Origin of the sequence: Paenibacillus humicola, from assembly GCF_028826105.1 — a bacterium.
GTDB classification, from domain to species: Bacteria; Bacillota; Bacilli; order Paenibacillales; family Paenibacillaceae; genus Paenibacillus_Z; species Paenibacillus_Z humicola.
Genome location: NZ_JAQGPL010000001.1, coordinates 3,076,577 through 3,134,247, shown reverse-complemented (window position 1 = coordinate 3,134,247; position 57,671 = coordinate 3,076,577). Strand labels below are relative to the sequence as shown.

50 protein-coding genes and 3 pseudogenes (2 of these 53 running past the window's edge) are annotated in these 57,671 nt (G+C 54.1%); 38 read left to right on the top strand and 15 right to left on the bottom strand.

Annotation, left to right across the window (positions count from 1 at the left end):
* Both PD282_RS14365 and PD282_RS14360 read right to left on the bottom strand, forming a co-directional pair.
* Window positions 1-1,053 carry the 5' portion of a bifunctional DedA family/phosphatase PAP2 family protein gene (locus PD282_RS14365; protein ID WP_274651352.1) on the bottom strand. The gene continues 234 nt to the left of window position 1, outside the view, so the window shows 1,053 of its 1,287 coding nt (coding positions 1-1,053); its start codon is at window positions 1,051-1,053; the stop codon falls past the left edge of the window.
* Window positions 1,054-1,119: 66 nt separating this feature from the next.
* A complete protein-coding gene (locus tag PD282_RS14360) occupies window positions 1,120-4,242 on the bottom strand; it encodes an efflux RND transporter permease subunit (protein WP_274651351.1) in 3,123 nt (1,040 codons plus the stop codon).
* Between the two features lie 947 nt (window positions 4,243-5,189).
* Between PD282_RS14360 and PD282_RS14355 the strand changes: the two genes are divergently transcribed.
* The gene (locus PD282_RS14355; RefSeq protein ID WP_274651350.1) at window positions 5,190-5,405 is read left to right on the top strand and encodes a CLC_0170 family protein; all 216 of its coding nucleotides are present in this window, start codon (window positions 5,190-5,192) and stop codon (window positions 5,403-5,405) included.
* 327 nt (window positions 5,406-5,732) lie between these two features.
* On the opposite strand, the gene PD282_RS14350 is transcribed toward PD282_RS14355, so the two are convergent.
* Window positions 5,733-5,957 (bottom strand): hypothetical protein, encoded by a 225-nt coding sequence (locus PD282_RS14350; RefSeq protein ID WP_274651349.1) that lies wholly within the window; start codon window positions 5,955-5,957, stop codon window positions 5,733-5,735.
* A 76-nt stretch (window positions 5,958-6,033) separates the two neighbouring features.
* Window positions 6,034-8,718, bottom strand: a complete 2,685-nt coding sequence (gene mprF, locus PD282_RS14345; protein ID WP_274651348.1) for a bifunctional lysylphosphatidylglycerol flippase/synthetase MprF — start codon at window positions 8,716-8,718, stop codon at window positions 6,034-6,036.
* Window positions 8,719-8,885: 167 nt separating this feature from the next.
* On the opposite strand from mprF, the gene PD282_RS14340 reads away from it, so the two are divergent.
* A complete protein-coding gene (locus tag PD282_RS14340) occupies window positions 8,886-9,497 on the top strand; it encodes an undecaprenyl-diphosphatase (RefSeq protein ID WP_274651347.1) in 612 nt (203 codons plus the stop codon).
* 10 nt (window positions 9,498-9,507) lie between these two features.
* Entirely contained in the window at window positions 9,508-9,810 is a 303-nt protein-coding gene (locus PD282_RS14335; protein ID WP_274651346.1) for a hypothetical protein, read from the top strand.
* 127 nt (window positions 9,811-9,937) lie between these two features.
* Here the strand turns inward: PD282_RS14335 and PD282_RS14330 are convergent.
* From PD282_RS14330 to PD282_RS14305, 6 genes and pseudogenes are all read right to left on the bottom strand, one after another.
* Window positions 9,938-10,261 (bottom strand): annotated as a pseudogene (locus PD282_RS14330) (IS66 family transposase); the annotation flags it as partial.
* 126 nt (window positions 10,262-10,387) lie between these two features.
* A pseudogene (locus tag PD282_RS14325) lies at window positions 10,388-10,717 on the bottom strand (IS3 family transposase); the annotation flags it as partial.
* Window positions 10,718-10,769: 52 nt separating this feature from the next.
* Window positions 10,770-11,555: an IS21-like element helper ATPase IstB gene (istB, locus tag PD282_RS14320; protein WP_274648771.1), complete on the bottom strand. Its 786-nt coding sequence runs from the start codon at window positions 11,553-11,555 to the stop codon at window positions 10,770-10,772.
* Entirely contained in the window at window positions 11,552-12,754 is a 1,203-nt protein-coding gene (gene istA, locus PD282_RS14315; protein ID WP_274654975.1) for an IS21 family transposase, read from the bottom strand. Before istA ends, istB begins: the two co-directional genes overlap by 4 nt.
* Window positions 12,755-12,839: 85 nt before the next feature.
* A complete protein-coding gene (locus PD282_RS14310) occupies window positions 12,840-13,421 on the bottom strand; it encodes an IS3 family transposase (protein ID WP_274651345.1) in 582 nt (193 codons plus the stop codon).
* Entirely contained in the window at window positions 13,418-13,726 is a 309-nt protein-coding gene (locus PD282_RS14305) for a transposase (protein ID WP_274651344.1), read from the bottom strand. The genes PD282_RS14310 and PD282_RS14305 overlap by 4 nt, the downstream gene beginning before the upstream one ends.
* A gap of 275 nt (window positions 13,727-14,001) precedes the next feature.
* On the opposite strand from PD282_RS14305, the gene PD282_RS14300 reads away from it, so the two are divergent.
* The 14 genes and pseudogenes from PD282_RS14300 to PD282_RS14240 all read left to right on the top strand — a co-directional run bounded on the left by PD282_RS14300 (window position 14,002) and on the right by PD282_RS14240 (window position 28,361).
* Window positions 14,002-14,535 carry a GNAT family N-acetyltransferase gene (locus tag PD282_RS14300; protein WP_274651343.1) on the top strand — a complete coding sequence of 178 codons (534 nt, stop codon included), beginning with the start codon at window positions 14,002-14,004 and terminating at the stop codon, window positions 14,533-14,535.
* Between the two features lie 719 nt (window positions 14,536-15,254).
* Window positions 15,255-16,169 carry a tetratricopeptide repeat protein gene (locus tag PD282_RS14295; protein ID WP_274651342.1) on the top strand — a complete coding sequence of 305 codons (915 nt, stop codon included), beginning with the start codon at window positions 15,255-15,257 and terminating at the stop codon, window positions 16,167-16,169.
* Between the two features lie 53 nt (window positions 16,170-16,222).
* Window positions 16,223-16,483 (top strand): annotated as a pseudogene (locus PD282_RS14290) (tRNA-specific adenosine deaminase); the annotation flags it as partial.
* A gap of 684 nt (window positions 16,484-17,167) precedes the next feature.
* Window positions 17,168-17,830, top strand: a complete 663-nt coding sequence (locus tag PD282_RS14285; protein WP_274651341.1) for a 2-phosphosulfolactate phosphatase — start codon at window positions 17,168-17,170, stop codon at window positions 17,828-17,830.
* 97 nt (window positions 17,831-17,927) lie between these two features.
* A complete protein-coding gene (locus PD282_RS14280; RefSeq protein ID WP_274651340.1) occupies window positions 17,928-18,560 on the top strand; it encodes a hypothetical protein in 633 nt (210 codons plus the stop codon).
* 62 nt (window positions 18,561-18,622) lie between these two features.
* Window positions 18,623-19,132, top strand: coding sequence for a hypothetical protein (locus PD282_RS14275; RefSeq protein ID WP_274651339.1), 510 nt, complete (start codon window positions 18,623-18,625; stop codon window positions 19,130-19,132).
* Window positions 19,133-19,193: 61 nt separating this feature from the next.
* The gene (locus PD282_RS27375; protein WP_338045192.1) at window positions 19,194-19,469 is read left to right on the top strand and encodes a DUF6199 family natural product biosynthesis protein; all 276 of its coding nucleotides are present in this window, start codon (window positions 19,194-19,196) and stop codon (window positions 19,467-19,469) included.
* 25 nt (window positions 19,470-19,494) lie between these two features.
* The gene (locus PD282_RS14270) at window positions 19,495-20,481 is read left to right on the top strand and encodes a zinc-binding dehydrogenase (protein WP_274651338.1); all 987 of its coding nucleotides are present in this window, start codon (window positions 19,495-19,497) and stop codon (window positions 20,479-20,481) included.
* Window positions 20,482-20,809: 328 nt separating this feature from the next.
* A complete protein-coding gene (locus tag PD282_RS14265) occupies window positions 20,810-22,357 on the top strand; it encodes a type 2 periplasmic-binding domain-containing protein (protein WP_274651337.1) in 1,548 nt (515 codons plus the stop codon).
* A 44-nt stretch (window positions 22,358-22,401) separates the two neighbouring features.
* Window positions 22,402-24,720, top strand: a complete 2,319-nt coding sequence (locus tag PD282_RS14260; protein ID WP_274651336.1) for a helix-turn-helix domain-containing protein — start codon at window positions 22,402-22,404, stop codon at window positions 24,718-24,720.
* Between the two features lie 45 nt (window positions 24,721-24,765).
* Complete coding sequence (locus PD282_RS14255) at window positions 24,766-25,863, top strand: mandelate racemase/muconate lactonizing enzyme family protein (protein ID WP_274651335.1); 1,098 nt, start codon at window positions 24,766-24,768, stop codon at window positions 25,861-25,863.
* Entirely contained in the window at window positions 25,863-26,813 is a 951-nt protein-coding gene (locus tag PD282_RS14250; protein ID WP_274651334.1) for an ABC transporter permease, read from the top strand. The genes PD282_RS14255 and PD282_RS14250 overlap by 1 nt, the downstream gene beginning before the upstream one ends.
* Window positions 26,814-26,841: 28 nt before the next feature.
* Window positions 26,842-27,723, top strand: coding sequence for a carbohydrate ABC transporter permease (locus PD282_RS14245; RefSeq protein ID WP_274651333.1), 882 nt, complete (start codon window positions 26,842-26,844; stop codon window positions 27,721-27,723).
* 239 nt (window positions 27,724-27,962) lie between these two features.
* The gene (locus PD282_RS14240) at window positions 27,963-28,361 is read left to right on the top strand and encodes a Fur family transcriptional regulator (RefSeq protein WP_274655225.1); all 399 of its coding nucleotides are present in this window, start codon (window positions 27,963-27,965) and stop codon (window positions 28,359-28,361) included.
* 165 nt (window positions 28,362-28,526) lie between these two features.
* On the opposite strand, the gene PD282_RS14235 is transcribed toward PD282_RS14240, so the two are convergent.
* The gene (locus PD282_RS14235) at window positions 28,527-29,027 is read right to left on the bottom strand and encodes a hypothetical protein (protein WP_274651332.1); all 501 of its coding nucleotides are present in this window, start codon (window positions 29,025-29,027) and stop codon (window positions 28,527-28,529) included.
* Window positions 29,028-29,313: 286 nt separating this feature from the next.
* Here PD282_RS14235 and PD282_RS14230 point away from each other — a divergent pair, with 286 nt between their 5' ends.
* The 14 genes from PD282_RS14230 to PD282_RS14165 all read left to right on the top strand — a co-directional run bounded on the left by PD282_RS14230 (window position 29,314) and on the right by PD282_RS14165 (window position 47,631).
* On the top strand, window positions 29,314-31,551 hold the full coding sequence (locus PD282_RS14230) for an AraC family transcriptional regulator (RefSeq protein WP_274651331.1): 2,238 nt from the start codon (window positions 29,314-29,316) through the stop codon (window positions 31,549-31,551).
* Between the two features lie 489 nt (window positions 31,552-32,040).
* The gene (locus PD282_RS14225) at window positions 32,041-33,099 is read left to right on the top strand and encodes an amidohydrolase family protein (RefSeq protein WP_274651330.1); all 1,059 of its coding nucleotides are present in this window, start codon (window positions 32,041-32,043) and stop codon (window positions 33,097-33,099) included.
* A 15-nt stretch (window positions 33,100-33,114) separates the two neighbouring features.
* Complete coding sequence (locus PD282_RS14220; protein ID WP_274651329.1) at window positions 33,115-33,552, top strand: Rieske (2Fe-2S) protein; 438 nt, start codon at window positions 33,115-33,117, stop codon at window positions 33,550-33,552.
* Between the two features lie 82 nt (window positions 33,553-33,634).
* Window positions 33,635-34,603, top strand: coding sequence for an ABC transporter permease (locus tag PD282_RS14215; RefSeq protein ID WP_274651328.1), 969 nt, complete (start codon window positions 33,635-33,637; stop codon window positions 34,601-34,603).
* 12 nt (window positions 34,604-34,615) lie between these two features.
* Complete coding sequence (locus PD282_RS14210; protein WP_274651327.1) at window positions 34,616-35,515, top strand: carbohydrate ABC transporter permease; 900 nt, start codon at window positions 34,616-34,618, stop codon at window positions 35,513-35,515.
* Window positions 35,516-35,608: 93 nt separating this feature from the next.
* The gene (locus PD282_RS14205; protein ID WP_274651326.1) at window positions 35,609-37,402 is read left to right on the top strand and encodes an extracellular solute-binding protein; all 1,794 of its coding nucleotides are present in this window, start codon (window positions 35,609-35,611) and stop codon (window positions 37,400-37,402) included.
* A gap of 27 nt (window positions 37,403-37,429) precedes the next feature.
* Window positions 37,430-40,096, top strand: coding sequence for a hypothetical protein (locus PD282_RS14200; RefSeq protein WP_274651325.1), 2,667 nt, complete (start codon window positions 37,430-37,432; stop codon window positions 40,094-40,096).
* A gap of 454 nt (window positions 40,097-40,550) precedes the next feature.
* Entirely contained in the window at window positions 40,551-41,117 is a 567-nt protein-coding gene (locus PD282_RS14195; RefSeq protein ID WP_274651324.1) for a TetR/AcrR family transcriptional regulator, read from the top strand.
* Window positions 41,118-41,242: 125 nt separating this feature from the next.
* Entirely contained in the window at window positions 41,243-42,364 is a 1,122-nt protein-coding gene (locus PD282_RS14190) for an ABC transporter permease (RefSeq protein ID WP_274651323.1), read from the top strand.
* Entirely contained in the window at window positions 42,364-43,050 is a 687-nt protein-coding gene (locus tag PD282_RS14185) for an ABC transporter ATP-binding protein (RefSeq protein ID WP_274651322.1), read from the top strand. Before PD282_RS14190 ends, PD282_RS14185 begins: the two co-directional genes overlap by 1 nt.
* A 514-nt stretch (window positions 43,051-43,564) precedes the next feature.
* Window positions 43,565-44,563, top strand: a complete 999-nt coding sequence (locus PD282_RS14180; protein WP_274651321.1) for a metal ABC transporter solute-binding protein, Zn/Mn family — start codon at window positions 43,565-43,567, stop codon at window positions 44,561-44,563.
* A complete protein-coding gene (locus PD282_RS14175; protein ID WP_274651320.1) occupies window positions 44,560-45,408 on the top strand; it encodes a metal ABC transporter ATP-binding protein in 849 nt (282 codons plus the stop codon). The genes PD282_RS14180 and PD282_RS14175 overlap by 4 nt, the downstream gene beginning before the upstream one ends.
* Before the next feature lie 16 nt (window positions 45,409-45,424).
* The gene (locus PD282_RS14170; RefSeq protein WP_274651319.1) at window positions 45,425-46,309 is read left to right on the top strand and encodes a metal ABC transporter permease; all 885 of its coding nucleotides are present in this window, start codon (window positions 45,425-45,427) and stop codon (window positions 46,307-46,309) included.
* A gap of 116 nt (window positions 46,310-46,425) precedes the next feature.
* Window positions 46,426-47,631, top strand: coding sequence for a GTP-binding protein (locus PD282_RS14165; protein ID WP_274651318.1), 1,206 nt, complete (start codon window positions 46,426-46,428; stop codon window positions 47,629-47,631).
* A 322-nt stretch (window positions 47,632-47,953) separates the two neighbouring features.
* On the opposite strand, the gene PD282_RS14160 is transcribed toward PD282_RS14165, so the two are convergent.
* Window positions 47,954-48,121, bottom strand: a complete 168-nt coding sequence (locus PD282_RS14160) for a hypothetical protein (protein WP_274651317.1) — start codon at window positions 48,119-48,121, stop codon at window positions 47,954-47,956.
* Window positions 48,122-48,306: 185 nt separating this feature from the next.
* Here PD282_RS14160 and PD282_RS14155 point away from each other — a divergent pair, with 185 nt between their 5' ends.
* The 3 genes from PD282_RS14155 (at window position 48,307) to PD282_RS14145 (ending at window position 50,647) form a co-directional block, all read left to right on the top strand.
* The gene (locus PD282_RS14155) at window positions 48,307-48,723 is read left to right on the top strand and encodes a sensor histidine kinase (RefSeq protein ID WP_274655223.1); all 417 of its coding nucleotides are present in this window, start codon (window positions 48,307-48,309) and stop codon (window positions 48,721-48,723) included.
* Between the two features lie 204 nt (window positions 48,724-48,927).
* Window positions 48,928-49,521 (top strand): class I SAM-dependent methyltransferase, encoded by a 594-nt coding sequence (locus PD282_RS14150; protein WP_274651316.1) that lies wholly within the window; start codon window positions 48,928-48,930, stop codon window positions 49,519-49,521.
* A gap of 46 nt (window positions 49,522-49,567) precedes the next feature.
* Window positions 49,568-50,647 (top strand): Gfo/Idh/MocA family protein, encoded by a 1,080-nt coding sequence (locus tag PD282_RS14145; protein WP_274651315.1) that lies wholly within the window; start codon window positions 49,568-49,570, stop codon window positions 50,645-50,647.
* A 129-nt stretch (window positions 50,648-50,776) separates the two neighbouring features.
* Here PD282_RS14145 and PD282_RS14140 read toward each other — a convergent pair whose 3' ends face one another.
* Complete coding sequence (locus PD282_RS14140) at window positions 50,777-51,823, bottom strand: glucosaminidase domain-containing protein (protein ID WP_274651314.1); 1,047 nt, start codon at window positions 51,821-51,823, stop codon at window positions 50,777-50,779.
* A gap of 240 nt (window positions 51,824-52,063) precedes the next feature.
* Between PD282_RS14140 and PD282_RS14135 the strand changes: the two genes are divergently transcribed.
* Window positions 52,064-52,840, top strand: coding sequence for a sugar phosphate isomerase/epimerase family protein (locus PD282_RS14135; protein WP_274651313.1), 777 nt, complete (start codon window positions 52,064-52,066; stop codon window positions 52,838-52,840).
* The gene (locus PD282_RS14130) at window positions 52,837-53,601 is read left to right on the top strand and encodes a sugar phosphate isomerase/epimerase family protein (protein WP_274651312.1); all 765 of its coding nucleotides are present in this window, start codon (window positions 52,837-52,839) and stop codon (window positions 53,599-53,601) included. The genes PD282_RS14135 and PD282_RS14130 overlap by 4 nt, the downstream gene beginning before the upstream one ends.
* A gap of 149 nt (window positions 53,602-53,750) precedes the next feature.
* Here the strand turns inward: PD282_RS14130 and PD282_RS14125 are convergent, their stop codons facing one another.
* On the bottom strand, window positions 53,751-54,068 hold the full coding sequence (locus PD282_RS14125; protein WP_274651311.1) for an NIPSNAP family protein: 318 nt from the start codon (window positions 54,066-54,068) through the stop codon (window positions 53,751-53,753).
* 156 nt (window positions 54,069-54,224) lie between these two features.
* On the opposite strand from PD282_RS14125, the gene PD282_RS14120 reads away from it, so the two are divergent.
* Entirely contained in the window at window positions 54,225-55,706 is a 1,482-nt protein-coding gene (locus tag PD282_RS14120) for a serine hydrolase domain-containing protein (protein ID WP_274651310.1), read from the top strand.
* Window positions 55,707-55,921: 215 nt separating this feature from the next.
* Here PD282_RS14120 and PD282_RS14115 read toward each other — a convergent pair whose 3' ends face one another.
* Complete coding sequence (locus tag PD282_RS14115; RefSeq protein ID WP_274651309.1) at window positions 55,922-56,851, bottom strand: aldo/keto reductase; 930 nt, start codon at window positions 56,849-56,851, stop codon at window positions 55,922-55,924.
* A 185-nt stretch (window positions 56,852-57,036) separates the two neighbouring features.
* Here PD282_RS14115 and PD282_RS14110 point away from each other — a divergent pair, with 185 nt between their 5' ends.
* Window positions 57,037-57,671, top strand: the 5' portion of a protein-coding gene (locus tag PD282_RS14110) for an aldo/keto reductase (protein WP_274651308.1). The gene runs 262 nt beyond the window's last position; only the first 635 of its 897 coding nucleotides appear in the window; the start codon lies at window positions 57,037-57,039; its stop codon lies beyond the right edge, outside the window.

The following is a 57,671-nucleotide window of genomic DNA, read 5'->3' as shown; positions in this document are numbered from 1 at the left end:
TGTCAGTGAAATCAACGATTCCTTGCTGGGGAACGTGTCGAACAGTCTTACACCAGCCGAAACAGGACCAGGACGATGGAACAAAAGCCGCAGTCCCTCGTTGAATAACTCGCCCCCGGCAATTACCCAGGCCAGAAAAAATAGATCGAGCTTCCGCTCCCGGCTGTGCAGCAGAATCCATACTGCCGCGAGCACAAACACAAGGACGTATAGCTTGGGGGTCCCAAGTGTGGCGAAGCTGTTCATTCGGCTTTGCCATTCAGGACCAAAGGCAACCGATACCAAATAAAAAGTGATTTCGTCGAATTGTCCGTACTCATGCGCCAGAAAATCTTGAATCACACCAAGCATGAGAGAGAAAAAAAGAACGAATACTGCAAACGAGGCCAGCAGCAAAAAACGGACCTTACCAAACGAGTTGAACCGGTAAACACCCTGTGTTAACAACCGCAGTAAGCTCTCCGCCGCGCGCCTTTTATATTTACGGATTAGATAGATAATCACCGTAAGCAAAGCCGAGGCGACGGCGAATACCAGCATGTAGCGGTTTACAGTCGAATGATACTGCTCCCATTTCGGGCCTAGTACTTTGCCCAGTGAAATGAACAAACTCACCCAAAAGAATGCACCCGAATAGGCGTAAAGCGCGTAACGGCCGTAGGGCATCCGCGTGATGCCGCAGAAGTATCCCGTGACATGCCGGACACCCGGAATAAAATAAGCGATGAACAGCAGTTTCTCGCCGTATTTTTCGAACCAACCGGTCAACTTGTCCATTCGTTCTTCCGTAAAATGGACCCGTCTCCCATATCGCGTAATAAAGGGGCGCCCAAGACGGTATCCGATCGCGTACGATAATGTCACGCCGGTCAATGCGCCTGCGCCTGCCGATACGATACTGAGTAACCAGTTCAGCTTCGCTTCATAAACGAATAAGCCGGTATAACTCATCATCATTTCACCAGGTAGCGGCAGGGCAAGCATTTCGAGTGTGAGGAACAAAAAAATGAGGATGTATCCGTAATGCTCAAGAAGAGTCGCAAATAGATTCATGATGGTGACCCCCAGTTACAAGAAAGGCGGGCCGAGTCTTCCGATCCGCCTTGTTTTTTCGTTCGTTTAACCAGAAACACCATGCTCAGGAATGTTTTGTGCCCGGCTGCTCTTCCGGTTTAACGCTTCATACAGGATGGGTATGACGACAAGGCTATTAAGCGTCGAGGTCACCATACCCCCGATAACCACAACACCAAGAATTCTGGAAATGACTGTACCGTCATCCCCGGATAACCCAAGCGGAATAAGCGTCAGTACAGTTGTAGCCGCCGTCATGAAGATCGGGCGCACCCGAGACAGGGTGCCCTGCATGACTGCGCCGCGCAGGCTCAGCCCCTCACGACGGTTTCGCTCAATCTTATCGATGAGTACGATACCATTCGTAACAACGATGCCGATTAACATGAGCGCTCCGATGAGCGCGGCCAGATTCCACTGACCGTGCACGGCATAAAGCGCGAGCACGATGCCGGATAACGCTAGCGGAATGCTGACGAGGACGGCAAGCGGAGCGCGCCAGCCGCGGAACACTAAGCTCGTAATAAGCAGTACAAGCAGAATCGAGACCGCGACCGCGATCGCCATTTCGACGATCATCTGAGTTACCTGCTGCGTGATACCGCCAAGGGAGTAATTGACACCACTCGGCAATGCTATGGTTTTTAGCGTATGGTTTACGGCTTTGGAAACGCCGCTCACGTCATTCGAGATAATGCGTGCCGATACGACCGTATAAGGCTCCCCGTCGCGTTCTTGAATCGTGGAGACGGCTTCACTATGGCGGATCGTTCCGAGCTGGTCCAAACGATAGCTTGAGCCGCCTGTTCCTTTTACTGTTTCTGCAGCAAACGAGGCAAGTACCTGCTCCGGCGTATAAGCGGGCAAGCTCTCATCTCCGTTCATAAGTCCCGACTTTATCGGATCTATATAGACGTCGACCGAAATTGCACCTGCAGCAGTCGAAACCGGAATGTCAAAGTCTTTTCCTTTTGCCAAATAACGAGTTATCAACTTATAAATATCATCTGTTTTTACGCCGGCTTTTACTACTTTTTCTCGATCAAGGGTAATCGTGAATTTCGGATTGCCGCTTGTTAAATCTGTTTTGCCTGCGACGTTAAGGCCGGTAATACCGGAAAGTTTGGCGCGAACAACGGACGCTGCTTTATCAAGCGTAGCTGCATCCGCACCGCTCAACATGACATTGATCGTTGAATCGTCGCCTGCAATATTTTGGTTCGTTACCGTTACGGCCGCCGGACCCTTTTGTTTCGTCAGTTTCGCCTGCAAAATCGGAATATAGTCGTTTACGTTTTTTTTGTTCTTCAGTGAAACCGACAGGTTCGCGATGTTGGGCTGCTGGATATAACCGCCGCCTTGATCGAATACGTCGTCGGCCTGCGGCGTAAACGACGAGCCGATTGTGGCAGAGAACGAGGCAACCTGAGGATCTTGCCGGAGCACTTGTTCCACACTTTGAACCGCTTGATCCACTGCGGGCAGCGGAGTTCCTTTCGGCAGCTCCAATTGAATGGCCACTTGACCGCTTGCAGTGCTTGGCAGCAGGCTGAACGGAAGCCGTGAAGCGAGAAATGCCGCAGTTATGAATACGATCAGCGATACAGCGAGCACGATTTTTCGGTGTTTTAACGCGGCTGTCAGGAAAGGCTTCACGATAGGCTCGAGCGTCACAGCCTTACTGCCGGGCTTGTGCCAGCCCATATAAGCGAAGGCCGGAATCACGAGCATTGCTACAAGAAATGAAACAGTAAGCGCTATGACAACCGACCAAGCGAAACCGGAATACGAAGCGCCAATAATGCCTCCAACCAATGCGATCGGCACGTAGACGGCAATCGTCGTCGCCGTAGAGCCTAAGATAGCCGGTAGCATTTCGACGACAGATGATGCCAAAACATGCAGCGAGGATTGCTCTCCTTTTTCTTGTATCCGGCGATACATATTATCCAGAATAACAATGGCGTCATCGACTATCCGGCCCATCGCAACAATGAGGCCGGACACCGTTAATATATTCAGTGTAACGCCCATGCTTTTTAAGATCGCTGTTGTCGCAAGCAAAGAGACAGGAAGCGATACGGCGACCAGCAGCGTCGAACGGACGTTTCGAAAAAAGAATAGGACGCAGAGCATGGAAAATAAACAGCCTAAAAGCCCTTCGCGGACCAGCCCCATTAATGATGCATTCAGGTCATGCGCGCGATCCGCCGTAAGTGTCATAGAGACATTTCCGTTTTTGACATCGGGCAGCGCGGCTACACGTGCTTTAACGTTCGCCGCTACGTCCGTGATGCTGGCGCCCGGCGTCTTGATGACGTTGATCAGGACGCTGGCTTTGCCGTCCGTACGCGATACGGTCTTGACGTCGGTTAGTGAACGGGATACCGATGCGACCGCCGAGAGCGGGACTTGCTGACCGAATTTGTTTTTGATAAGAAGATTGTTCAATTCCTTTTCCGTCAGATCCCAGCCCTCAATCCGTACTGGAAAGGAGGATTTGACGTTCGACATATACCCTTGCAAAGACGAGGTCTGTGCCGCAATCGATGTATTGAAATCATCCATCGTCATACCGGCTGCCGTTAGGTCCTTTGTTCGGATCAAGACGACGTAGCCTTCGCTTGCGCCGCCGACCGTTTGCACATCCGCGACACCCGGGACGGATTTCAGCAGATTAACGATGCGGCTTTGGACCGTTGATTGCAGCGTTATATCATCGACTGCCGCAGTCTTGGCCATCAGGCTGTAGCTGAGAATTGGAAAGGTGCTAATCGTCAGCCGGGTAACGGACGGCTTATTGACATCGCCCGGCAATTCGGCATCATTAATTGCCATCCGGATATCTTGTTCGGCCTTGGCCATGTTATAATTCATGGGATAGTACACATTCATGAGCAAGCCGCCGTCATAGGATGTCGTATCGAGGTTGACGATTCCATCTGTTCTCCGGATTACTTCTTCAAGCGGCATAGTGAGCTCGCGCTTTACTTGATCCGCTTGATACGATGATGCCCGAAGCGATACCATCAGTGTTGTATTGTTGATACCCGGTAAATAATCGCGCTGCATCTGAAGGGCAGAAATTGCACCCCAAGCAAGCAGAAGTGCGACGATGATTGTGAGGACCGGCGCCCGCCGTATGAACGATTCGATAAATCGTTGCATAAATTTATTCTCTCCTCTCCTAATACAGAAAAGGACTTGGTTAGGCGGGCGAATGTTCATTGCAAATAATAATTTTTTCAGCATATATCCGGTATAGATGTAATCAAGGGGAAAAACCTGTAGTAGGGGACAGTCAAGTTATCGGGGACAATATGACTGTATTAAAATTGGGGAAAAGGCAGTAGCTTGGGTTTCAGGTCCGAAACCGGCCGACGCCTCTTAATCCGTTCAACTGCAGGATAGTGTGATATGCCCCCCAAATAGTAGACAAGTGAAATAGTAAAACCTACAGCTGGGAACGGAAGCTAAACAAGCGAAAACCCACCGCGTAAGGTTGGCCGCCTAACGGTGGGTTTCGCTTAGAGCAAATCTTTGCGCGCCATGGGGTTTGACCACAGCTTTTTGTCCGAGAGTCTTTGCAGTTCCACTCGGCGAAGACTCTTTTTTAGTTTATGCCGGAAAAAGATTTCTTTATACTCCAATACTACCACTTGTCCCATTCTGAATCCATGGACTAAATAGGCAATTACCGTGATTTCTCAGTGTGCAGCACGCTTTTCAAACTCCTTATACACTTCATCATAAAAAGTATCCGTCGGGGGATCTTCCAGCCGTTGATATCGTGCCAGAAATTCATTCCAAAACTCATCGAAGGATACGTTTACTTGCCTTGGATATAGGACTCTAAGTGTTACAAACCGATCCCATACCTGTCTTCGGAAATATTCCATTTGACATCACCCTCCAATTAAAATCATGATGCTTTCCTTTATCAAGGTATGGGCAAATCATGTATTGATAACGGCATGTGCCCAAACATTTTTATTTTCCTTGGAAATACGTGATCCCAACAGTTAAAGCGCGGAATCGGGAGCGCAAATAATCGTTGAGTAAATAAACTCGGAATAGGTTATAATACCCCTAAAATTGGAAAAGGGGACTGTTTGGTGGGATTTGTTGGAGGAATCGTAGCTAATGTTGGATATGTCTTGATTATGTTATTATTAAGCGGTATAGTTACTCTCTTTATGGAAGCAAAAAGATATGAAAAGGCAGAGATGAAAAGGGAGCATAAGGTATCCAGGATTATTGGTTGGTTCAACATTGCATTAGCGATCATGTTATTTTTAATAAACTGGATATACGGAAAATTGACCATGTAGTTAGGAGGAGTACCATCGAAATGACACTACCCGTTTGGTGCGCCCGGGACTATTCGGCTTGCGTGTACGGCAACCGGCATTTTGGATATCCGCTGTGACGGACATAGATGCGGCATGCGAAACGCCTTCTGACGCGCCGGCTGTTTATCAACCGTACTGCAACCAACCCCGTCGAGCTCAAAATGGAGCATAGCCGTCGCCAAAATTACAAGAATAAGATTTTTTCAGATGTTTTCTCTTATAAATAAAGGTCTGTCGCATTGACAGACCTTGTTTTTTGATTTTGTCATTTGACAGAGACTAGCCTTCGACTTTTATGACACGAAATCACATTTCGCCGTACAATTCGCCGTTTCCAGCTGCTCTGACGAATGTTGAGTTACCAGGACCAACGTATTTGTAGTCTGAGATTTCTTGCATCAAGCCGCCGAATACTTTGCCTGTGATTTCTTCAGCAAGGCGGTCTTTGTCAGTGCCTGTGCCAGGCACAACGAAGTAGTCCCCAGCGAGGAAATTGAGGACGACCGTGCCTTCCACGTCGAACTCACCCATCAAGCCGAAGCCGCGCCAAGCTTTGTGATCAATGACGTAGTCCTATGCTTGTTCGATATCTCAATCGAACGCTAATCTAATCGGATGTCGAATCTTTTATTCGTTTGGCCGCACGTCCTCGATTGGGTCGTCGGGCAATCAAAAGAATTAATTCGACAAGAAGAAGGGGAAGGGTTATACGCGCGGGATAGGCCAGGTAGCGCGGCTCCCATTTTGGACGGAATTTTTCTTTATAATGACGAAGGCCTTTAAAACCATACCAATGTCCTCCGTATTCATATACCCGGTTTGCCAGCTTTTCCTCGCGCATGGCGGCACGCGCTACGCCGACGCTGGCCAGGGGCGCCATGCCTAGATTAAAGAAGGAATATCCCTGGTCACGAGACCATTCCAACAAACGAATAAACAGGAAGTCCATTGTCCCGTTTGGGGTATCCGTTAGATGACGCATCAGGTCGACGGACATGGTCCGCAGGTTGTCATGACTCGGCGCAAGCGATGCAAAAGCGATTGCCTGTCCATCCGGCGCCAGCAGTAACGCAATCGGCGATTCCTGCAAATAGGCAGGCTCAAACCAGCCAAGCGAAAATCCTTTTTCCCGCCGACCTTTTAACCATTCATTCGAGATCGGGCGAAGACGCTCCAGAATTTGTTTGTCATGCGGAGGCTGCAGGACATCAAACTGAAAGCCATCGCGTTCAAAGCGATTGTTGACATTGCGAAGATTCGTATTGGCCTTTCCGGACAGCGTAAAGGTCGACAGGTTCACGAGCGCTTCTTCCCCCAATTTGAAAAACCGGTAGCCGTTCTCGTGATAAATCGGAAGATACGCCGGAGACACTTGGTAAAATACGACTTCCAAATCGTATAAATCCGCAAGGTGCTGGCACTCTTGAATACCGTCATTAATGAGCGACAGATCACCGATCGGATCGCCAAGAACGACAAACTTGTTGCGGATGATGGAATAGGGAATGAGAACGCGGTCACCGCATGCCCAGAAAAAGCTTTTGTCGCCGGCAAACAACATATGTGTCAGCAGGCTGCCTTGTGTTTCGCTTAAAAAGCCGCGCAGCTTATCCAGGTCGGCTGCCGAGGCCCCGCGCGCAACAAGCCTATTCGGCCGAAACAGAAGAGCGAGTGATAAGAGAAGCCACGTCATCCCGAGTCCCGTTACGATGGCAACGGTATGCTCAGTCGGGTTCAAAATCAGGTGAAGGTAGCGATGTTTCGGGAGATGGTAAATAAATTTGGGCATGGTGCCGGCGGCAACGAAATCATAAATATAAGCGATAACAAGTGTGGTTACAGCCCAGACAGCCACGCGTTCACGGTTGATTGGAGCCCCAATCCTGTAAAAACGCTCTCGCGATAAATATAGGAGCAGGGCTACAAAGAGCAAGAAGATCGCTTCTTCAAAATCAAACGCTTTGGAGAATGTAAATAAGGCTCCGGCGCACAACAGACCAAGCGTCCATTGGTATGCCCGTTTAACCCGACGGGAAATTCCCCAGGAAAGAACGATCAGCATCAAGCCAATAATGACGCTCAACTGGTGGGATAAACGCATCAGCGGTGCTGACAGAAGCTCCTCGGCGAAGCGCAGCCTGTTGAGGAGGCCGGGAGTCGCAGCCGAAAGAAGCAGGACAGCTCCGCTTAGGAATACCAGTTTGCCGAGCGCCCACGCGCCGAATTCAGATATCCAGGCGTGCTGCCCGGGAAATTCCCAGAACCGCTGCCAGCCGTTAAGCGACTCTTCAACTGTGTGCATGTCGGTCTCTGTCGTTTTGCGCCGGTCCTGCGTGAATTCGAAGACACCCAAAACGAGTCCAATGAGCCAAGGGACCAGGTAGTACATGATGCGAAATAACACAAGCACCGCGGCGGTTTTCTCTGGCGCGTAGCCAAGTGCCTGAAGGCCTAGAAGCGCAATAAGGTCAAATCCGCCGATGCCGCCGGGCGCCAGGCTTACGAGGCCGGCTGCGGCTGCGACAGTGTAAATGCCCATCGCCGTACGAAAAGGAAGATCCGGAAGTAGTGTAGATGCGATCATCCAGAACACAACGCCGGAAAACGCCCATTCGACCGCAGAGATACCCACGGATGCAGCAATGGTGGATATGTTCATCCGCGGCAGGCCACGGTTCAGCCATTTAGCATAAAATGGCGTACGTTGAAACAGCAAGAGGCCGGGCAGGTAAAGGGCAATCGCCCAGACGGCATACAACGTCCAATGATGAGATCGGATCACGGCATGGATTGGAAATAACCCGGTCAAATCTCCCCAAGCCAGCAGCGATATCCCCGAAATGGTAACGGTGGATAGGAAGGCTATGCAAGCCGTAATAATCGGAACAGAAATGCCGCGGCTGCGGTATAAGTATGTCCGCAGCGCGGCTCCGGCAATGCCGGCGAATCCGATGACGTTGTTTGATGTATTGGCAATCCACGCAAAGCGGAAAGTTGTCCAGCCCCCAATGGAAAGCCGGAAATGGCGGCGAAGAACAAATTCATAGCCGCTTACCGACGCAACCGCGGCAAGGGACAAAGCAATGAGCAGGAGTAGCCTTGACGGCTCGAGGTGTCGCAGGACATGCAGCGTGGCTGCCCAGTCAATGCGGCGGAGCTCGGCTTGACCCTCCCAAATGATCAGTCCGATAATGGCGATTGGGATCAAAATTTGTATAATTTTTAAGCGATACAGTGTAGACAGGAGCTTCAGCGCCTTGAGGCGCGGGAGCTCCCTTTTTATTTCTGTCATTCCTTTTCTCCCCAAACGTCGTCGTATTTGTAGTATACCCTTATGGGCTGCCATTTCAAAGCGAGGAGAAAACCAATGTAAAGAAATTTTTAATTCAAATGAACCATTTCATAAAAAACATCGTCTTTTCATTTATACACCACTACCTAAAGAAAGAGGCAAACATCATGCTAAGTATCGATTATCATTTGTTCCAGGCCATTAATGGAGTTGCTGGGCATTTTGCGTTTTTGGATGAAATCATGAGGTTATTAGCCAACGACGGCGAGTATGTCTTCTTTTTGGGTATCATCGTGTACTGGTTTTCGCGCACCCGGCAAAATCGCCGCATGGTTGTGGAGGCGCTGTTTTCGGCTTGTATTGCATTAGGAGTTGCGGCAATCTTGGGTAGTCTATTCTATCGGAACCGGCCGTTTGTCGACCATCATGTTCATCTGCTTATCCAGCATGCCGCGAATGCGTCCTTTCCGAGTGATCATGCAACCGCAGCTTTTGTAGTAGCAACTGTGATTTGGTGTCATCGTCGTAAGGACGGATGGGCTTGGTTGGCCCTGGCTGCCGGAATATCCGTTTCACGGGTTTGGACAGGCGTTCATTATCCCTCGGATGTCATTTCAGGATTTATTTTGGGCACGGGAACCGCCATCGCCATTCAGACTTGTCATGAAAAATCAATATGGTTACAAAGAGGCTCGACCCAGATTATTCGGCTGTATGAGGGGATTGAAGGAAAGGTTTGGCCAAGCAATACAAAGACAAATCATGAAATGAAATCATAATTACTTTGCGATGAAGAAACTGATTGAAGCCGTTATGCAGCGCGCGGCTATCCTGACCATTGTCGTGGCGCTGCTTCTGGCTTGGGGAGCGGTTGCGGCGGTCAAAAAAAGAAGAAAGGGGCAACAAGTGAGAAAGTTACTATTTAACTTGTTTATATCCGCATTTGGCATCTTGTTATATGTTTTGATGATTTATGGTCATGAATCGATAGTTGTAAAAATACTCATTACTGAATTTGGTTCGTTCGCCTTGGGCTATAGTGGGATTTCCATGCTTAATTCGATGAAAAATGAAGATAAAAACGATAAGTAGATCATCCTCATCAAGAAGTTTTTCAGCTAAATAGGGAGAGGCATCGATTCTGTCCTATTGGCCACTTCTTCCTTTTTCCACTCCGGCACCTCGATGATTTCGCCCGTTCGCGCGGCCAGATATCCGCCTAATACCATGGCGATTGAACCGACCATTGCAGAAACGGCTCTAGCGCCCGAATGTCCTTTAGATCCGGAAGCTGTGCTAATTGCTCGAAAAGATACATCAGGTAATGGAATGGATGCAATCCGTTCTCCTTGGCCGTTTCGAGGACGCTGTAAATCGCTGCACTTGCATTCGCGCCCCGTGGCGTGTTGACAAAAAGCCAGTCTTTCCTCCAGATCACAAACGGTTTGATCGATTGCTCTCCCCGATTGTTGTTGTCTAGCTATACGCGTCCGTCTTTTAAAAACGCCGTCAGTTTCTCCCATTGGTTAAGACTGTAATTGAGGTTTACACAAATTTTGCGATATTGATAATAATAGCTATAACAATTGTCGGACGACAAGAACATGTATACATAAAAAGTCGCATAAATGGTCTTACCCCCGTCAAGTAGACAGTGAAAAAAGTCGGATTATGCAACGGCCGTTTCCCGGTACTCAACCGGGGGACGGTTTTTTAGTTTCTTCTGAAATCTGTTGTGGTTGTAAAACTCAATGTACTCTTCAATCGCTATGTAAAGCGAGTCAGCTGTTTTGGGGCGAACAAGATAGATTTTTTCTGTCTTCAGATGTGAAAAGAAAGATTCTATACATGCATTATCATGACAGTTTCCACGTCTAGAATGACTTGCTATCATCCCATACTCCTCTAATCGCTTGTTATAGTGCTTTGTTGTATATTGAAATCCTTGGTCTGAATGCAGCATAGTGCCTTGGAGTTCTGCGGCACCATGAAGCTTCTTGTCAACATCAGTTGAAAATTCCCCAAAACAATCACTCGAAAATTCCCCAAATTCATCGGTCGGCTTCTGCGTCTCCTGACGGTTCAGGACGGAAGAAGCCGGCCTTTTTCTTCTCCCTGATGCGGTAGCTTTCGCCCTTAATGTTGACGGTACTGGAGTGGTGGAGGAGGCGATCGAGGATCGCCGTAGCCAGCACGGAATCACCGAAGATGTCGCCCCAGGCACCGAATGTTTTGTTAGATGTAAGCAGGATCGAGCCGCGCTCATATCGCTCCGAGACAATCTGGAAGAAGAAGTGAGCTGCTGTTTCGTCCATCTTGCGGTACCCAATCTCATCGACGATGAGCAGGTCGGGCTTGATGAACATCTTGATCTTCTGCTTAATCGTGTTCGTCAAATGAGCAGATTGCAGCGTCTGTACCAGGTCATGCGCCGTAATGAAATAGACGGTGTACCGCCGCTTGATCGCCTCGAGCCCAAGTGCCACAGCCAAGTGTGTCTTTCCCACACCCGGGGGACCAAGGAAGATGAGATTCTCCTGGTGCTCCACAAAGCGGAGTGTAGACAGATCCCGGATTCGGCGCTCGTCAACAGACGGCTGGAAGGCAAAGTCGAACTGGTCCAGCGTCTTACGAAACGGCAGGTGGGCAAGGCGCGTTCGCGTTTGAATGAACCGGTCATGCTTGAATAGTAATTCTTCGGCCAGAAGCTTGTCCAAAAACTCCAGATACGGTATATTCGCTTTAGACGCTTCTTCGGCGTGCTGATGGATGATTTCCGGTATGCGGACCCACCCAAAGTGGCGGATCGCCGCCTCCAATCTCTCTTGCAGAATCATTGGAACACCGCCTCTTCCATGAGCGATTCGTAGACCGAAAGCGAGCGTTCCAACACTTCTGGTGCTGCTTGTGGGACATAACGAGGCGTGGGCTCTCCAACCGGACGACTCGATGTACTGCGAATGCCCTCGAAGTGTTTTTTATTGCTGACGATTTGATGCCGCCCCATGGATTTCGGATGCTCGGCGACGAGTTCTCCGCCGCAGTAGAAACGAAGCGTGCCGTTTTTCTCATCCTCGATTTCCACCACAGAGCCGACGTACTGAAACGGTACGGTATACCGATTCGCTTCGAATGAGACGTAGCAGTCGCTCGAAACCTTGCGCTGATGCCGCTCGGCGTAGGCGAAGCGGACCTCGGTGACCGGGCTGAGCGTCTCTTCTTTCCACATCTCCCAAGGCACTCGGAAGGTTGTACCGTGCAGCCGCCGGTTGGCGATGGCATCCATCCAGTGACGCGCCTGTGTATTGAGATCCTGCAGTCCGGTGAAGGTGCTTATGCGCGGCCAGAAGTTCTTGCGTACATAGCCGACGCCGTTTTCCACTTTCCCTTTGGTGCGTGCCCGGTACGGTTTGCAACGGCGCAGCGTGAAGCCGTAATGCCCGGCAAACCGGGCGAACTGCTCATTCCAGATGGTTTCGCCGCTTTCGTCCTGCCCGGTGACGACGGTCTTCATATTGTCGTACAGACAGGTTCGGGTCACGCCGCCGAAGAACTCGAACGCTCTCGAATGACAACCCATGAGCGTGTCCAGCCGACTGTCCTCCGTAAACTCCACATACAACGCCCGCGAGTAGCCCAGCACCATGATGAAGGCATACAGCCTTTTCAGCCGGCCGTCTTGCTCAATTTTGAATTCGCCCCAGTCCACCTGCGCCTGCTCACCGGGCTGCGTTTCGAACCGCTCGGTCGCTTTCGACAGGACGGCCGGCCTCAGGGGCTGCATGAAGAGACGAAGCATGGTACTGCCGCCGGTATAGCCTTTCGCCCGAATTTCGTCCAGGATGACCATGGCATTCAGGCAGCCTTCCGCCATACGGCGCTTTATGTAATCTTTGTAGGGGTCCAATTTCCCCGCTGTCGGCTTACGTTTTGGGTAGCCCCCCGGCTCGCCTGCCTGCAGCCACTTCCGAATCGTCTTGCGATCCTTCCCCAGTTCATCTGCGATTTGTGTGATGCTCATGCCTCTTTCCCTCATATCCTTCATCTTGTAAAACTCCCCGTTCTTGACCAATCTCGACTCTCTCCCTCCGGAGAGTATGTCGGCGGTGGGTGGGGAATTTTCAAGCGATGATATTGGGGATTTTACTACCGATTCTCACATTCTCAAGCGTCTGCATGACGAGCTTCAAATCATTACGTATTGAAAGGTGCCAGGCGACAATTTCGTTATTGTAGAGATCTTGAATCACTGACAGGTAATAGAACTGTTCTCCTGCGCGAACATAAGTAATATCGGTAACCAGTTTGTGAATGGGTCTATCTGACTGAAACTCCCTATCGAGGCGATTAGGGTTTACAACGCACACTTCTTTGCTGAAGAAGCGTCTTTTCTTACGTATAACCGACTGGATCCCGAGACGCTTCATCAATCTATAGACTCGTTTACGGTTAATGTGTAAGCCTTCTTTTCGCAGTGCTGTAGTCATTCTAATGTAGCCGTAGTAAGGATGGAGACGATGTATGGCCATGATATGATCCCTTACCGTCTGTTCTGCTTGTCGTCTTGAGTTTCTTTGAGCACAGGTCTTAAGCCATTTGTAATAGCCTGCACGAGAGACCTGAGCAATCTCAAGCAGCCAGCGTAAAGGGAACCGCTGACGCATCTCTTGAATGATCGGAAACCGTTCGCCTTTTTGCGTCACTCCTTGTGTAGATTTGGATACTGCTTTTTTAGATATTCATTCTCCGCTTTCAAATAAACCAGTTCTTCTTCCAGACTTGCGAACCTCGTTTTAGGCCTTCCTTTGCGGAACGTGTTCTGTCCACGGCCATCTTCTAACGAAACTCCATTTTGGGATTTCTTAACCCAATCCAATACCTGACATTTACTACGTATATTCAATTGCTTTGCTACTTCTCGTGAACTTACCCCTGACTCATAAAGGCGAATGGCTTCACTTTTTAATTGCTCTGTGTATTGGATAAATACTTGTCCCTTTTTTGCCATGTAAAAATCCCCTCCGGTTGCAGCTTTCAAGTCCATTGTACCAGTGGACTTTTCTTCACTGTCAACCATAAGGGGATAATATCAAAACTGCGGCTCTTTTATTTTTTGTATAGAAGTTCTTGTCTTGAGCTCACGACAAGAACTTCTATACAAAGCCGTATTAGGACAAGAACTTCTATACAGCCCCGTGATTCCCGTAAAAGCACGATTTATTGAGCTAACCGGCAGGATTGTTCCAATAAATGTTAATATATATAGACAAGGAGGCGAAGTATATGTTGCCAATTAATTTTGAAACAGAGCGGTTAATTTTGCGATTATTTGAACAGAGTGATGCCAAATCAGTACAGCAGTTAGCTGGGCATGAAGAGGTTGCTCGAACCACCCTGTCAATTCCTCATCCTTATCCAGATGGGACCGCTGAAGCTTGGATTGAACGGACCCGTAATGCTGCACAAAATGGTGATATATTTTCTTTTGCATTGATTAAAAAAGAAGACAGTTTACTAATCGGTTGTGTTAGTTTGCGTGTATCTAAAGCAGACAATCAAGCTGAGATGGCTTATTGGGTGGGTCGTCCGTTTTGGGGATTGGGATTTGCTACAGAAGCAGCAAAGAGAATTGTTACTTTTGGATTTGAAGACCTCCAACTAAATCGTATTTACGCCGCTGCAATGACGAAAAATCCGGCATCATATAAAGTAATGAGTAAAATTGGAATGCAATACAAGGAGACACTTCCTAAACATATTATAAAGTCGGAGGTTTATGAAGACCTCGTCCTTTACGACCTGATCAATCCAACATAAACTCATGAAGCAACGAAAGACGCTAGTTCAACTTCGAAGGGGCAGCCGCGCGGCTGCCCTTTACTCAAGTAACTGGCAGATTAGTGCAACAGTGCAGCGTGTTAGGCATGAGTGTAGACGCGCCGTACCTAACCTTCCCCAGGGCATCTATGCCGAGCTAAGGGAAGCGATGAAAATTGGCGATCGTCTGTCGACTGACATGCGCGTGGTGCAAGGCAATATTTGGTATTAGTCTCTATTTCACGAAAATTTAGGTGCCGTAACAATCCTGCTAAATGCTAAAATGAGCAGGATTCTTGTTTTTTATCCCCAGGAGGCAGGACCCATACATAAAGACACGGGGCAACCTGGTTATATCCCTGTCAAGTAGAAAACTATAGGGTAATCGATTCACGGAACTCCATCGGTGAACGGTCGCCCATTTTTTGAACCTTTTCTGGTTGTAATAATATGCTTTTTCACTAAGGCATAGTAACAGATGCAATACAGTTCTACCGGGGAGCTTGATGTTCGATGCAGTTGTATCCACGACACAGCGAAGACAGACCCGGTTGGCTCAAGAAGTCTGTCATATACAATGTTTTCTATTCAGATGTGTACTTTAGCTTAATAAACAACGGGTTTAATTAGGTTGCCAAATAGGTAATGAAATGAGTGATATACTTTATTTTAAGTAAACTTCATATTGAACATTTGAGAGAATTGACAGGAGGAACCAGTTGAATACTAACCAGAAAGCCATCGAACACCTCGAACGTAATGAATATGATGCAGCCTTGGCTCTTTTCAAAGAAGCTTTGAATGAATCGAGAAATGTTCAGTCTTTAACGAACCTTGCTTGGATTTATTATCACGAAGAAAGTGACACAGAAACTGCCCTGGAATTAGTTAAAGAAGCAATTATTCTAAATCCAGCTTCGCATTTTCCCTACAACCTTTTAGGTGAAATATATGTTGCGTTGGAAAGATGGGAAGATGCCTTGAATGTATTGTTGAACTCCATCGCAATTGAGCCATCCAAAGAAGCATACAATAATTTAGCCATAGCTATATATCATCTTGGGGAATTGGATGAAGCTTCAGCTTTATTTCTAAAAAGTGCCAAGCCTTCTGATTACACAATGTATAGTCACATAAAATGTTTGATTGAAATTGGTAAAGCGACCGAAGCAAAATGTAAGTTGGATGCCTTTTCGGAAAGTGATGATGATTTCGTAGGAGAAGTTCATGTTGCTGAACTGTACTTTGAGTTGCAATGTTTTTCTGAGGCAGTTAGTTGGTTTGAAAAATCATGGGACATATATTATAAGACTCCAGATTGGGTTTGTAGGTATATTTATTCATTAATTAAAACAAATTTATTGAATCGTGCGGTTGAAATAGCGAACGAATGTATCCAATTAAAAATAAACGATATTCAGGAAGAACATGCAGTTCAATGCAATGAGGATTGGACAGAGAGTGAAAAAGCCACATACATTAAGCAATTAGAAAATGACAAACAGGAATATGAAAGTATAATATATATGATTTCTAAAGGCTTTGTTCCACCGTTGAAATTTTCAACATCTTTAAGTTCAAGTTGTTATTTATATGGATGTTCAAGACATAACCACCCTGAATATAATGGTTGAATCTTTACAACGATGGAAATGGCGGTCAAATTCAGATTTTGGTGGTTCAACTCCTAACAGGGTGTGTTGTTTACACAAGTTGCGAGCCATGCCCAATGTGCTTAGGTGCTATATATTGGGCAAGACCGGATGCCGTTTACTATGCCTGCACAAAGGAAGACGCTGCTTCAATCGGATTCGATGATCGGTTCATCTATGAAGAAATTGCTCTTCCTTTGGATCAAAGGTCGATTCCAATGAAGCAACTCGTTACGAACGAAAGTATGGATCCTTTCATTTTGTGGAGAGGTTCTGAACACAAAGTTGAATATTAAGCTTGAATTTCTAAAGTAATGTTCTAGAGTGAAGGGCTAAAAAATTTGTCGGACGACAAGAGCATCTATACAAAGAAGTCGCATAAAATGCGGCTTTTTTAGTTATTGTATAGAATTTCTTGTCGTTTGTTCAAGACAAGAACTTCTATACAAAGCCGTATTAGGACAAGAACTTTTATATAAGGCCGGTGGGATTAAAACACGCGAGTTTTTATCTCGGGTACGATCGATAGTGGAGAAGCTACCGCGGCGCAGTTCATTTTTTGCTCAACAATGCATTCCTATTAAACAGTATAACTAAAAGTTGACTTTCCCTAAGCGCAAACGCCAGGTACACCACAAGACACTCTGGTGAGTTTATTTATAAAGCTGGATTTTGAGGCAATTTCAACGAAAATTCCGGAAGGAATGGTAGCTGATGAGGGCGAACAGTTTTAGCGACGGGATCAATGCCGAAGTAATGAAACACATGCTTTCAAAAGTTGGATTTTGTTCATAAAAATGTAAATCAGTTTAATCCCTTGCTGCTGCGGACTGTGCAGTGAGCCGAGTGCATGACGAAAATTCGTAAAGGAGGTGCGCAGCCATGTATTATGACCAATCGCCGTTTGAGGTGAAAGTGGAGTGGGGGCCAAGAGGAGCGTTGACCGCCTCCGAGCGGGGAGATCTCGTCGTTATGTAGACGTGCTCAGCTTTTCCTCGACCGTCGTGACCGCCGTCGACTGCGGCGCGATTCTTTATCCGTACCCGCCGCCGATTGATGAACAGGTGAAAGCTTTTGCGAAAGAGATGGACGCTCAGATCGTTTGGGGCAGGGCGGAGGCTGCCAGGTTCGGCGGACATTCCCTATCGCCGCTTTCCTTTACCGCTTCTGACAAAAGGCGGAAATTCGTCGTGTGCTCGCTCAACGGAGCGGCATGCGTTCGATTGGCCTCCAGCGTTCCCGCGCTTCTCATCGGCTGCCTGCTGAATGCAGCAGCGGCGGCCGAGGCTGCGAACCGGCTGATGGAAAAGCTGCATACGCCAATAACGGTCGTTCCGTGCGGCGAAAAATGGACGAACGTCGCAGATCCCGGGGAAACGTTCCGGCCTGCGATCGAGGATTTTCTGGGCGCCGGCGCGATTCTTTCCAGACTGAACGGCAGCAAATCGCCGGAAGCTGAGGTGTGTATCGGGGCGTACAGAAGCTTGAAAGACCTGATCGGGGAGCTCGTATGGGATTCGGCCAGCGGGCGTGAGCTTCGCGAACGCGGGTACGGGCAGGATGTCAAACACAGTATCCGGACGGATGCATCCTCCGCGGTTCCCATCCTGGAACGTAACCGGTTTATTCACGTGGACGCGTAACCTTTTGCTTCTCGGATGCGTCAGTATTTTAATGAAGACCTGGAAGCGGCTGCAAATATGGTTACATCTATTCCGGCTTTGAAAGGAAGAAGCGAGCATGGCCAAGTGGAGTTCTTTTATTTTTGCAGGAGTGTTCGCGGCCGCAGCATTGAGCGGTTGTCAAAGTCATGGCCCTTCGAATGAAAATGTTCATAGTGCATCTGTCTCGTCGTCAAGTCCTCCCGCCAGCAATGCCGGGCATGCTACTGCTGACGCCACAAAAGCGGACGAATACCCTGGACTAAAGGGGATTGTTGTCCATACGGCAAACGGTTACACTGCAGCATTTGAGAAAAAAAGCGATTTCAAGCCTTTTGCATCTCTTCTTACAGATATAAACAATCTTTATTGGATCGCTCCACGAGGAGGAGCAGGCATTAACCCGGATGATAGGCAGGCGAATAAGTCATCTAAAGTTCGGGCTATTGTTGAAAGCTCAAAAAGCAAACCCGATTATAAAGGGGACTTTATTCGTTTGGAATACAATCCTCAGGTGCCTGAAAAAGGAGAAAATACACTCGGTCACCAAGACATGCTGATCTATCAGGATACGAATCATGAGGAAAACGCCGATTTAGCTATTCAAGATCCGAAGCAAGCTGATCAATGGCTTATCTACATCCTTCCCGGTTACGGCCAGTGGTTATCCCGAGAACTGGAAATCATCAATCGAGTTTATTTCGGATTATAACCGAAACACCGCGCGCTGCGTGCGGCGCATGCTAAGCTGACGTACGAAGCGGAGGGGCGGATATGGTCGTTCGAGAGTTGAAATCGTTGGCGATTTTGGCCATTGTGATGGTAATCGGGATTGTGATATGGGCCGCTATCGAACATAAGAAAACAAGCGCAAACGATATCGTTTGGCTCGGAAAGGGGAAGAATTGGGACTATAAAATTGAATTGGTTCACAAACCGAACGATCAGGTTTTATTTCTTGGCGGCGTTCCCGGAGGGAAGCCGTGCACGGCGCCCGACTATGCGGTCGTCGTCAGCGAAGGACTGATTTATATCGGGCGGAAAGATGCGTATCGGTATGGAGCGTCTTTTGTCGGCCTGCCATCCTTTGTCAGCCCCGCATCGCAAATGTCCTCCGGCGACCCGAACGGACTTATGAAGCATAAACAGCTTGGCACGACGCACAGCGCCTGCTTCACGCAAGAACAGTGGAAACGCATGAAACGGGACCGATCAAATACCGTCAAGGTGACGGTTGAGGACGAATACGGCGCCGAAACGATTACGCTGAATACCGCCCGCTAGCTGTTGAGAACGTTAGAAGTCGTTTGCCAGCTTATAAAATGGCGATTGAGAAGGTGACCTTATGGGTGCTTTGGCCGTATTCTTAATCTTTGCCGGATTGTTCAATCTGCTCGCCCCTCGGGCGGCATGGCATGGCAGCATAGGATGGAAGCCGAGACAAGCCAAGCCGTCCGAGGCATATCTTGCACTTCATCGCATCGGAGGAGGAATCGCACGGCTCCTCGCACCCAGCACCCAGCACCCAGCACCCAGCAAGTTTATCCATGCCCCCCAACAATATGCAAAGAAACTTGTCATTGCAAAGCAGTTTCGTTATGCTGGATACATATCGGATTGATAACGCCTCAAGGGAGGTTGAAACCATGAAAGCAATTGCAGCCAATCAGCCGGGGAAGCCGGATTCGCTTCAGTTGATGGAGCTCCCCGTCCCGGAGCCGGGTCCGGGAGAAATCCGCGTACGCGTGAAAGCGGCGTCGCTAAATCCGGCCGACTATAAAGTGCTGGCGAACGGACTCCCCGCCTGGACGTACCCGCATATTCCGGGTCTCGACGTTGCAGGAGTCGTGGATGCCGTCGGACCTGGCGTCGAACGATGGCTGCCGGGGGACCGCGTCGTCTACCACGGCGATATGACAAAGCGCGGCGGCTATGCCGAATTTGCCGTGACGACGGCGCATACCGTGTCCGCGATACCGGAGCCGATCTCGTTCGTCGCCGCGGCCGCCTTCCCGTGCGCCGGCTTGACCGCATACCAGGCGCTCGTCCGGAAAATGAACATCCGCCAGGGCCAGACGATCTTCATCCATGCCGGTGCCGGCGGGGTGGGCGGCTTCGCGATTCAGCTCGCGCGCATCTTCGGCGCTTCGCGCATTATGACCAGCGCTTCACCCGGCAATGCCGACTTCGTGAAACGGCTGGGCGCGGACGATGTGATCGACTACAACTCGGAAGATGTCCATGCCCGCATTCTGGAATTGACCAGCGGTTTAGGCGCCGATCTGATTTTGAACACCTTGAACCGGGCGGCCGCGCAGGCCGACCTGTCGGCGATCGCCTTCGGCGGCCAGCTGGCATGCATAGCCGGCGCGCCGGAAACCGTAGCCGATTTTCAGCCGTCAACCAAAACGTTCACGCTCCATAAATTGATGCTCAACGGCGCGCACGGCAGCGGAAACCGTCCGGCCGAAAAGGATCTCGCACGAATGGGCGACGAATTCATGAAGCTGATGCTGGAGGGCCGGATCGACCCGATGATCGGCCAAACGATCGCGCTCGAGGATGTGCCGGAAGCGCTGGGCCGACTGGCGCAGCGGCATGTCCGCGGCAAAATCGTCATCGCGATGCAATAGGCGTCTATCGGCAGCGGAATGCCGAAGCAGCCGGATATCCGGCGTGGGTAATGCCGGGCCTGTTCCCAAGCAGGCCCGGCTTTTCTTTTGCATTGTGAACGGAACGTAGATTTGAACTGCGCACAATCGAAGCAAAAACCGTCCATTTCGCCTGCAGCCGGCACGGCGCCAACGCCCGCCAAACCTTGTTTTTTCCCGCATTTACAGGCCAGATCAAAATCTGTCACTTACATGCAGTCCGGCAGGCGGCTAATATGAGGATTTGTAAACGCTGCCGGGAACATACATCCTGCGGCGGGAATAATAACGAGACCACAGGGAGGTTTGTATGCGTATTTTCAGAACGAGAGCATTAGGGGTAAGCGCGGCGCTTGCGCTGGCGCTCGGCACGCTCGCCGGCTGCGGCGGCCAAAACGCGCAAAATGCGTCCGATTCAGGGGCGCAAACCGGAGATGCAGGGAAGGACAGCAAGCTGGACATTCAGTTCATGGTTCCATCCTATGCCGACGTCCCGGACATGAAGGACGAATATTGGACGAAATTCCAGGAGGGTACGAACACCGGGCTGGATATCGAATGGGTCCCTTCGGGCGACTACAACACCAAGTTCGACCTGGTGCTGGCTTCCGGCAACATCCCCGAGGTGATCGTCGCCACCAGCACGACGCGCCCGACTTTGCAAAACGCCATCAAGCAGGGTGCGTTCTGGGACTTGACGCCGCTGCTAGGCGACTTCAGCAAGTACCCGAATTTGAAAAACAACAGCTACAAGGACGTTTGGAATTATATGAAAACAAACGGCGGCATTTACGGCGTGCCGCGCAATCGTCCGCAAATCGACGTCAGCATCAAGCTGCGGAAGGATTGGCTCGACAAGCTGAAGCTGCCGGTCCCGACGACGCTGGACGAATACGAATCGGCGCTGAAGGCGATCGTCAACGGCGACCCGGACGGCAACGGCAAGAAGGATACGGTCGGGCTGATCGGCCAAGGCTTCCTGTTGGCCGATGGCGATGGCAGCTTCCTGTCCGCGTTCGGCGGGCTCGATCCCGTCTACGATAAAGACGGCGGACTGGTCAACAAAAATTTAACGCCGAATTATACCGATATGGTGGCTTATTTCCGGAAGCTGTATGCGGACGGCATTCTGGCCAAGGATTTCTCGGCGATCAAGCAGACGCAGGCGGAGGAGCTGTTCAACACCGGCCGCGCGGCTTCGTACGCCCGCAACATTTGGCGCGATTACAGCTTCGAGCAGGAAATCAAGAAGGTACAGCCGGAAGCGGAGGTCATTTCGCTGCCGCCGATGAAAGGGCCGGGCGGCATGAGCGTCCAGCTGTCGACTCCTTTCTCGGGCGCTTTCTACATCTCCAAGAAAGTACCGGAGGAGAAAGTGAAGCAGATTCTCGATTTCTTCGAGAAAACGACGACGAAGGAACAAACCGATTACAATTACTACGGCATCGAGGGCGTCGATTATACGATGGTGGACGGGCAGCAGCAGCTGACCGAGAAAGGGCAGCAGCAGGTGACCGCCAACGGGACGGGCGCGATCTTCCCGCTCGCGTACAACAACGAGATGAAGGTCGTCAATCCGGCGGCGCCGAAGGCGTACAACGACGCCAAGATGAAATCGGTCGAGGTGTACGGGCAGTCCGGAAAAATCGATCCGTTCTCGATCATCAGCTCGGATACGTGGACGGCTATATGGCCGAAATACGAGTCCGACTGGCAGTCGATGGTCATTAAAGCGATCGTCGGGCAAATCTCGATGGACGAGTACAAAGCTTACGTCGACAAGCTGAATAACAGCGCCGACTTCAAGAAGGCGTATCAGGAATTCGCGTCGGAATATAAAGAGAAATTCGGCGGCTGACCGGCCGCCGAAACGACACCTTGATCGGGAATTAGGGAGGGTCTATGGCTGACTGGGGTAAATCGTGGCTGCGTTTTTCCGGAATCGAAAGGCTGGCGAGCCCGGGCAAATATTTGCACCGGCTGATCTGGCTCGGCTGTATTTCGGTATGCATTCCGGTGATGCTGGCCGGCATGGCTTATTATCAGTTTTCGCTGAACCGGATGAACAGCTACCTGCAGGCCGAGAACGGCTCGTCGCTCAACAATTTGAAGGACCGGGCCGAACGGGTACTGCAGGAAATCGAACAGGAATCGCTCCAGTTAGCCAAGGACCCCGTCATTCAAGCGGGCTTGACCGGACCGGAAGACCCGTACGGGCTGCAGTCGTTCGAAATGCTGAAACGAATCGAGCTGGCGAAAAATTCGAACAGCTTTATCGACGATATTTTTCTCTACGAAGGCGAGGAGAGCCGGGTGCTGTCCAACGAATACGGCGCATCCGACATCTCGGATTATGCGTATCGAGACAACATCCGGCAGCTGCTGGAAAGCGGCCATCCCGCGCAATGGGTCCAGTTCGCAAACCGCAAGGGCCACCTGACGTTCGTCCGCAGGCTGCCTCTTATAGGGACGAAGGGGCCAGAAGGAGTGCTCGGCTTCGAGATTGAAACGGCGGCGCTGAGCCAATTTTTGGAGACGGATACGGCGGTGCTGACGGACGGCGACGACCTGATGATCGTCAAATTGTACGACCCGTTCGCCATCGAACAGCGTCCGGACGCAGACGCTGAAATTGAAGCGGCAGAGCTGAAAGGGCTGAACCGGATCCGAACCGCGCAGAAAAGCTCGGGGTATTTTGCGGCCGAAGGCGAAGGCGGCAAGCCGGCGCAGTACTGGTATGTCAAAAACGTATTCGGACGAACGTACGTATCGGTCATTCCGGAACAGTATATCGCCCGCCAGCTGAACTGGATTCGCAAAATGACCGCCTCGATTCTCGCCGCCGTCGCCGGAATCGGCCTTTTTCTGGCCTACTTGACGTCCAAAAGAGCTTATACGCCGATCGATCAGCTCATCCGTTACAGCCGGTCCATAAGCCGGAGCGGTCTCGATCACAAGCGGAACGAGCTGGATATTATCAAAGAATCGCTGGACTATTTAAGCGCGGAAACCGGAAAGCTGGAGGCCTATATGCAAAACATCGAGCCGACCTTGCGGGAAAAGTTTCTCGGCCAGCTGCTTGGCGGCGATTATGCGCGGAAAGAGACGCTCATCCACGACTGCGGCGTTTATGGCATCGAAGCCGAATATACGAACGTCGCGCTGATTGTGGAGGCTGAAAATATGTTTACGGAAAAGCGGTTTTTGCCCGAGGAGAAAGGGATTGTCGCCTTCGCGCTGGCCAACGTCATGCAGGAGGTACTGAGCAATCTGTCTCTTGACGGCTATGCGATTCCGTACCAGGGAAGAGGCGCCGCGCTGCTGCAGTTTAAGCCGGACGTGGCGCAGGAAACGAGCCTCAGCCGGACGCTCGAGTACGCCTCGGCCATCGCCCAGGCGTTCCGGGATGTGCTGGATTTCGAAGTCACCGTCGGAATCGGGCGGTTTTACTCGCATATCGCGGACGTGCCGGTTTCGTTCAAGGAGGCGGAGACGGCGCTTCATTACCGCATTTTCCGCGATTCGGAGCAGGTGCTTTATATCGAAGACGTCGAGCATGTCAAGAAAATGACGCAGTTCGGGTATCCCAGGGAGCTCGAGGCTTCCATCGTCGAAGCGCTGGACCAGGAAGACATCCCGGCTGCCGTCCGGTATTTCCGGTCGTTCGCGGACGTGCTGCAGCAGTCTCATTCGGTCGTGTATACCTATCAAAGCTACCACATCCTTCTGTCCGCGATGATTGTTTCAATGGAGCGGCAGGGCGCCAGCAGCGCGGACATGATGGAGCATAATTTGTTCGGGCAGCTGCGGACAAAGACGACCGCCAAAGAAATACGCGCCTGGTTCGAGGAGACGCTGTTTCCTCTGTATGCGTGGCTGACCCGCAAAGACCGGGAAACGTCAGGGGAGTCGGCGATTCATACGGTCTGCAGCTACATCCGGGACAATTGCGGGAGCGATCTGTCGCTCGTGCGCTGCGCCGAGATCATCGGCGTCAGTCCGTCTTACTTAAGCCGGCTGTTCAAGAAAAAGCTGGGCAAAAATTTTCTCGAATATGTGGCGGAATGCAAAATCGCCGAAGCGAAACGGCTTTTGAAAGAAACGGACCGGAGCGTCAGCGAGGTGGCCGCGGCTGTCGGTTATTCGGAGCGGAATTTCATCCGCATTTTTCAGCGGTACGCGGCATCGACTCCCGGCAGCTACAGATCGCAGCACCGGTAGCCGGGAAACCGCATTATCGACCATGGGCAGGAAGGAAGGCAAGAGATGAAAATCATGAAGCTTGAGACGTTTACGACCCGGCAGCTGTCGTTCGTGCGCGTGACGGCGGAGGACGGGCAGCAGGGCTTCGGCCAAATGGCGCCCTACCACGCCAACATTTCGGCGCTTGTGCTGCACCAGCAGGTGGCGCCGCACGCGCTCGGCGCCGACTGCGACGAGATCGAGGCGCTCGCCGAGAAAATCGTCCGCGAGGAGCATAAGTTTCCCGGCTCGTACATTTGCCGGGCGGTCGGCGGACTCGATACGGCGCTATGGGACTTGAAGGGCAAGCGACTTGGCAAAAGCGTCTGCGAGCTGCTCGGCGGCAAGCCGCAAGCGCTCGATATTTACGGCTCCAGCATGAAGCGCAACATCTCGCCGAAGGACGAAGCGGAGCGGATCGCGCGGCTGAAGGATACGCAGGGTATCCGGGCGTTCAAGATCCGGATCGCGAACAATTTCGGGAACGACGTCGACGTCTACCCCGGACGGTCGGAGGAGGTCGTGCGCGAGGTGCGGAAGGCGATCGGGGACGACACGCAGCTGTTCGTCGACGCGAACAGCGGCCTGACGCCGGGCAAGGCGATCGAGATGGGCGGCATGCTCGCCGAATACGGCGTCTGCCATTTCGAGGAGCCGTGCCCGTATCCGGAGCTGGAATGGACGAAGCAGGTGGCCGACGCGCTCGACATCCCGGTCACCGGAGGCGAGCAGGACACGGACCTGGCGCAGTTCAAGCGCATGATCGACATGCGGGCGGTCGATATCGTCCAGCCGGACATCTGCTATGTCGGGGGCATCAGCCGCGCGATGGAGGTCGCCCGGATGGCGGAGGCGGCGGGTATGCCCTGCATGCCGCACGCGGCCAATTTGTCGATGGTGACGGTGTTTACGATGCATTTGGCGGCAGCGATCCCGAATGCCGGCAAATTCCTGGAATTTTCGATCGAGCCGGATACGTGGACGAAGGACCTGTTCACCGAGCCCTTGGCCGTATCGGACGGCAAGGTCCAATTTCCGCAAGGGCCGGGCTGGGGCGTTACGGTCCGGCCGGAATGGCTGGAGCGGGCGGAGTACCAGGTCAGCCAAAGCGAGGTGCGCTGATGGAAACCGCAGTTAAGCGGCAGCACCGGCAGGCGGCGCGGAGCGGCGGAGGGCTGTGGGCCGCAATGCTCAAGCATAAATGGATGTACCTGCTCGCACTGCCGGGCATCCTGTACATGCTGCTGTTCAAATTCGTCCCGTTCTGGGGGCTGCTCATCGCCTTCAAGGATTACAACCCGTATAAGGGACTGTGGGGGAGCGACTGGATCGGCTTTGCGAATTTCACCGATCTGTTCACGAGCCAGGTCTTTTACGAAATGCTGCGCAATACGCTGGCAATCAATCTGTTCGGCATCGTGTTCATGTTTCCGCTGCCGATCGTGCTAGCGGTCATGCTGAACGAAGTCCGGCATGAAGCGTTCAAGCGGATTAACCAATCGATCGTTTACCTGCCGCATTTTCTGTCCTGGGTCGTCGTCGCCAGCATGAGCTTTTTTATGCTGTCCACCGATGTCGGGATCGTCAACAAGATCATATCAAGCCTGGGTTACGACACGGTCTCGTTCCTGTCCAATCCTCATTATTTCTGGGGACTGCTCACCGTGCAGAGCATGTGGAAGGAAGTCGGCTGGGGAACGATTATCTTCCTCGCCGCCATTGCGGGCATCGATCCCGGCCAGTATGAAGCCGCCATGATGGATGGCGCGTCCCGGATGCGGCAGATATGGCACATTACGCTGCCGGCGATCCGGCCGACGATCATTATTCTGCTCGTCCTGCGGCTCGGCCATATGGCGGACGTCGGCTTCGAGCAGGTGCTGCTCATGAGCAATCCGCTGGTCAATTCGGTGGCGCAGGTGTTCGATACGTACGCGTATACGATCGGCATTCTCGGCGGGAAAATCAGCGTCGGCGTGACGGTCGGCATGTTCAAGGGCGTCGTCGGCCTCGTCCTCGTTCTGCTCGCCAATTACACGGTGAAGAAGATGGGGCAGGAAGGTATTTATTGAACCGCTTTTTTATTGAGGAGGAAATCTGGTGAGTCTCGTTTCCGCGAAGAAAATGACGCTGTTCGACATCGTGAATTATGCGCTGCTCGCGGTCATTTCGGTGCTGTGCGTATTTCCGTTCATCTATGTGTTCAGCGTATCCTTCACCGACCCGAACGTATACGTGCCGATGAAGTTTTATCTGTTTCCGGATCAGTGGTCGCTGTCGGCCTACCGGTACATTTTGTCCACGAACAGCTTTTTGAACGCGCTGCGGAGCACGGTGTTCGTGACCGGAATCGGAACGGTGCTCAGCGTCGCCGTTTCGTTCACCTTTGCTTACGTGCTGACCAAGAAAACCGTCCCGGGGCGGAAAATCCTGCTCGGCGGCGTCATTTTCACGCTGGTATTCAATGCCGGCATTTTGCCGAATTATTTGCTGGTCAAGGATCTCGGGCTGCTCGATTCGTACTGGTCGCTCATTTTGACGGGACTGACCAACGCATGGAGCCTGATCGTGATCAAGAGCTTTCTCGATTCGCTGCCCTCCGAGCTTGAGGATGCCGCCCGCATCGACGGCTGCTCCGACATCGGCATTTTCTGGCGGATCGTCATCCCGCTCTCCATGCCGGCGATCGCCGCGTTCACGCTGTTTTTCGCGGTCGCCTATTGGAATACGTATTTTAACGCGCTCATTTATTTGACGGATGCGAAAAAATGGACGCTGCAGGTGCTGATTAAGTCGCTCGTCATCGATTCCGATTCCAACGGCGTCGGCTCGGCGACGCAGTCTACCGACGACCGGGTCATCCCCCAGGAAACGATCCGTATGGCGTCCATCGTGCTGGCCATGGTGCCGATCTTGATCGTCTATCCGTTTCTGCAAAAGCATTTCGCCAAAGGGGTCATGCTGGGCTCAATTAAAGGGTAAGCCGGCAAAGCCAAAAAGGAGGGACTGTCATTCCCGCCGAAGCCTCAAGCCTTCACCGCGACTTTAGCGGGCCGAGGGCGGAGCCCGGGGGAATACAGTCCCTTGTTTCACTTTTATGCAGGACGCCATGGAAATCGGCCGGTTTACCTGTTAAGATAAACGTAATATCATTTTGTCTCAGGCGAAAGGAACGAACGATAGTGACGGAAACGAACAGGGTCAACGAGATCATCCGGATCATGACCGCAAGCGGCTGGCGCATCACGGAGCAGCGGCGCATGCTGGCCGAAATCTTCGCAAAGACGGACGCCTACCTGTCGCCCAAGGACGTTTACGATCAAATGACCGTTTCCTATCCGAGCGTAAGCTTCGATACGGTGTACCGGAATTTGCGGCTGCTCAGCGAGATGGGGGCGCTCGAGCAGTTTTATTTCATGGACGGCGGCCTGAAATTCAAATGCAGCTGCCTCGAGCACCACCACCACCATCTGATTTGCATGAACTGCGAGAAGACGCTGACGTTCGATTACTGCCCGATGGACCACTCGCTGGAGCTTCCCGGTTCGTTCAAAATCACGAGCCACCGCTTCGAAATATACGGCGTCTGCGAGCAGTGCCAGCAGGAGTCGGCGACTTGACGGGCCGCCTGCGCCGGAAATGCAAATGGCATCCCCGGTCTGGCAGGATGCCATTTCTCCTCCATGATGGACCACTTCATATAAAATCCAGACTGTCCGGAGCTTTGTCCGGCAGCCTGGAAAGCGCAATTTTCCGCTTTTAAATCATGGATTTGAAAGCATCGCTTACGGTGTAAATTCCTGCGTAAGAACGACTTGGTCGATTTGAACGGGACTAACGTTGACCGGGTTGTTAATCAAGATGAATCGTAATCTAGCTTGTACGGCATCAGCCGGCTTTGGCCCCGAAACGACGACATGCGTTGCCCAAGTGTCGAGCAATAAGGAAAAAGCTTCGATCGTCTCCAGCGTTACCTCCGAGATTACCGAATAACCGTCCGCTGCACCGCGCTGCCAACGAATGCGAACTTCAACGATTCCGTTGCCCTGCACGAATAAAATTCCGCGAATCGCATAGCTGAGACGTAAATTGATAATATCCGGATCTACGGCAACAGCTTGGCTGATTATGTTGTCTCCCGCTGCAGGGTCGGGTACGGTTGACAGCTGAGCGACCATATCTCCTTCGAAGGCGGCATCCGAGGCAACGACCGTTGCGCTGCCGGCTGTTTGCCATGGAGGAAGTCCGCTTTCGAAGGAAGGGTTTGAAATCAGATTAAGGGCCATTTTTTTACACTCCCTTTTCAGTGATGCCCTATTATATGAATCTATTAAATTCACCGCTTCCGCTATAGTCCATACCTTTAAAATAATGGGTTTAGCTTGTTGACGATGCGCGAAGCTTGCGCCCAGAGCCGTACATATGAAGCTTGACGATCCCAGACCGGCAGGCTACGATGAAAGAGGGACATCGCCTTTTCCTGGAAACTTTTGGTTTATGGAGCGACCATTTTTCCATCGAATGGCGGTGTCTTTTCGATTACAAGCTGCTTCTGGGGGGAGGAGCCGGATCTTGAACAAAACCCGGTCGTGGTTTTACCAGATGTTGTTTTCTTACCTGCCTGCGTTTTTTCTGCTGTCCTGCGTACTGTTTCTGATCAGCTTTTTGGCCATCAGCGAAAATATTAAAAAAACGACGGTCAAATCCACGCAGGTGTTCAGTGAACAAGTAAGCCAGGTCATCGAAAATTTTTTGCAGCCGATCGAAAGGATGGCGACAAAGGAAATTCTGGTGGATCCGGACTTCAAAGCTTACTTCCGAGACCATAAGTTCGGCACCTACGAGAATTACGAAATCGTACAGAAGCTGAGGAGCCTGTCCCTCGATTTCCCCGACATCGATTCAGTCTATGTTTACCGCCAGGCGGACGGGATGGTGCTGAGCGACAATATGTTCGCGAGGCTAAGCGACTTCGCGGACCGTGATTTCATCCTGACGCAGCTAAATGCAGGCACGGCTTCCTCCTGGGCGGAGAAAAGGAGCTATTACGACCAAAAAGCCCGGAAGACAAGCGAGGTCGTGTCTCTGGTGCGAAAAGTTCCTTTCCTGACCGGCGAGCAGGGCATCGTCGTCGTCAATATCCGCGTCGGTACGATCCGCAGCCTGGTATCGAACATGTCCAGCCACAACATCAATTTTGTAAACGTTTACGATAAAACGGGGCGCCTCCTCTTCAGCACTTCGGACTCCGGCGAAGACGCCGGCGGCGGCAAGGAGATCGCGGTCGCCGCTTCCGGCATGACCGGCTGGTCGGTCGGCAGCGGAATCAAGGACGCGGAGCGCTTCCGCTTTTTCTCCGGCTTCGCGTATTTCTGGGTCGTCACCTGCCTGCTCTCGATTGCGGTCGGCGTGCTTTGGATCGTCTACGTGACCCGCAAAAACTACAAGCCGATCCAGTCCATCCTGAACCAGGTCAACGCTTTCTTCGTGAACAAAAATGTCGACATCTTCGGCAAAGGCAGGCCGGACGAGATGCGGTTCATCTCGATGGCGATCGATAATCTGCTCGAGCAGTCCAACACCTTCCAAAATCAATACGCCGAGGATCTCATTCACATCCGCCGCCATTTCTTCGCCGAGCTGATTCGCGGGCACCGCGCGGTATCTCCCGAAGAATGGGGAGGCGCCATGAAGCGGCTGGGCAAGGAGCTGAGCTTCGGCCGCGTATCCTTCGGCATTTTGGAAATCGACCGGTACTGCGATTTCTCGGAGCGCTACTCGGACCGGGATCAATATCTGCTCAAATTCGTCATTCAGAGTATGGTCGGGGAGATGGCCCAGAGCGATTCGCTTACCGTTTGGTGCGAGTGGATCGGCAGCTCGCGGCTCGGCATGATTTATTTTCTGAACGACGGGAATGCCGAGCCGCACGGCGGTGCCGCCCCCGGAGCCATCCCGTCGATGTGCGGCAAAGCGATCGCCTGGATCAACGACAATTTGCACTTGACGGCAACCATCGGGCTCGCAGGCACGGCTGCAAGCGTCGCCGGACTGCCCGGGCTGCTGGAAGAAGCGGAGGAGCGTCTGCAGTACAAAGCCGTTCTCGGCAACCGCCGGGTGATCGGCGGCAGCGACCTGGCAGCAAGCCCGATGAAAGACCTGCTGGCTCATCTGCAGCTTGTGCACCAGATCGCCAAGGCTTACCGGCTGGGGGAGGAATGGGAGGCGCCATGCCTCCGTCTCTTCGACGAGGTACGGGCAGCGGTTCTTTCCAATGAAGATATCCGCAGCCTGATGAACGATTTCCTGTATTGTCTGGACCGCGAAATGAATGCGGCTTCGCCGGAGGCCGCAGCCTTGTGGCGGGAGCAGGCGTTCCCCGGGCTGACGGCGGCCTTGAAGAAGGCGGAGCTGCTGGAGGAATTTAAAACCGGTCTCCTGCAGGCTTTAAAGACGGCGGAGACGGAATTGCGCTCGTTACGGGAAAGCAAGGACAACTACCGGATAATCCGCCAAGTGAAGAAATACATTGAAGCGCATTACGCCGATCCGGACCTTTCCCTCGCGCGGCTGAGCGATATTTTCCATATGAACCCCCGCTATCTGAGCCAGCTGTTCAAGAAGGAATACGGGGAAAAGTTCATCGATTACCTGGTCCGGATACGCGTGCAGCGCGCTCAGGAGCTGCTGCAGGAGACGATGGAGCCGGTACAGGACATCGCCGCCAAGGTGGGCTATTTACATCCGTTTTCCTTCATTCGGGTGTTCAAAAAGGTGGTTGGCGTCACACCCGGCGATTACCGGAAATGACGAACCGGGCGCCCGCCCGAATGCCGCCGGGGATTTTCCGCCGCCCGTTGTCCATGCATCGTTCGCCGACCGGCCCGAATCCGCCTTCAGCCCGAGGCGGGGCGGGCTTTTTGCCGTTTGCGCCGGGCGGAGCGTGCTGAGCTAACGCAGGAAAAGCAAACCGTTTTCTCATGCAAAGAGTGCCGATTTCGGCGAAATGGTGCATCGCGCATATTTGTGCATGGGGCGATCCACCGCTTTCGCACGATACACCTCATGGAAGCGCCGGCTACAGACGGTTCGATTTGCCCTTTGGTGCATCGGACGAAACATGTTTATTGCCGGAAGCCGCCAAGGAGGGTTACAGTGTTGTTGCGTCCGAAAACGCTTTAATTCCCAGCTTCAATTCCGAATTAGGGCGCAATGTTTTCGCCAAGCTGCGGCCGCGGCGGCGATGTTTTGTCTTTCGAGGGTTCACTATATTGTCAATGCGATGAAGGAGGGAAACAGGTGACAGTAAAGGAAGCCAAAGTGAAGCAAGGGATTATCGATTGCGACGTGCATGTTTACCCCAAATCAAGGGACGAGCTGAATCTCTATCTGCCGCAGCCCTGGCGCGACTGGTACCGGCCGCTGAGCCGCGCTTACGGCAACATTCAAGGCAACCGCAAGGATGCGACGCCGCCGGGCGGCGGGGGAGCCGGAACCGATCCCGATTTTTTAAGGGAGCAGCTGATCGACGAATACGGCGTCGACTTTGCCATTCTGCTTCCCCGCGCGATGCTGAACAATTTGCCGGACCCGGACATGGCCTCGGCGGTGGCCGCCGCCTACAACGACTGGCTGGCCGATACGTGGCTCGGCAAATACAACCATGACGGCCGGTTCAAAGGATCGATCTACGTGGCGACGCAGGATCCCGAAGGGGCCGCGAGGGAAATCGAGCGGTGGGCGGGCCATCCGCATTTCATCCAGGTGATGACCGATTCCGGCGCCCGCGCTCCGTTCGGCCAGCGGCCGTATTATCCGATTTACGAAGCGTGCCAGAAATACGGGCTGCCGTTCGCCATTCATCCCGGCACGGACGGCATGGGCATCAACCATCAGCCGACGCCGGGCCATCCGACGCGCTACATCGAATTTCATACCTGCCTGTCGCTCGCGTTTCAGGCGCATCTGGTCAGCTTTCTGACCGAAGGGGTGTTCGTCAAGTTTCCCGGCTTCCGGGTCGTGCTGGTGGAGGGCGGCGTGTCCTGGCTGCCGCCGCTCATGTGGCGGCTGGATGCGGAATACCGGGGACTGCGCTACGAGGTGCCGTGGCTGGAGAAACGGCCGAGCGAATTTCTGCGGGACCATGTCCGGATCACCAGCCAGCCGATCGAGCGGCCGGACGACGACAAATATTTGCTTGCGATGCTGGAGGCGATGGACGCCGAAAACATTCTGATGTTCGCCAGCGACTATCCGCACTGGGATTTCGATTCGCCGAGACGCGCGTTCCCGAAGCTGCCGGAGGCGCTTCAGCGGCGCATTTTCTTCGAGAACGCCAAGTCGTTCTACAAGCTGTAAGGAAGGAGCATCGGAATGGAACGATACGTGGTCTGCAAAACGACCGAGATGGAGCCGGGCCAGCGGAAAATCGTTCAGGCCGGCGGGAGGTCGATCGGCGTCTTCAACGCGGGCGGCGTCTATTATGCGCTCCGCAACAGCTGCCCGCATCAAGGGGCGCCGCTCTGCCTGGGCCGGGTGACCGGAACGACGCTGCCGGCTCCGCCGGGCACGTACCGGTATGGGAAGATCGGCGAAGTGCTGGCGTGCCCGTGGCATGGCTGGGAGTTCGACGTCACGACCGGAAAATCGCTGTTCAATCCGAACAAGTGCCTGGTGAAAACATACGACGTCGCGGTGGAGGCGGCGGCGGATGCGAATGCGCAGGGAGCCGCCGAAAATCCCGAAGGCGAGGAGCGGCTCGAAACGTACCCGGTGGCCGTGGAGGCGGGGGTTGTCGTTCTGTACGTATAACCGCCGCCTCCTGATGGAGGTATAGCCTGTCAGCGAAGTTATATCTTCGGGGTTTGTACGGTATTACGAAGGAGGGTTGAAGGTGTCCAGAGTGATCGCCACCGAGCGCGGCGGGGAACGGGCTTCGCCCGCTTCCCGGTCCAGGCTCGCAACGTTTATCAGGGAGTGCCGACGATCGAAGATGCTGCTGCTGTTCCTGCTGCCGGCGTTCGTCTGGTATTTCATCTTCTATTACATCCCGATGTACGGGCTGACGATCGCGTTCAAGGATTTTCAAATATTGGACGGGATTCTCGGCAGCCCCTGGGTCGGCTTCGCCAATTTCGAACGCATGTTTCAAACGCATGAATTTATCCGCGTGCTGCGCAATACGCTCATTATCAGCGGGCTGAAGCTCGTCTTCGTCTATTCGTCGGGCATCGTGCTAGCCCTGCTGCTGAACGAGCTGCTTCACGACAAATTCAAGCGGTTCGTCCAGACCGTCAGCTACCTGCCGCACTTCTTGTCCTGGGTCATTATCGGCAGCATCATGATCGAGCTGCTGTCGCCCGTGAGCGGCCTCGTGAACAATGTGATCAAAGCGCTCGGCGGCAAGCCGGTCTATTTTCTGGCCGATCCGCATTGGTTTGTTCCCGTGCTGATCGCGTCGGACATTTGGCAGAGCGTCGGCTGGGGCTCAATCATTTATTTGGCGGCGATCTCCGGCATCGATCCGCAGATCTACGAAGCGGCGACCATCGACGGCGCGGGCAGAATGACGAAAATATGGCGCATCACGCTGCCTTCGATCGCGAACGTCATCGTCATTATGATGATTTTCAACATCGGCAGCCTGATGAACGCGGGCTTCGACCAGATCTTCAACCTGTATAATCCGCGCGTGTACGAGGTGGGCGATATTATCGACACGTACGTGTACCGCGTGGGGCTCGTCTCGATGGACTACAGCTTTTCCACCGCCGTCGGATTGTTCAAAAACGCGATCGGTCTTGCCCTCGTGCTGCTGGTGAACCGGGTCGCGAACCGGTTCGGGCAAACCGGACTTTGGTAGGAGGTGACGGATATGCCGGCGCTGAGCAGAAAGCGTTTTACCGTTTTTGACGCATTCAATTATACGGGACTGCTCCTCTTGTCCGTATCGATCATTTACCCGATCGTTTATCTGGTCTGTCTGTCGCTCAGCACCCGCGAAGGGCTCGCTTCAGGAGGCGCGAGCGCCGCCGTTCTTCTGTGGCCGCAGGGCTTCACCTCGGAGGCGTATGCCGCATTTTTCAAAACGACCTATCTTTATACGGGCTATTTGTATACGATCGGCCGTACCGTCGTCGGCACCGTCGCGGGCGTGTTTTTAATGGCGATGACCGCATATGCGCTGTCGAAGAAAATTCCGCTCAAAAAGACGTTTACGTTTTACTTTATTTTCACGATGTTCTTTACCGGCGGGCTCATCCCTACCTTTATTCTGATCAAAAGCTTGGGGCTGCTGAACAATCCGCTCGTGTATGTGCTTGCGCCGCCGTTTCTGTTCAACTCCTTTTATATTCTCATTTTGCGGAATTTCTTCCTGACGATCCCCGACAGCCTGGACGAATCGGCCAAGATCGACGGGGCGAGCGAATGGAAGACGTTCTTCCATATCATTGTCCCGCTGTCGGCTCCGGCGATCGCGACGATCAGCCTGTGGGTGGCCGTGGCGCACTGGAACTCGTGGTTCGACTCCCTCATTTACGTCCAGTCGCTTGATAAGCAGGTCATTCAGGTGCTGATCCGCAAGCTGGTTATCGAGCAGAGCCAGATGCTGATGGCCAGCACGATCGGCTTCGCCAATATGGACAGCGTCCCCACCGCTGAGAGCATCAAGGCCGCAGGAATTCTCATTACGATGATCCCGATCGTGTGCGTCTACCCGTTCATTCAGAAATATTTCGTCCAAGGCGTAGTTATGGGAGCGGTAAAGGGATAAATCGCGTTTGCGGCCGCTTGCCGCGGAAGCTCAGGCTGGTCATTTCTTACGTTTATGGGAGCAGAAAAATAGGTGGATCCGGGAGGTTAGACGATGAAACGAAATTCAAAGCGGGTCATTCCGGTCGTGTGCCTGATCGCCGCGATGCTGGCGGGCTGTTCAGGCAAGCAGGAAAATCAGGCGAGCCAAGGGTCGCCGGAGCCGGGAGCTAGCGGAAGTCAAGGCGCAAGCGCAGGCGGAGACGGTCCATTTTCACTCGCGGCGGACAACAAGATCATCGCCGACGCGCTGGCCAAAGTCGAGACGCCCGACTATTTCAAAAATACGCCGGCCTACGAGTATACCGTCCAGTTTCCGACGACTCCCGAAAAGGAAGGGTCTTTCGGCCAGCAATATTTTGAGAAAAAGTTCAACGTCAAGCTGAAGTTCGTTCCGCTCGACAGCACGAACCGCGAGGAGCAGCTCAACACGATGTTCGCCACGGGCACGATCCCCGATTTCCTGTCGTACATCCCGCTGTCGAACGTGAGCGAATATGCCCAACAGGGCCTCCTGGCGGAGGTGCCGGAAGACATGGTAGAGAAAAACATGCCGCACTATTATCCGCAAATCAAGAAGGCCAATCTGTTCCAGAGCGTCCAGGTGAACGGCAAAACGATGGCGCTGCCTTTCTACGCGGCCAAAGGCGGCGTGCCGCTCGTCGCCAACATCCGGGCCGACTGGCTGAAGAACGTCGGCATCAACAAGGTTCCCTCCACGCTGGACGAATTGGAGGAGGCGTTCAAGCGTTTCCGCAACGACGACCCGGACAAGGACGGCAAGAAGGATACCTACGCGCTGTCGAACGCCAGTACGGACCGCGGCGAAATTTGGTTCCAGTCCATCTTCGGCGCGTACGGTACCAATCCGTTCCTCTGGGTGGAACGGAACGGCAAGCTGCAGTTCGGCTTTACGACAAACGAAACGAAGGAAGCGCTGAAGCGGCTGCACAGCTGGTACCAGATGGAGCTGATCTCGCCGGAATTCATTACCGACAACGGCCGAAGCACGGAAGTGGAGGATTTGGCGACGAAATTCTCCGAAGGCAAAATCGGCTACATGGACAATCTCGGATTCGAGGACACGCAGTGGGACAACGACGGCCATATCAACTACCGTTGGGTGAAGAACAGCCCGGAATGGCAGAAGTTTTTCGAGACGAACAAGAACGATCCCGACAAAATGTACGCGACCAAGGTGTTTACCGATTTCAACGATCAGGTGCCGCAGCCGATCTATGTCAGCATTCCGTCGATCACAGGCCCGAACGGGGCGAAGGGCTATTACCGGAGCGGCTTCCAGGGCAGTCCCATGGTGTTCGGCAAGCAGATGGAGAAGGATCCGGACAAAATGGCGAAGCTGCTTCATATCATCGACTATATTACGAGCGACGAAGAGGCTTATCTGTACCTCAGCTACGGCATCGACGGGCTGGAGTGGAAGAGCGATGCCAAGGGACGCCGCCTGCTGAATCCGGATTGGCCCAAGCACGCGCTGTACGATCCCGGCTTCAAGAAGCTGGGGGACTGGATTATGAACCCGGTTCAGAACACGAATCCGGAGTTTTTCAGCGTCATCGGCGGGCCGCGCGCGGATCAGCGCTACAAGCTGACGATGGACGTCGTGAACACCTTCCCGTCCTACGAGAACAAGCTTGGCATCGTCCTGCCGTCCGCCGCCAAAAATTCGGAAATTACCGACACGCGGATCAAGGAGTATGTGGTCAAAGCGATCGCCGGCGACGTCGACATCGACTCCACGTTCGACGACGAGGTGAAGCGCTGGTACAAGGACGGCGGCGAGCAGCTGACCAAGGAAGCTAACGACTGGTATGAGAGCACCCATTAAATTAATGCCAAGAAAGAGAGTGAGCGCGTGAACGATACATTATCGAAAAGGAATGCCAGCGTCGCCGTCGTCCGCGACCCGGCGGATTCGCTCGCTTCGCGGGAGCCGGCGGCATGGGCCGCGCGCCAGCTGATTGATGCGCTGGAGCGCAGATTCCTCCAAGTATCCGCTGTAGGGTCGATCGGAGAGGCGCCCGCCGGTGCCGATGCGTGCATCGTAATTGCCGGTCCGGAGTCGGAGCCGGCACGGCTGCTCCTGGAGCGGATGGCCGCCGGCGTACCCGCGGGCCCGGAAGCGTTCTGCCTTGCAGCGGAGGCGGGAGACGACTATACGCTGGCTGTTGCCGCCGGGGCGGACATTCGGGGACTCGTCTACGCCGTGCTTGAATTGGTGGACCGCGTGGAACATGCGGAAGATCCGCTGGCGGAGCTGCGCGGCATCGGCCGGATCGCCGAGCGGCCGGCCACGCCGGTACGCGGCATCAACCGGATTTTCGCCAGCGAAGCGGAGGATAAACCTTGGTTTTACGACAAGGTGTTCTGGGACCGGTATTTGACGGAGCTGGCCGCGCAGCGCTTCAACCGCTTTCATCTCGCGTTCGGGATGGGTTACGATTACGGGCACGATCCGGACGTGCGCGACAATTATTTCTGTTTTGCCTATCCGTTTCTGTTCGACGTGCCCGGCTATGAAGTCAAAGTCGCGGAGCTCCCTGAGGCGGAGCAGAAGCGCAATCTGGAAATGCTGACGTACATTTCGGAGGCGGCGCGGAGCAGGGGGCTGCATTTTCAGCTCGGCCTTTGGAATCATGCGTATGTATATACCGACAGTCCGAACATGAACTATACGATCGAAGGAATTTCGCCGGACAATCACGCTTCGTACTGCCGGGATGCGATCCGGCTGCTGCTCGAAGCGTGCCCGGCGATCGACGGGATCACCTTCCGGGTGCATTATGAAGGCGGCATCCCGGAGCCGACGCACGCATTCTGGAAAGTGGCGCTGGAAGGAGTGGCGCTCGCCGGGAGGCAGGTGGAGATCGACCTGCATCCGAAGGGCGTCGACGACGAGCTGCTGCGCCTGGCGCGGGATACGGGCATGCCCGTCACACTGTCCCCGAAATATTGGGCCGAGCACATGGGGCTCCCGTACCATCAGGCGGAGATCCGGGAGCGGGAGAAGCCCGATTTGACCAGTCCGCGCAAAGGGCTTATGGCGATCACGGCTACAAGCCGGAGGTTCACCCGCTACGGCTACGCCGATTATTTGAAGGAGAACCGCGAATACGGCGTCCTTCACCGCGTCTGGCCCGGCACGCAGCGGGTGCTGCTGTGGGGCGACCCGGCGATCGCCGCGGGCTTCGGCAGGCTCGGCACGTTCTGCGGTAGCGCGGGCGTCGAGTTTTGCGAGCCGCTCTCGTTCAAAGCGCGCAAAGGAAGCGGGTCTTCCGGAGGCCGGGACCCGTATGCGGATGAAGCGCTGAAGCTGAACGGGCAGGAATGGGAGAAATACCGGTACACGTACCGGCTCTGGGGCCGGCTGCTGTATAACCCGGACGCCGATCCGGAATCGTGGAAACGGTACTTGCGAAGTGAATTCGGCGCAGCCGCCGCGAGCTGCGAGGCGGCGCTGTCGAATGCGAGCCGTATCCTCCCGCTGGTCACGTCCGCGCACGGTCTGTCCGGCGCCAACAACATTTATTGGCCGGAAATGTATTTCAACCACCCGATCGTGCTGAGGGACGAAGCGACGCCGTACAAGGATACGGCGCCGCCGGGAACGTTCGGCTCCGTGAGCCCGTTCGACCCGGCGCTGTTTTACCGGATCGACGAGTTTGCGGCCGATCTTCTGAACGGGAAGCGATGCGGCAAATATTCCCCGCTGACCGTGGCGGGCTGGCTGGAGGGCTTTGCGGCCGAAGCCGAGCGGCAGCTTGCGGACGCCGCCAGCCTGGCCGCCGATGCGCGCGGACCCGTATACCGCAGATGGACCGTCGATATCGCAGCGCTGGCGGGTATTGGCAGGTTCTTCGCCGGCAAGCTGCGGGCGGGGCTGGCTTATAAGCTTTATGAGCAGACGGACGATCCGGGCATGCTGGAGCAGGCGCTCGGCTTCTATCGCGCAGCCAGAACGGGCTGGAAACGGGTCGTTGAAGTGACGAAGGACGTCTATCGCGATGACATTACGTTCGGTTACGTTCCCTATATGCGGGGAAGCTGGGCGGGTCGGCTGCAAGCGCTCGAAGCGGATGTCGAGGCGATGGCGGCCGAGTACGACCGCGTCCGCGGCAGCGAGACACCGGCGGCAACTAAGGCGCCGGTCGCCGCTTCGCTCCTTCTTGCGGACGATCGGCCGCATCCGGCCTTCCGGCATTACTCGCCGGCCGTCTTTCGCCCGGGGGAAACCGTTGCGCTGACGGCGGCACTGACGGGAGAGGGAAGGGCGGACCGGATTCGGCTCCACTACCGGAGAGCCAATCAGGAAGAGCATTTCCGGGTCGCGGAGATGACGCGCGTCGAAGACCAATTCACCGCCGAAATTCCGGGCGAATACACGGATTCCCCATACCCGCTCGTATACTTCTTCGAGCTGTTCGACGGTTCCTCGGGCCATGCCTGGATCATGCCGCGCTTCGCCGAGCAGCTGTCCAACCAGCCGTACTACGTGCTGCGGCAGGACCATTCGGCAAAGTAAACGGATACTACGATACGCCGGTTTGGCGGTTTCACTCTCGGGAAATCGATACCGCTAGAGCTGGAAAAGAAGCATAAGGGCCTTGCCGTCCATAGAATGGAGCCGCAGCAGCAGGCAGTTGTATAAAGACGGACTGCTCCTGCGGCTCATTTTTGCATTTGAGAGGCTTTTTAGCCATAATGGGGTTGACGACATCGGATATGGCATTTCGCAAATTGTCTTTATGGATCAACTTCCGCCGCACATAAAGCAAGTCCTTATAAGACTTGCCATAATCCCCGGAGCTGGTTTCGATTACTGTTCGTATCGGAACTTATTACTTGAAATAAGTATAATCAAGCAGTATATTTTAGACAAAATAAGTTTTAAAATAATGAGGTTCCGTTTACGAGATTTAATTCGTAGCTTTTATGCGATAAAGCGGGCGTAACTAACTGCGAAAGGAGAAGCTGCCATGGGTAGAAAACAATCCTATACGGAATCGGAACTACTGGATATAACAAAAAGGTTAGTGCTTGAGTATGGATATGACGGGTTTCATCTCAAGCTGCTTTCGCAACATTTACCTGGTGCCCGAAGTACCATTTATCAGTATTATGCGAATAAAGAAGAAATTGTCGCTGCCTGTATGAAGCGCGTGATCACGGGAATTATCGAGAAGGCTTCGGCAATCGATGAGACCAACCCGATGCAAGCCCTGCAGGAGTTGCTTGATATCTATGTTGAAGAATCCAAGTTGCATCAGCTGTTAGGCGATTCTCATAAAATCAATTCAAAAAATTCGGCTTCTGCTGGTCGGGATCTTGATTTTGTTGAGCAAGCCCATACGACTCTAAAAGTTCAGCTCATGCGTCTCTTCCAAAGAGCGCAGCAGGAGAAAAAACTCAGAGAAGACATCCCGCTCCCCGTTCTGATCGGTGGTTTTTCAAACCTCATTAACACCCCTAACATGTTAAATGTCCCTACTCCCGAATGGAGCAAGCTATTGTTTCAAATGTGGATGGGAGGAGCGCAAAGGTAGAATTCCTTTCATTTTAATTTGACACTAGTGTCATTTATGTTGTTTAATAGGTATGGAGAAAATGATTTCATTTCTTTTATCAAAAGTGACACTTGTGTCAAATTAAAAGACGGGGAGAGAAGAGCATGTTTTTAGCTGTGAGGGAATTAATGCATAGCAAGATGAAATTTTTGATGATCGTCGTTATATTTGTCCTGGTTGCATGGTTAGTATTCATCCTGTCGGGTTTGGGTAACGGATTATCGACGCTTGCGGCGTCAGCCTTCCAGAATATGAAAGCCAAATATGTCATCTTTGAACAAGGGTCGCAGTCGACCATGGGAAAGTCCCTGTTGTCTGAGCAATTGGTAGCGGAAGCAGAGAAATTGCCGAATGTATCGGCCGCATCCCCTATGGGAAGCACGATGGCTACGGCCTTGAAAGGGAATAGCTCAAGAAATGAAGATAAGGTCGATATCGCGGTCTTAGGCATTCTCCCCGGCAGCTTCCTGGAGCCGGCCGTAATCGAAGGCGAAGGACTATCTTCGGAAAATCCAACAGGTGTTATTGTAAACAAGACCATGAAGGATGACGGTTTTAAACTCGGTGATACTTTTCAATTGGACGGATCGACGCAAGCATTGACAATTGTCGGATTCGTCGACAACCAGACTTACAACCACCTCTCAGCTGTATTCGTTCCGATGTCCGAATGGAGGAAGATTGCTTTCGCCGCACCGGGATCGGATAAGGGTATTGCGAGTCCGGTTAACGCGATCATGCTGCAGGGCAAGCATATCAATCCTGCAGTTATTAGCAGTAAGCTCGCCAATATAGATACCGTGACACGCGGAGCAGCGATTCAAGGCATGCCGGGGTACAAGGAAGAGAACGGCTCCATTATGATGATGCTGGCCTTTTTGCTCGCGATTTCCGCATTCGTGCTTGGTGTGTTTTTCTATGTCATTACGATGCAGAAAACAAACCAATTCGGAATTATGAAGGCAATCGGTGCAAGAAACAGTTTTTTGAGCAAAGCCATTGTTTCACAAGTCGTTGTCCTGACGTTAACGAGTATTGTTGTTGGCGTGTTACTCACATACGGGACGGCCGCAATCATGCCGAAAGGGATGCCGTTCAAGCTGGAGACCAGCCTCGTCATCCAGTATTCGATCATCCTTCTTGTCATAGCAGTGCTCAGTTCATTGGTCTCGGTTCGTACAATAACTAAAATTGATCCGCTGAAGGCGCTCGGGAGGGTTGAATAATGTCAACAGGTTTGCAAATCAGCAATGTCACGAAGTATTATGCCGAGGGAAGTAACCGGATTTCCGCGCTTGAACAAGTATCCATCTCGGTGGAGCTTGGGGAGTTTGTTGCTGTCGTCGGACCCTCCGGGTCGGGCAAGAGCACTTTTTTATCGATTGCGGGAGCACTGCTCAAAGCCTCTGAAGGAGAAGTCAACTTGAATGGACATCTACTCTCCAAGCTTTCCGATAAAGAACTTTCAAATATCAGATTAAAGGAAATCGGTTTTATTATGCAATCGTCTAACCTGGTTCCCTATTTGAACGTCCTTGATCAATTGCTCTTAGTCAAGAGGATGTCGGGAAAGGTTAAAACCATGGATAAAGCATTGGCCATCAAGCTTCTGGAGGAATTAGGACTCGGATCGAAGCTGAAGAGCTTCCCGGAGGAACTGTCAGGGGGAGAGAAGCAGCGTACGGCCATCGCGCGAGCTTTAATAAACAATCCCAATATTATCCTGGCAGATGAGCCTACGGCCAGCTTGGATACCAAGCGAGCGCATGAAGTGGTCAGTCTGATCGCACATGAGGTAAAGTCGCGTCAGAAAGCAGCAATTATGGTCACGCACGATGAGCGGATGCTGGAATATTGCGATAAAGTATATCGGATGGAAGATGGCCGATTGTCGCTGGCTGAATCGACATGATGTGCTTGCTTTTGCTGGACGATTGAATGGACTTAACTGAAAAGTAATAGATTCACTAACAGTATTAAGCAAACGGGTTCGTTTGTTCGATGAGCAGAATGCAACTGCTGCATTAATTTATAAAAATGAACCTTCCATAACCGGAAGGTTCTTTCATCTTCACCCATTATAGGATGTGGATGCCCTGTAAAATGATTCTCCGGTTAACGCCGATCCTAATATGCAATGATATGCAATTGAAAGTATAGAATGGCACAAACAAAGCTCAAATTGAATTTCGTTCATTGACAATCCAATGTAAAGGAGGTATATTTGCTATCAAAAGATCGTAATTATTACATATAAGGCTTAGGTCGACGCGATTGAAATCGTCACGGCGCCTTGTTCTAAAATCGTAATAATTACTCATGAAGCAATGGGAGGGAGCGACAATTGAAGCGGGATGTCGAAGAAATCGTCAGCGCGATGTTGGGCACATAAATCGTAATAATTACATTTTAAGGAGAGGTTAATGTTGAATAAAATATCGTCCTTGAAGCTGCGCGCCGCCGCGGCTCTAACCTGCACCCTTCTATTGACGGCTTCGATGCTCGGCGCATGCGGCTCTGGCGGAAATATAGGCGGCTCGAACGGCGCCGGAGGCGGAAGCGGCAATGAAGGCGCCCCGGCCGCAAGCGGAACGGACACATCGCCGCCGGCCGCAGCCCCGGCTTCGGCCAAAATCAAAATCGTCGCCGCCGAAAACTTTTACGGCGAAGCGGCGGAGGCGGTCGGAGGCGATCGGGTGGATGTAACCTCGCTGCTGACGAGTCCGGATGCGGACCCGCACGATTACGAGCCGACGCCCGAGGCATCGAAGGCGGTTCACGACGCGCAGGTCGTCATTTATAACGGCATCGGTTACGATGCATGGATGAAGAAGCTGATCGACGCCTCGGGCGACGCGGCGAGCAAGACGGTGATCGCCGTCGGCAGCGACGTGATGGGGCGGAAGGAAGGCGACAACGAGCATGTCTGGTACAACCCCGATACGATGCCGAAATACGCGCAGGCGCTGGCCGGCCGGCTCGGTCAGCTCGATCCGGACCACAAAGCCGATTTCATGAAGCGGGCGGATGAATATATCGCGTCGCTGCGGCCGATGACCGATCTTGCGAAGCAGCTCAGGCAAAACGCTCCGTTACCGGTCGCCGTCTCCGAGCCGGTCTTCGATTATATGGCGGAAGCGTTAAATTTCAGCGTTACCGACATGCGGTTCGAATTGGCGGCGGAGGAAGAGACCGATCCCGCTCCCGCCGACGTGGCGCGGCTTCAGGACGACATCAAGGCCAAGAAGATCAAGCTGTTCGTGAACAACATTCAAGCGTCCAGCGCGACGGTGAAGAACATTGTAGAGCTGTGCAAAACGAACGGAATTCCGATTATCGAGGTGACGGAAACGATGCCAAGCGGCAAAACGTACGTGCAGTGGATGACAGTCCAATTAAATCAAATTAAGGCAGCCTTATCATGACGGCGCCGGCTCTCGATGTTCGGGGGCTGTCCGTGGATCTGGACGGGCGGCGCATCCTCAGCCGGGTATCCTTTCAGCTTCGCCGAGGCGAGTTTATGGGGATTCTGGGACCGAACGGCGCCGGGAAAACGACGCTGTTCCGCGCGCTGCTCGGCCAGCTCCGGTTGTCGGAGGGAACCGTTCAGTTCTCCGCCGCTGCCGGAGCGGGCGAAGCCGGGCGGGGAGACGGGCTGGAGGCAGGCCCGATCCGGATCGGATACGTCCCGCAGGCCCGGCAAATCGACCCGGAGCTGCCGCTGCAGGTGAAGGATTTCGTCAGCCTCGGACTGCCGCATCCGCTGCGCTTTTGGCTGTCGCGCGCGGATAAAGCCGCGGTTCATGAGGCGATGGAGATGACGGGCTGCCTGCATCTCGCCGCGAAGCCGATCGGCCGGCTTTCCGGGGGCGAGCGCCAGCGTGCATACCTGTCGCAGGCGCTCGTCCGCAAGCCGCAGCTGCTGATGCTCGACGAACCGACGTCGAACCTCGACCCCGGCGCGCAGGAGCAGGCGGCCGAGCTTGTCAGCTTGATTTGCCGGTCGCGGAAGATCGGCATCCTGTTCATCAGTCACGACGTTAATTTGATCGCGCGCTACGCCGACCAGCTGCTATATCTGACGCCGGGCCGGTTCGCCGTCGGCACAGTGGACGAAGTGATGCAAGCGTCCGTTCTTCAGCAGCTGTACGGACCGGGGTTCAGTCTTGTTCGGCTTGACGGCAAGCTGTACGTGACGGCAACCGCGCATGATGCCGGAAACGCCGCGATTTGCAGCCACCTGCCGGCCGAACTCAATTCAACCTTATGAAAAGGAGGCTGTCGCCATGCTTCGATACGATTTCATGCAGCACGCCTTCATCGCCGGTACGCTCGTCGCGGTCATGTGCAGCGTGATCGGGGTGTTCGTGATCGCCCGCCACTTATCGTTTATCGCGCACGCGTTCTCGCATATCGGCTTTTCCGGCGCGGCCTTCGCGGTATACGCCGGCTGGAATCCGCTCGGAGGCCTGCTTCTGTTCTCGATTGCCAGCGCGTTTGCGACCGGCGGCCTCGGCGTGAAGGTCTTTCGGCGCGACGTGACGATCAGCATCGTTCTGAGCCTTTTTCTCGGTCTAGGCCTGCTGTTCATCTCGCTCTCCGCGAAGCAGTCGACGGCGATGTATGCGCTGCTGTTCGGCAGCGTCGTCGGCATCAGCATGCGGAACGTCTGGGAAATGGCGCTCCTGTCGCTTGCCGTGCTGCTGGCGCTGCTGATTCTGTATAAGCCGCTCAAATTCGACTCGTTCGATCCGGTCGGCGCGCAGGCGGCCAGGCTGCCGGTGCGGCTGATCTCGGTCGCGTTTCTGGTGCTGCTGGCCGCTGCGACGTCGGAGGCGATTCAGATCGTCGGCTCGCTTCTCGTCTTTACGCTGATGACGGCACCGGCCGCCGCCGCGCGTTACGTCACCAATTCCGTTTTCCGGATGATTCTCGTTTCCGCCTGCCTGGGCGCGGCGGGCATTTGGGGCGGACTTGTGCTGAGCTACTATACGAACGCGCCGGTTACGTTCTTCATCGCGGCGCTGGAATGCCTGTTTTATTTTGCCGCCCTCGGCATAGGCGTCCTCCGCGCCCGCAGAAAGCCGCGTGCCCCGGAGCAGATAGGCGAGGCGGCGATGCCCGCCCCGATGAATCAGCCCGCTCTGATCCGGCAGAACGAAGCGCGCTGATTCAATAGAAGCATTTTGATTCCAGCAGAACGAATTACTCCGAATCAAAAACGGAAGCGCTTTGGTTTTTGCATAAACGAAGCGCTCCGACTCGATATAAAGGAAGGGTTAACGTAATGAAATCGAAGCCAATTCCGGTCACCGTCCTGAGCGGTTATCTCGGCTCGGGCAAGACGACCGTTCTGAATCATGTCCTAAACAATCGAATGGGTCTAAAAGCTGCCGTCATCGTCAACGATTTGAGCGAGGTCAACATCGATGCCGCTCTGATCAAGGAGGGAGGCGGTCTGTCGCGAACAAACGAGAAGCTGGTGGAAATGTCGAACGGCTGCATCTGCTGTACGCTGCGGGATGACTTGCTCCGCGAAGTAGAGCGGCTTGCGCTGGAGAACCGATTCGACTATATCCTGATCGAGTCGACCGGCGTCGGCGAGCCTGTCCCGGTCGCGCAGACGTTTACCTATGTCGACGAGGAACAAGGGATCGACCTGTCGCGCTGCTGCCGGCTTGACTGCATGGTGACGGTCGTGGACGCCTACCGGTTCTGGCACGACTATTCATCCGGCGAAACGCTGCTGGACCGCAGACAGGCTGTCAGCGAGGAGGATACGCGTGAGGTCGTGGATCTTCTGATCGATCAGATCGAATTTTGCGATGTGCTGCTGCTGAACAAATGCGATCTGGTGGAGGAAAGCGAGCTGGCGGTGCTGGAGGGCGTACTGCGCAGGCTGCAGCCGGGCGCGAAGCTGATCCGGACCGAACGGGGGCGGGTCGAGCCGTCCGAAATCCTGAACACGGGGCTGTTCGATTTCGAGAAGGCGAGCCGCTCGGCCGGCTGGCTGCGCGAGCTCGAGAAGCCGGCCCATACGCCGGAAACCGAGGAATACGGCATCGCTTCGTTCGTTTACGAGCGGGCGAGACCGTTCCATCCGCAGCGGCTGATGCAGTGGATGGAGGCTTGGCCGGCCGAAATCGTCAGAGCCAAGGGGATCGTGTGGCTGGCGACCCGCGGCGCATACGGACAGAGCCTGAGCCAGGCCGGCCCGTCCGTTCAGTTCGGCCCGACCGGCTATTGGATCGCCGCGCTGCCGGAGGAGGAGCGGCAGGCGGCGTTAGAAGAAGATCCGGAGCTAGCCGCGGCTTGGCATCCCGAATACGGAGACCGGATCAACAAAGTGGTCTTCATCGGCATCGGTATGGACGTGCTGCGGATTGCCGCCGAATTGGACGCTTGTCTGTTGACGGAGGAAGAAATGAAGATGGACTGGAGTGTGTTTCCCGACGAATTTCCGAATTTGGCGGCCGAAGTAATGCAAGGTTAACGATGTCAACCTGGATTTTTGAAGGCACGGAGCATCATATTCAAATCTGCGACGGTGCGAACTGCATGCGGGTCAAGGCGTGAATGTTATCAGGCCGCGACTAAACGCCGTGGCGCCGATTCGCTCATCCATACGACACGCACTTGCTGCTCCAGCTATACTCGCTGCTCGCGATGAGGTCGGATGCCATATTCGGCGGTTTCGACGAAACGGCTTTCGGCAGCGAGAATTCTCCCCGAATGATCATCACCGGAAACAGTTAAAGGGGGCGCCAAGCAGCGCCCCTTTCTTCATGATGGGGCCGAGTAAGCAGCACGCCCGTTTAAACAGCCTCGTCAAAAAGCTTCGCACATCCTATTCCTAACTCCAATATTCCGCCGAAAAACAGCGCCGCCGCGAGACGGTCTTCTTTTTTCAAACACTCGGCGCTAGAAGCAAAGCGGCGACGGCCCCGTCCCTCATCACGCCGAAGCGGGAATGGCGAACGCATGGGGTTCTCCTCCTCGTAATGGGATATAGGCGGTCCGCCGATCTCAGCGGATGGGCAGATCGTCCACCGACAATGTAAGGGGGGGAATGTGACGCAGATGTGACAACGTCGTCTTTTTCTGCTTAAATAGGGAACATGGAACGAAGAGGCATGCGGAAAGGAGGCAGGCAACATCTTTGAAACGGGTGCTAATCGTCGAGGATGAAGCCCGCATCCGGCATACGCCGCGGAGCGGCCGGATCCGGATTAGGATGCAGGAGACGGACGAGATGCATGTCGAGGTTTCCGTTTGGAACGAGGGACCGCCGATTTTCGAAGCGCTGAAGGAAAGGATCTGGGCGCCGTTCTATAAAGCGGACCATACCAGGGCCGAGCCGGATGCGCTGTCGGAAGCGGGCTTTGAGCAGGGTTCGGGACTCGGCCTGTCGATTGTCAGGCAAATCCTGCTGCTGCACGGCAGCGATTTCGGTGTCGAAAACGATGACAACGGCGTGCGATTTTATTTTCTCTTGAAGAGGGAGGAAGATGAGCGGCATGACGGAGAAGTGTGGAAAGCAAACGGCACCGGAACCGGGGAAATCCCCGGATATCCCCGTATTTAACGACGTCACCGAGCATAACCGCAGCGTGATGGGGATCCCGGATAAAAAAGCGGATTTGCGCAGCATGCCGAAGCCCGTCCGCTGGTTCGGGTATTTTTTCTACTTCGCTTTTGCGGTCATGACGATCGTGCTCGTTGTATCCTACGTGCTGTACCATTCTTGACCGCCTGCGGGCCGCGTTTCATGAAAGGGGCTGGGACGCGTATGAGCGCATGGTTTAACAGGTATTACGATACGCTGATGAAACCGCTGGAAAATGGATCCTTTCGCTCCATTCGGACACATCTCTTGGAGCGTGCGAGCGGAAGGGTGCTGGAGATCGGTTCGGGCACCGGCATCAATTTCCCGTACTACCGGTTCGCGGAATCGGTTAGCGCCATCGAACCGGATGAGGGGATGCTGCAGGCCTCCCTGGTGCGGGCGCAGCGGTCGGCCGTTCCGATCGAGGTGCGGCAGGGGAGCGCCGAGCGGCTTCCTTTCCCGACGGATGCCTTCGATACCGTCGTCGGCACGCTCGTGTTTTGCACCATTCCGGACCCGGCAACCGCGCTCTCGGAAATCCGCAGGGTGTGCAAGCCAGGCGGTGGCATGCTCTTATTCGAGCATGTGAAGCTGCAGCATCCGGTATGGGGACGCATGCAGGAGTGGCTGACTCCGGGCTGGAGCCGGCTGTGCGGCGGCTGCCGGCTCAACCGGGATACGCTCGCAGCGGTCAGGCTGGCAGGATTTCGAATCGCGCGCATCGAATGGAAGATGAAGGGACTTTTTATAATTGTCGAGGCGGTAAACGACAAATAATAGGATCCCGTTCAGGCCGATTTCTCGGGAGAGGGGCAATCGCAAGATGGAAAAAACCGTTTTTGGCATCATCGGCAGAGGCTGGCGGGCCGACTTTTATTTGCGGATCGCCAAGGCGCTGCCGGATCGCTTCGCCGTCGGCGCTATGCTTGTCCGCGACGAGGAGCAGGGCAGGAGGCTGGAAGCGGAGTGGGGGGTCCGGACGTACCGCAATATGGACGATTTTGCCGCCGCAAGCGGGGATATCCGATTTGCCGTCGTGTCCGTTCCATGGGCGGCCGCCCCGGATTGCACGCTGCAGCTGGCGCAGCGGGGGATACCGGTGCTGTCGGAAACGCCGCCTGCTCCCGACCTGCCGGGCATGGTACGTTTGTACGAAGAGGTGCGGCGGTTAGGCGGCAGGGTTCAGGTAGCCGAGCAGTATTTGTACCAGCCGATGCACGCGGCCCGCATTGCGTTCGCGAAATCGGGCAAGCTGGGAGCGGTCTCGCAGGTGCAGGTATCGGCCGCGCACGGTTACCACGGCATCAGCCTGATCCGGCAGCTGCTTGGCGCCGGGTTCGAGAACGCCGTCATCCGCGGGCAGCGGTTCGTGTCGCCGCTTGTTGCCGGCCCGGACCGCAGCGGCCCGCCGCAGTCGGAGCGGATCGCCGATTCGGCGCAGGACATCGTTACGCTCCGGTTCGGCGATAAGCTGGCGCTGTTTGATTTTACAGGCGATCAATATTTCTCGTGGGTCCGCAGAAACCGGGTCCTCGTCCGCGGGCATAAAGGCGAACTGACGGATGAGACGTTCCGGTATTTGCGCGACTACCGCACGCCCGTATACGGCGAATTTCGCCGAAGCGATACTGGGCATAACGGCAACCTGGAAGGCTTTTACCACCGCGGCATCTCGGCCGACGGGGAATGGGTATACGAAAATCCGTTCGTGCCGGCCCGTTTGTCGGACGACGAAATCGCCATCGCGACAAGCCTTGCGAATATGTCGGCTTACGCGCAGGGCGGCCCTTCCTTCTACAGCCTGGAGGATGCGATGCAGGACCATTATTTGTCGATCATGATGCAGGCGGCCGTCCAATCGGGCGAAGAGCTGACGACGGAAACGCAGCCGTGGGCGCGATAACGGGAAATGCGGCGCCAGTCAAATGAGTAAGCTCAATAGATCATACTGCATTGGCGGCACTTGTGTTTATCAAAGACAAGGTGCCGCTTGTTTTTGTTCCATGGAGAATCGCTGCCGGGAACCGGCAGTCTACAGTTTCTTATAATCCCGCCGCATAATATTTTTTACGTAGCTGGGCCATCTGGAGTTGGCGGGGCAATATTTGCGGGCGACCTTCTCGATGGTCGTGTAGCCCTTATTGACGTAATTTTTGGCGATGAGCTGCCCGAATTTGCGGACGCTGTCTCCTTTGGTGCGGAAGCTGAGCGCTTTGACGTATTCGCTTCCGGAGACGGCGTTCAGCCCGAACAGATTGTTTTTCTTCTTCGCGAGCCTGCTTTTGCCGTTGCCGCTTTCAAGCTTCATCACGGCGATCGTGAACAGCGCGTTAATGCCGAATTCCCGCTCCGTATCGAGAACGGCTTTCTCCAGTCCGTGGCCGGAGAGCGCGGTACCTTTGAAAAAAGCGGCGATCTGTTCCTCGGTCAGCCCCGATTTGGATTTGATAAGCGATGTCGGCTTGGTGGGCGGACCGGATTCGGCATGAGCGGCCGTCTTCGTTTGCACAGCCGGCCGCGGGATTGGATCAGTCTTTTCCTTAGCGGCCAGGGCCAGCGTCTGCAGAGCCGGCTTTTCCGCAGCAGCAAGCGCCTGCACCGCCGCTTCGCCGACCGGTTTCGTGTAATCGCGGTTGACGTAGCCTTCGCCGTCAAGACGCAGCCAGCCGTCCTTGGTCGCGCCCACCGCGATAAGCCTCGTTCCCCGGGAGACGGTTTTTAATATTTTCGACCCGACATACGGATTGGCCCGAATGTTCAGGTAATAGGCGGTCGTTTCATAAACGGCGGGCTTAACGGATGCCGCTGCCGTCTTTACTTCCGATGCAGGCTTTGCCGGAGCCGGTTTCACCGGGACGGTCGTTTTCGCGGCTGCGGCTTTGTACGCTTGCTTATGTAAATTGAATACGGCAGGTTTGATGTCCAGAAGCGGTGTAATCGCTGCGCCGGCAGGCAAACTTACGGCCGTTTCGGCATCGGCTTGGGCGGGCTTCGGGCTTGCGAATCTCGGTTCAATGATCAGAAGCAGGGTTACGCATAGTATCACAGAAAACGAGAAACGTCGGATCTGACTACGCATTTTTACCACCTCTTGTCATTTTTTCGGGCTTTGGCGCCGAAGGACGCGAGCCGCTTTCATCGTTCCAATTTCCCCCAAAACAAAATAAGCCTCGCAGAGCTCGGTTTCTCTGGAGTATATGTACAGGTTCGCGGCGACTTGCCAATTTTTTTTCCGGCCCTCCGCGCTCCGGTTATTGTACAGGCCATTTTTTCCATGTATGCTTAGGCTGAATGCGTTTTCATAGAAGGAGGGAAAAATTTGATTTCATTCGGATGGTGTACGGGCATCGAACATGCGCCTATGTACAAGGAGCTTGGCTTCGACTACGTGGAATGTCCAGTCGTATCGCTCGATCTCGACAGCGTGCAGGAGCCTCGGGAGAAGCTGCAGGCGTATCGAAACAGCCCGCTCCCTGCAAAGGCGTTCAACGTCTTTTTCCCGGGCGGGATCAAGGTCGTCGGCCCCGAGACGGAGCCGGATCGGATCCGGCGTTACATTCACCGGACCGCGTCGGCGCTCGAGTCGATCGGAGCGAAAATCGCCGTGCTCGGCAGCGGCCGTTCGCGTCATGTTCCGGACGGCTGGGAGCGAAGCCGTGCAGAGGAGCAGTTCGTGCAGCTGCTGGAATGGATCGGCGGCCAGTTCGCCGGCACCGGCATCACGCTGGCCATCGAACCGCTGAACCGGAAGGAATCCAATATCGTGAACAGCGTCGCCGAGGCGGTCATGTTCGCGCAGCGGGTCAATCATCCATCCGTCCGGGTTTTGGCCGATTTTTACCATATGGACGAAGAGGACGAGCCGCTGCAGACGCTGATCGACCATAAGGACTGGCTGGCGCATATCCATCTGGCCGACACGGGCCGGCTTTCGCCGGGGACGGGGAGCTATCCGTACGAGCAATTCGCGGCGGCGCTCAAAGCGGCAGGCTACAGCGGCATGATTTCCGCCGAATGTACGGTGCACGATCCTGCGTCGGAGCTGCCCGCAAGCCTGGCCTTTATGAAACGAATATTCGGGGAGGAATCGAAATGAAAATCGCCGCTCAGCTTTATACGCTGCGGGAGTTTCTGAAAACGCCGGAGGATATCGCGAAGTCGCTGAGAAAGGTGAAGGAAATCGGGTACAATGCCGTGCAGGTTTCCGGTGTCGGTCCGATCGATCCGGCGGCTCTGAAAGAGTTTGCCGACCGGGAGCAGCTGGAGATTTGCGCGACGCATATCGGATATCAGGAGCTGTGGAACAATCCCGATGCGGTCATTGCGCAGCATAAGCTGTGGAACTGCCGGTATGTCGGGCTCGGCTCGATGCCGGGCGAATATCGCGGCAGCAAGGAAGGCTTTCTCCGGTTCGCCAAGGAGGCGTCCGACGTGGGACGCAAGCTGAAGGAAGCCGGGCTGACGTTTATTTATCACAATCACAGCTTCGAATTCGCCAAATTTGACGGACAATCGGGCATGGAGCTGCTGCTTCAGGAGACCGATCCGTCAGCGGTCGATTTCGAGCTCGATGTGTTCTGGGTGCAGGCCGGAGGCGGCGACCCGTCGGCATGGATCGACAAAGTAAAAGGCCGGATGAAGGTCGTCCATTTGAAGGACATGGTCGTCACGGCCGAAGGCCAGCGGTTTGCCGAAGTCGGGGAAGGGAACATGAATTTCCGCCGGATTTTGGACGCCTGCGAAGCGATCGGCGTGGAATGGGCGGCCGTCGAGCAGGACAACTGCTACGGGCGCGACCCGTTCGAAGCATTGGCCGTCAGCGCGCGCAATCTGAAGGCGATGGGCGCCGAGTTTTAATGCGGACTAAACGGCTCCTGACGGATGGCGGCTGGTAATGACCCCGATACAGGCCGTTCTTCGGGGATGATACTTGTATCGGAGGCTCCGGGCATAGCGGGTACCGGAGCTTGAATGGGAAAGCGGCGCCATACCGGCGCCGCTTCCTTTTATTTTCTGAAATATTCGGCGCGTTTCATAAAAATAACGTCGACCTTTTCCACGATTTTGCCGTCTTCCTCCGATTTCGTGCGTGCCTCGATCCATTCCGGGTCGTCCCTGAACGTTTCCCACTGGCGGTCGCGCGCTTCCATCGATTCGTATTCCATGACGTAATACAGCTTAGGCTTGTCCTCCATGCTTTCCCAGAAATCGACAACTTTCATCCCGAGCCGGTTAAAAATGGACAGTGTATGGTTTTTGAACCGGTCGTTGATCGCCTCCCATCTACCCGGAAGTATATGGTAAATGCGCAGCTCGTAGATCATGGTCCAATCATCTCCTCTTTCAGCATAGTTGTAGTGTAACGGATTCGCATGCCGCGGAAAAGGGGTGATCTTATGACTACTAACTATAGTTAAAGTAACCGAATTGAAAAGACGGCGGACTCAAGGTACAATCGCTCGTAAGGGAGGGATTGGATAATGTTGCAAACGTTTACGTTTCCGCGCAGAAAACCGCAGGAGCTGGGTATCGCTCCGGATGCGATCGGCGCTTTTCTTCAGGCGGTGGAATATAACGGGATAGAAATGCACAGCTTCATGATTGTACGCCATGGCGCGGTTGCCGCCGAAGGAGCGTGGGCTCCTTATGCATTGAACCGTCCGCATATGCTGTTTTCGCTGAGCAAAAGCTTCTCCTCGACGGCCATCGGCTTTGCCGTGCAGGAAGGGCGGCTGACGGTCGACGACCTCGTGATCGACCTTTTTCCGGAATATGTAACCGAGGCGATCGCCGCCAATATGTCCGGGCTGCGGTTACGCCATCTGCTGTCGATGTCGACCGGTCACGATGTGGAGACGGGCGCGATTCAGCGGCAGCAGCCGGAAGGCGATTTTGTCAAGGCGTTTCTCGAAACGCCGATCGCGTTTACGCCCGGCACGCATTTTCTGTACAACAGCGGCGCCAGCTACATGCTGTCGGCGATCATAACGAAGCTGACCGGACAAACGCTCGTCGATTATTTGAAGCCGCGCCTGTTCGATCCGCTCGGGATTGCGCACACCGAATGGGATACGTGTCCGCTGGGGCGGAACATCGGCGCGTCCGGCCTTCAAACGACGAACGAAGCGATCGCCAAGTTCGGCCAGCTGTATTTGCAGAAAGGGATGTGGAACGGCCGGCGGCTTCTGTCCGAAGCTTGGGTGGAGGAAGCGAGCGCGGCCCATATCCCCACCAGCGAGCCCGAAAAAGAAGGCGAGAACGATTGGGCGTGCGGCTACGGCTACCAGTTCTGGCGGTGCAAATATCGGGGGGCCTACCGCGGAGACGGCGCTTTCGGCCAAATGTCGATCGTACTGCCGGAGCAGGACGCGGTGATCGCCCTTCTCAGCGGCACGGACAAGATGGGACAAATTTTCGAGCTGGTCTGGGAGCATTTGCTGCCGGGCTTCCGAATGGATGCGGGGGCCGACGTTCATGCGGACGATTCGGCGCTGCAGCGTCAAATCGCGGCCCTTGTGTATCCGCCGCAGTCCGGGCGGCCGGTGACCGCAGCGGCGGCGGAAGTATCCGGCAAAACGTTTCGGCTGGAACCGAATGCGAAAGCGGCTGTCAGCGTTTCGTATACGTTCGAAGACGGGATTTGCGTGTTCAAGCTGAAGGATGACCGGGGCGAGCACGCTGTGCGCTGCGGGATCGGCTCATGGATGATAGGCGAGACGCTCGCGGCCGAGAACGAATGGGTTCAGCCGATCGGCAAACCGTGGACGGTCGCCGCCAGCGGCGCCTGGAAGGATGAGACGACCTTCGTCATGTCGTGGCGTTTTATCGAGACGACCTTTACGTATACAATAACGTCTCAATTTGAAGGAGAGCGGCTGAGCCTGCATTTCGAGCGGAATCTGACGTTTAATCCTTTCGATATGCCGCCGATCGAGGGCAGGGCGGAGCCGGAGCGGCAATAGGCGGGCAAGCCGATACCGCGAAGCGATAAGCGAAGGCGGGAGCATTGCCGGCATGAAGCCGGTCCTTAGCTCGGGCGCTGGAAGCGAAAACGACGACGGCAAAAGTACGAAACCGGTTCCTATCAAAAGGCGCTGATTGCAGGGGAGGCACCGACTCATAACAAAAGGCGCCGATTGCACGGGAAGCAATCGGCGCCTTTTCGCTGTCTCTTGCTTTATTTCCATGCCTGCGGATGATTGTCGCTGACAAAATCGAAGCTTGCCGCACGCGCGTTCGTTTCCACCTGCTCCGGGCTTTTGCAGCCGGGGATGACGCAGGTGACGGCGGGGTGTTTCAGGCACCAGGCAAGCGCCCATTCCGCCATATTGGCTCCTTCCGGTACCTCGGTCTTGCGAATATCCTCCACTCTGCGCAGCTTCTCGGCGGTCTGCTCCTTGTCGTGTCGCGAGCGGACGTCGTTCGCGGCAAATTCGGCGCCGGGCTTATATTTTCCGCTCAAATAACCGCTTGCCAGCGGCACGCGGGCCAGCACGCCGAGATCCTGGTCGATGCAGGAGGGGAACACGCGGTTTTCCGGCGTTACATCTAACCGGTTGTACACGACCTGGATCGCTTTGGCGTTCCGCTCCGTCGCCTGCGCCGTCTGATGCAGATTGTCGTTGCTGCCGATCGAGATGCCGAGATTGCGGATTTTTCCTGCCTGCACCTGCTTGTCCAGCGCCGTCCACAGCTCGTCGTTATCGAACACCTCGTCCGGGCCGGAGTGGAATTGGTACAGGTCGACATAATCGGTCCGCAGCGATTTCAACGAATCGTCCAGCTGCTTCAGTACCTCGGCGGCCGACCAATAGTTGACCGTGGTCGAGTTGCGGTCCGCATGGTTGTGGCCGAACTTGGTGGCGATGACCCATTGATCGCGGCTTTTGGTCCGGTCGATGTAGCTGCCGATGAAGCTTTCCGACAGATGATGACCATAGCACTCCGCCGTGTCGAGCAGGTTGATGCCCTCTTCCTTCGCCTTGTCCAGAATGGCATCGACTTCATCTTGGGTAAAATCTTTGCCCCATGCGCCGCCAAACTGCCAGGTGCCTACGCCGACGACCGATACTTTCAGCTCCGTCTTGCCAAGTCTCCGGTATTTCACGTTTCCAGCTCCCTTCTTTGTGACGCTTGCATTCGCAACCATTATAGAAAAGGGGGAGACCGGGGGCAAGACGTGAAATGGACTTGCGTTACTTACATTTATTTCAGTACTATTTCTTCCAGTGCCCTGGCGGTATAATTAGAATTGGACTGTAAATCTATCAAAACGGCAGGAGGGAACACGAGATGGAACGCAGAAAATACGGCAATACGGACATGGAAGTGAGCGTGCTCGGTTTTGGCGGGGCGGAAATCGGCTTTCAGCAGGCGACGCCGCAGCAGGTCGAGAAGCTGCTCGGCAGTGCGCTCGATGCCGGTTTGAACGTCATCGATACCGCCGAATGCTATAATATCAGCGAAGAGCTCATCGGTCAGACGGTCGGACACCGCCGGGACGATTTTTATTTGTTTACCAAATGCGGACATGCTTCCGGCTTCGATTTGCCCGACTGGACTCCCGCAATGCTGGAGCAATCCATCGACCGCAGCCTGAAACGGCTGAAAACGGAATTTGTCGATGTTATTCATCTGCACGGCTGCAGCGAAGAGCTGCTTCGCCGGGGTGAAGTCATCGAAGTGCTGCAGCGCGCCAAAGAGCAGGGGAAAACGCGTTATATCGGATACAGCGGTGACCATAAAGCCGCGCTGTACGCCATCGAATGCGGGGCGTTCGATTCGCTGGAAACGTCCGTCAGCATCGCCGACCAGGAAGCGATCGAACTGACGATTCCCGAAGCGGCGAAGCGCGGCATGGGCGTCGTCGTGAAGCGGCCGATCGCCAACGCGGCTTGGAAAACGGGCTCGAAGCCCGAAAACGCTTA

Coding starts and splice junctions, on each gene's coding strand:
- PD282_RS14360 (WP_274651351.1), bottom strand. CDS start 4,242: ATGCAACGATTTATCGAATCGTTCATACGGCGGGCGCCGGTCCTCACA.
- PD282_RS14350 (WP_274651349.1), bottom strand. CDS start 5,957: ATGGGTGAGTTCGACGTGGAAGGCACGGTCGTCCTCAATTTCCTCGCT.
- mprF (WP_274651348.1), bottom strand. CDS start 8,718: ATGACAGAAATAAAAAGGGAGCTCCCGCGCCTCAAGGCGCTGAAGCTC.
- PD282_RS14340 (WP_274651347.1), top strand. CDS start 8,886: ATGCTAAGTATCGATTATCATTTGTTCCAGGCCATTAATGGAGTTGCT.
- PD282_RS14335 (WP_274651346.1), top strand. CDS start 9,508: ATGAAGAAACTGATTGAAGCCGTTATGCAGCGCGCGGCTATCCTGACC.
- istB (WP_274648771.1), bottom strand. CDS start 11,555: ATGATTCTGCAAGAGAGATTGGAGGCGGCGATCCGCCACTTTGGGTGG.
- istA (WP_274654975.1), bottom strand. CDS start 12,754: ATGAGGGAAAGAGGCATGAGCATCACACAAATCGCAGATGAACTGGGG.
- PD282_RS14305 (WP_274651344.1), bottom strand. CDS start 13,726: ATGGCAAAAAAGGGACAAGTATTTATCCAATACACAGAGCAATTAAAA.
- PD282_RS14300 (WP_274651343.1), top strand. CDS start 14,002: ATGTTGCCAATTAATTTTGAAACAGAGCGGTTAATTTTGCGATTATTT.
- PD282_RS14280 (WP_274651340.1), top strand. CDS start 17,928: ATGGCCAAGTGGAGTTCTTTTATTTTTGCAGGAGTGTTCGCGGCCGCA.
- PD282_RS14275 (WP_274651339.1), top strand. CDS start 18,623: ATGGTCGTTCGAGAGTTGAAATCGTTGGCGATTTTGGCCATTGTGATG.
- PD282_RS27375 (WP_338045192.1), top strand. CDS start 19,194: ATGGGTGCTTTGGCCGTATTCTTAATCTTTGCCGGATTGTTCAATCTG.
- PD282_RS14270 (WP_274651338.1), top strand. CDS start 19,495: ATGAAAGCAATTGCAGCCAATCAGCCGGGGAAGCCGGATTCGCTTCAG.
- PD282_RS14265 (WP_274651337.1), top strand. CDS start 20,810: ATGCGTATTTTCAGAACGAGAGCATTAGGGGTAAGCGCGGCGCTTGCG.
- PD282_RS14260 (WP_274651336.1), top strand. CDS start 22,402: ATGGCTGACTGGGGTAAATCGTGGCTGCGTTTTTCCGGAATCGAAAGG.
- PD282_RS14255 (WP_274651335.1), top strand. CDS start 24,766: ATGAAAATCATGAAGCTTGAGACGTTTACGACCCGGCAGCTGTCGTTC.
- PD282_RS14250 (WP_274651334.1), top strand. CDS start 25,863: ATGGAAACCGCAGTTAAGCGGCAGCACCGGCAGGCGGCGCGGAGCGGC.
- PD282_RS14240 (WP_274655225.1), top strand. CDS start 27,963: ATGACCGCAAGCGGCTGGCGCATCACGGAGCAGCGGCGCATGCTGGCC.
- PD282_RS14235 (WP_274651332.1), bottom strand. CDS start 29,027: ATGGCCCTTAATCTGATTTCAAACCCTTCCTTCGAAAGCGGACTTCCT.
- PD282_RS14220 (WP_274651329.1), top strand. CDS start 33,115: ATGGAACGATACGTGGTCTGCAAAACGACCGAGATGGAGCCGGGCCAG.
- PD282_RS14210 (WP_274651327.1), top strand. CDS start 34,616: ATGCCGGCGCTGAGCAGAAAGCGTTTTACCGTTTTTGACGCATTCAAT.
- PD282_RS14205 (WP_274651326.1), top strand. CDS start 35,609: ATGAAACGAAATTCAAAGCGGGTCATTCCGGTCGTGTGCCTGATCGCC.
- PD282_RS14195 (WP_274651324.1), top strand. CDS start 40,551: ATGGGTAGAAAACAATCCTATACGGAATCGGAACTACTGGATATAACA.
- PD282_RS14190 (WP_274651323.1), top strand. CDS start 41,243: ATGTTTTTAGCTGTGAGGGAATTAATGCATAGCAAGATGAAATTTTTG.
- PD282_RS14185 (WP_274651322.1), top strand. CDS start 42,364: ATGTCAACAGGTTTGCAAATCAGCAATGTCACGAAGTATTATGCCGAG.
- PD282_RS14175 (WP_274651320.1), top strand. CDS start 44,560: ATGACGGCGCCGGCTCTCGATGTTCGGGGGCTGTCCGTGGATCTGGAC.
- PD282_RS14170 (WP_274651319.1), top strand. CDS start 45,425: ATGCTTCGATACGATTTCATGCAGCACGCCTTCATCGCCGGTACGCTC.
- PD282_RS14165 (WP_274651318.1), top strand. CDS start 46,426: ATGAAATCGAAGCCAATTCCGGTCACCGTCCTGAGCGGTTATCTCGGC.
- PD282_RS14160 (WP_274651317.1), bottom strand. CDS start 48,121: ATGCGTTCGCCATTCCCGCTTCGGCGTGATGAGGGACGGGGCCGTCGC.
- PD282_RS14150 (WP_274651316.1), top strand. CDS start 48,928: ATGAGCGCATGGTTTAACAGGTATTACGATACGCTGATGAAACCGCTG.
- PD282_RS14145 (WP_274651315.1), top strand. CDS start 49,568: ATGGAAAAAACCGTTTTTGGCATCATCGGCAGAGGCTGGCGGGCCGAC.
- PD282_RS14140 (WP_274651314.1), bottom strand. CDS start 51,823: ATGCGTAGTCAGATCCGACGTTTCTCGTTTTCTGTGATACTATGCGTA.
- PD282_RS14130 (WP_274651312.1), top strand. CDS start 52,837: ATGAAAATCGCCGCTCAGCTTTATACGCTGCGGGAGTTTCTGAAAACG.
- PD282_RS14125 (WP_274651311.1), bottom strand. CDS start 54,068: ATGATCTACGAGCTGCGCATTTACCATATACTTCCGGGTAGATGGGAG.
- PD282_RS14120 (WP_274651310.1), top strand. CDS start 54,225: ATGTTGCAAACGTTTACGTTTCCGCGCAGAAAACCGCAGGAGCTGGGT.